This is a genomic window from Corynebacterium sp. H130, from assembly GCF_037572395.1.
GTDB lineage: Bacteria > Actinomycetota > Actinomycetes > Mycobacteriales > Mycobacteriaceae > Corynebacterium.
On record NZ_JBBHLA010000003.1, the window covers coordinates 113756 to 171426 of the forward strand.

General features: G+C 59.6%; 54 protein-coding genes, 2 tRNA genes and 1 pseudogene (2 of these 57 running past the window's edge). 39 read left to right on the top strand and 18 right to left on the bottom strand.

Features of this window, described 5'->3' with window-relative positions; all coding sequences use genetic code 11:
• The 9 genes from trpD to WG939_RS06800 all read left to right on the top strand — a co-directional run.
• Positions 1-847, top strand: the 3' portion of a protein-coding gene (trpD, locus tag WG939_RS06760) for an anthranilate phosphoribosyltransferase (RefSeq protein ID WP_445227884.1). It extends 167 nt beyond the left edge of the window; only the last 847 of its 1014 coding nucleotides appear in the window; its start codon lies beyond the left edge, outside the window; it ends in the stop codon at positions 845-847.
• On the top strand, positions 822-2144 hold the full coding sequence (gene trpCF, locus WG939_RS06765) for a bifunctional indole-3-glycerol-phosphate synthase TrpC/phosphoribosylanthranilate isomerase TrpF (protein WP_339983998.1): 1323 nt from the start codon (positions 822-824) through the stop codon (positions 2142-2144). The genes trpD and trpCF overlap by 26 nt, the downstream gene beginning before the upstream one ends.
• Positions 2141-3301: a tryptophan synthase subunit beta gene (trpB, locus tag WG939_RS06770; RefSeq protein WP_339984001.1), complete on the top strand. Its 1161-nt coding sequence runs from the start codon at positions 2141-2143 to the stop codon at positions 3299-3301. Before trpCF ends, trpB begins: the two co-directional genes overlap by 4 nt.
• Positions 3301-4044: a tryptophan synthase subunit alpha gene (gene trpA, locus WG939_RS06775; protein WP_339984003.1), complete on the top strand. Its 744-nt coding sequence runs from the start codon at positions 3301-3303 to the stop codon at positions 4042-4044. Before trpB ends, trpA begins: the two co-directional genes overlap by 1 nt.
• On the top strand, positions 4041-4547 hold the full coding sequence (locus tag WG939_RS06780) for a hypothetical protein (protein ID WP_339984005.1): 507 nt from the start codon (positions 4041-4043) through the stop codon (positions 4545-4547). The genes trpA and WG939_RS06780 overlap by 4 nt, the downstream gene beginning before the upstream one ends.
• 40 nt (positions 4548-4587) lie before the next feature.
• Positions 4588-5367, top strand: coding sequence for a helix-turn-helix domain-containing protein (locus WG939_RS06785; RefSeq protein ID WP_339984007.1), 780 nt, complete (start codon positions 4588-4590; stop codon positions 5365-5367).
• A complete protein-coding gene (locus WG939_RS06790) occupies positions 5348-6187 on the top strand; it encodes an ABC transporter ATP-binding protein (RefSeq protein WP_339984009.1) in 840 nt (279 codons plus the stop codon). Before WG939_RS06785 ends, WG939_RS06790 begins: the two co-directional genes overlap by 20 nt.
• An 86-nt stretch (positions 6188-6273) precedes the next feature.
• Positions 6274-7770 carry a hypothetical protein gene (locus WG939_RS06795; RefSeq protein WP_339984011.1) on the top strand — a complete coding sequence of 499 codons (1497 nt, stop codon included), beginning with the start codon at positions 6274-6276 and terminating at the stop codon, positions 7768-7770.
• A 37-nt stretch (positions 7771-7807) separates the two neighbouring features.
• Complete coding sequence (locus tag WG939_RS06800) at positions 7808-8158, top strand: Rieske (2Fe-2S) protein (protein ID WP_339984548.1); 351 nt, start codon at positions 7808-7810, stop codon at positions 8156-8158.
• Here WG939_RS06800 and WG939_RS06805 read toward each other — a convergent pair.
• Positions 8134-9177 (bottom strand): NADH:flavin oxidoreductase/NADH oxidase, encoded by a 1044-nt coding sequence (locus WG939_RS06805; protein ID WP_339984013.1) that lies wholly within the window; start codon positions 9175-9177, stop codon positions 8134-8136. The two genes, WG939_RS06800 and WG939_RS06805, sit on opposite strands and share 25 nt — an antisense overlap.
• Before the next feature lie 61 nt (positions 9178-9238).
• On the opposite strand from WG939_RS06805, the gene WG939_RS06810 reads away from it, so the two are divergent.
• Together WG939_RS06810 and WG939_RS06815 are read left to right on the top strand one after the other, a co-directional pair.
• A complete protein-coding gene (locus tag WG939_RS06810; protein WP_339984015.1) occupies positions 9239-10174 on the top strand; it encodes a bile acid:sodium symporter family protein in 936 nt (311 codons plus the stop codon).
• 10 nt (positions 10175-10184) lie between these two features.
• Entirely contained in the window at positions 10185-10517 is a 333-nt protein-coding gene (locus WG939_RS06815; RefSeq protein WP_339984017.1) for a hypothetical protein, read from the top strand.
• Between the two features lie 37 nt (positions 10518-10554).
• Here WG939_RS06815 and WG939_RS06820 read toward each other — a convergent pair whose 3' ends face one another.
• Positions 10555-11169, bottom strand: coding sequence for a YqgE/AlgH family protein (locus tag WG939_RS06820; protein ID WP_339984019.1), 615 nt, complete (start codon positions 11167-11169; stop codon positions 10555-10557).
• Positions 11170-12570, bottom strand: coding sequence for a CCA tRNA nucleotidyltransferase (locus tag WG939_RS06825; RefSeq protein WP_339984551.1), 1401 nt, complete (start codon positions 12568-12570; stop codon positions 11170-11172).
• Between the two features lie 353 nt (positions 12571-12923).
• Here WG939_RS06825 and WG939_RS06830 point away from each other — a divergent pair.
• The 7 genes and pseudogenes from WG939_RS06830 to WG939_RS06860 all read left to right on the top strand — a co-directional run.
• Positions 12924-13421: pseudogene (locus WG939_RS06830) on the top strand (NUDIX hydrolase); the annotation flags it as partial.
• A complete protein-coding gene (locus WG939_RS06835) occupies positions 13421-15628 on the top strand; it encodes a hypothetical protein (RefSeq protein ID WP_339984023.1) in 2208 nt (735 codons plus the stop codon). The pseudogene WG939_RS06830 and the gene WG939_RS06835, both read left to right, overlap by 1 nt.
• 41 nt (positions 15629-15669) lie before the next feature.
• Positions 15670-18387 (top strand): murein biosynthesis integral membrane protein MurJ, encoded by a 2718-nt coding sequence (locus tag WG939_RS06840; RefSeq protein WP_339984025.1) that lies wholly within the window; start codon positions 15670-15672, stop codon positions 18385-18387.
• 163 nt (positions 18388-18550) lie between these two features.
• On the top strand, positions 18551-19099 hold the full coding sequence (locus WG939_RS06845; protein ID WP_339984027.1) for a sigma-70 family RNA polymerase sigma factor: 549 nt from the start codon (positions 18551-18553) through the stop codon (positions 19097-19099).
• Between the two features lie 10 nt (positions 19100-19109).
• Positions 19110-20033 carry a thioredoxin-disulfide reductase gene (gene trxB, locus WG939_RS06850; RefSeq protein WP_339984029.1) on the top strand — a complete coding sequence of 308 codons (924 nt, stop codon included), beginning with the start codon at positions 19110-19112 and terminating at the stop codon, positions 20031-20033.
• 10 nt (positions 20034-20043) lie between these two features.
• Positions 20044-20361, top strand: coding sequence for a thioredoxin (gene trxA / locus WG939_RS06855; RefSeq protein ID WP_339984031.1), 318 nt, complete (start codon positions 20044-20046; stop codon positions 20359-20361).
• A 31-nt stretch (positions 20362-20392) separates the two neighbouring features.
• Positions 20393-21577 carry an N-acetylmuramoyl-L-alanine amidase gene (locus WG939_RS06860; protein ID WP_339984033.1) on the top strand — a complete coding sequence of 395 codons (1185 nt, stop codon included), beginning with the start codon at positions 20393-20395 and terminating at the stop codon, positions 21575-21577.
• 140 nt (positions 21578-21717) lie between these two features.
• On the opposite strand, the gene WG939_RS06865 is transcribed toward WG939_RS06860, so the two are convergent.
• The 8 genes from WG939_RS06865 to rpmH all read right to left on the bottom strand — a co-directional run bounded on the left by WG939_RS06865 (position 21718) and on the right by rpmH (position 26729).
• On the bottom strand, positions 21718-22254 hold the full coding sequence (locus tag WG939_RS06865) for a hypothetical protein (RefSeq protein WP_339984035.1): 537 nt from the start codon (positions 22252-22254) through the stop codon (positions 21718-21720).
• A complete protein-coding gene (locus tag WG939_RS06870; protein ID WP_339984037.1) occupies positions 22255-23226 on the bottom strand; it encodes a ParB/RepB/Spo0J family partition protein in 972 nt (323 codons plus the stop codon). It abuts the gene before it with no gap.
• Entirely contained in the window at positions 23226-24152 is a 927-nt protein-coding gene (locus WG939_RS06875) for a ParA family protein (RefSeq protein ID WP_339984039.1), read from the bottom strand. The genes WG939_RS06870 and WG939_RS06875 overlap by 1 nt, the downstream gene beginning before the upstream one ends.
• A gap of 35 nt (positions 24153-24187) precedes the next feature.
• Positions 24188-24805, bottom strand: coding sequence for a 16S rRNA (guanine(527)-N(7))-methyltransferase RsmG (rsmG, locus tag WG939_RS06880; protein ID WP_339984041.1), 618 nt, complete (start codon positions 24803-24805; stop codon positions 24188-24190).
• Positions 24806-25028: 223 nt separating this feature from the next.
• Positions 25029-25982: a membrane protein insertase YidC gene (gene yidC / locus WG939_RS06885; protein ID WP_339984043.1), complete on the bottom strand. Its 954-nt coding sequence runs from the start codon at positions 25980-25982 to the stop codon at positions 25029-25031.
• A gap of 8 nt (positions 25983-25990) precedes the next feature.
• Positions 25991-26215 (bottom strand): membrane protein insertion efficiency factor YidD, encoded by a 225-nt coding sequence (gene yidD / locus WG939_RS06890; RefSeq protein WP_339984553.1) that lies wholly within the window; start codon positions 26213-26215, stop codon positions 25991-25993.
• Between the two features lies 1 nt (position 26216).
• Entirely contained in the window at positions 26217-26567 is a 351-nt protein-coding gene (rnpA, locus tag WG939_RS06895) for a ribonuclease P protein component (protein ID WP_339984045.1), read from the bottom strand.
• Positions 26568-26585: 18 nt separating this feature from the next.
• On the bottom strand, positions 26586-26729 hold the full coding sequence (gene rpmH / locus WG939_RS06900; protein WP_156193598.1) for a 50S ribosomal protein L34: 144 nt from the start codon (positions 26727-26729) through the stop codon (positions 26586-26588).
• Between the two features lie 790 nt (positions 26730-27519).
• Here rpmH and dnaA point away from each other — a divergent pair.
• The 13 genes from dnaA to WG939_RS06965 all read left to right on the top strand — a co-directional run bounded on the left by dnaA (position 27520) and on the right by WG939_RS06965 (position 44616).
• Complete coding sequence (gene dnaA, locus WG939_RS06905; protein WP_339984050.1) at positions 27520-29007, top strand: chromosomal replication initiator protein DnaA; 1488 nt, start codon at positions 27520-27522, stop codon at positions 29005-29007.
• Between the two features lie 472 nt (positions 29008-29479).
• Positions 29480-30664: a DNA polymerase III subunit beta gene (dnaN, locus tag WG939_RS06910; RefSeq protein WP_339984052.1), complete on the top strand. Its 1185-nt coding sequence runs from the start codon at positions 29480-29482 to the stop codon at positions 30662-30664.
• On the top strand, positions 30665-31825 hold the full coding sequence (gene recF, locus WG939_RS06915) for a DNA replication/repair protein RecF (protein ID WP_339984054.1): 1161 nt from the start codon (positions 30665-30667) through the stop codon (positions 31823-31825).
• Complete coding sequence (locus tag WG939_RS06920) at positions 31818-32357, top strand: DciA family protein (RefSeq protein WP_339984056.1); 540 nt, start codon at positions 31818-31820, stop codon at positions 32355-32357. Before recF ends, WG939_RS06920 begins: the two co-directional genes overlap by 8 nt.
• A gap of 102 nt (positions 32358-32459) precedes the next feature.
• Entirely contained in the window at positions 32460-32954 is a 495-nt protein-coding gene (locus WG939_RS06925) for a hypothetical protein (RefSeq protein WP_339984058.1), read from the top strand.
• A 430-nt stretch (positions 32955-33384) separates the two neighbouring features.
• Positions 33385-35394 (top strand): DNA topoisomerase (ATP-hydrolyzing) subunit B, encoded by a 2010-nt coding sequence (gene gyrB, locus WG939_RS06930; protein WP_339984060.1) that lies wholly within the window; start codon positions 33385-33387, stop codon positions 35392-35394.
• Between the two features lie 86 nt (positions 35395-35480).
• The gene (locus tag WG939_RS06935) at positions 35481-36431 is read left to right on the top strand and encodes a pyridoxal-phosphate dependent enzyme (protein ID WP_339984062.1); all 951 of its coding nucleotides are present in this window, start codon (positions 35481-35483) and stop codon (positions 36429-36431) included.
• Positions 36428-39025, top strand: coding sequence for an FAD/NAD(P)-binding protein (locus tag WG939_RS06940; RefSeq protein ID WP_339984064.1), 2598 nt, complete (start codon positions 36428-36430; stop codon positions 39023-39025). Before WG939_RS06935 ends, WG939_RS06940 begins: the two co-directional genes overlap by 4 nt.
• An 85-nt stretch (positions 39026-39110) precedes the next feature.
• The gene (locus tag WG939_RS06945; RefSeq protein WP_339984066.1) at positions 39111-40649 is read left to right on the top strand and encodes a fibronectin type III domain-containing protein; all 1539 of its coding nucleotides are present in this window, start codon (positions 39111-39113) and stop codon (positions 40647-40649) included.
• Between the two features lie 165 nt (positions 40650-40814).
• Positions 40815-41513, top strand: coding sequence for an ABC transporter ATP-binding protein (locus tag WG939_RS06950; RefSeq protein ID WP_339984068.1), 699 nt, complete (start codon positions 40815-40817; stop codon positions 41511-41513).
• Positions 41510-42220 carry an ABC transporter permease gene (locus WG939_RS06955; protein ID WP_339984070.1) on the top strand — a complete coding sequence of 237 codons (711 nt, stop codon included), beginning with the start codon at positions 41510-41512 and terminating at the stop codon, positions 42218-42220. Before WG939_RS06950 ends, WG939_RS06955 begins: the two co-directional genes overlap by 4 nt.
• Positions 42221-42307: 87 nt before the next feature.
• Positions 42308-43672, top strand: a complete 1365-nt coding sequence (locus tag WG939_RS06960; protein ID WP_339984072.1) for an ATP-binding protein — start codon at positions 42308-42310, stop codon at positions 43670-43672.
• Between the two features lie 395 nt (positions 43673-44067).
• The gene (locus tag WG939_RS06965) at positions 44068-44616 is read left to right on the top strand and encodes a hypothetical protein (protein WP_339984074.1); all 549 of its coding nucleotides are present in this window, start codon (positions 44068-44070) and stop codon (positions 44614-44616) included.
• 107 nt (positions 44617-44723) lie between these two features.
• Here the strand turns inward: WG939_RS06965 and WG939_RS06970 are convergent, their stop codons facing one another.
• The 4 genes from WG939_RS06970 to WG939_RS06985 form a co-directional block, all read right to left on the bottom strand.
• On the bottom strand, positions 44724-45140 hold the full coding sequence (locus tag WG939_RS06970; protein WP_339984076.1) for a DUF6918 family protein: 417 nt from the start codon (positions 45138-45140) through the stop codon (positions 44724-44726).
• Positions 45141-45149: 9 nt separating this feature from the next.
• Positions 45150-46097, bottom strand: a complete 948-nt coding sequence (locus tag WG939_RS06975; RefSeq protein ID WP_339984078.1) for an L-lactate dehydrogenase — start codon at positions 46095-46097, stop codon at positions 45150-45152.
• A 372-nt stretch (positions 46098-46469) separates the two neighbouring features.
• Entirely contained in the window at positions 46470-46721 is a 252-nt protein-coding gene (locus tag WG939_RS06980) for a hypothetical protein (protein ID WP_339984080.1), read from the bottom strand.
• Entirely contained in the window at positions 46711-46920 is a 210-nt protein-coding gene (locus WG939_RS06985) for a CopG family transcriptional regulator (RefSeq protein ID WP_339984081.1), read from the bottom strand. Before WG939_RS06985 ends, WG939_RS06980 begins: the two co-directional genes overlap by 11 nt.
• A 137-nt stretch (positions 46921-47057) precedes the next feature.
• Between WG939_RS06985 and gyrA the strand changes: the two genes are divergently transcribed.
• The 5 genes from gyrA (at position 47058) to WG939_RS07010 (ending at position 52082) form a co-directional block, all read left to right on the top strand.
• A complete protein-coding gene (gyrA, locus tag WG939_RS06990) occupies positions 47058-49598 on the top strand; it encodes a DNA gyrase subunit A (protein ID WP_445227889.1) in 2541 nt (846 codons plus the stop codon).
• A 3-nt stretch (positions 49599-49601) separates the two neighbouring features.
• Positions 49602-49940: a DUF3566 domain-containing protein gene (locus WG939_RS06995; protein WP_339984085.1), complete on the top strand. Its 339-nt coding sequence runs from the start codon at positions 49602-49604 to the stop codon at positions 49938-49940.
• 66 nt (positions 49941-50006) lie between these two features.
• Positions 50007-50080, top strand: a tRNA-Ile gene (locus WG939_RS07000).
• Between the two features lie 11 nt (positions 50081-50091).
• A tRNA-Ala gene (locus tag WG939_RS07005) sits at positions 50092-50164 on the top strand.
• 133 nt (positions 50165-50297) lie between these two features.
• Complete coding sequence (locus tag WG939_RS07010; RefSeq protein ID WP_339984087.1) at positions 50298-52082, top strand: alpha-amylase family glycosyl hydrolase; 1785 nt, start codon at positions 50298-50300, stop codon at positions 52080-52082.
• On the opposite strand, the gene WG939_RS07015 is transcribed toward WG939_RS07010, so the two are convergent.
• Together WG939_RS07015 and WG939_RS07020 are read right to left on the bottom strand one after the other, a co-directional pair.
• Entirely contained in the window at positions 52079-52768 is a 690-nt protein-coding gene (locus WG939_RS07015) for a CPBP family intramembrane glutamic endopeptidase (RefSeq protein WP_339984089.1), read from the bottom strand. The genes WG939_RS07010 and WG939_RS07015 overlap by 4 nt on opposite strands.
• Positions 52769-52908: 140 nt before the next feature.
• Positions 52909-53817 (bottom strand): cation diffusion facilitator family transporter, encoded by a 909-nt coding sequence (locus WG939_RS07020; RefSeq protein ID WP_339984091.1) that lies wholly within the window; start codon positions 53815-53817, stop codon positions 52909-52911.
• Positions 53818-54322: 505 nt separating this feature from the next.
• Here WG939_RS07020 and WG939_RS07025 point away from each other — a divergent pair.
• Positions 54323-54769: a CAP domain-containing protein gene (locus WG939_RS07025; protein ID WP_339984093.1), complete on the top strand. Its 447-nt coding sequence runs from the start codon at positions 54323-54325 to the stop codon at positions 54767-54769.
• 94 nt (positions 54770-54863) lie between these two features.
• Here WG939_RS07025 and WG939_RS07030 read toward each other — a convergent pair whose 3' ends face one another.
• Positions 54864-55877 carry an ABC transporter substrate-binding protein gene (locus WG939_RS07030; protein WP_339984095.1) on the bottom strand — a complete coding sequence of 338 codons (1014 nt, stop codon included), beginning with the start codon at positions 55875-55877 and terminating at the stop codon, positions 54864-54866.
• A 47-nt stretch (positions 55878-55924) separates the two neighbouring features.
• Between WG939_RS07030 and WG939_RS07035 the strand changes: the two genes are divergently transcribed.
• Together WG939_RS07035 and WG939_RS07040 are read left to right on the top strand one after the other, a co-directional pair.
• Entirely contained in the window at positions 55925-56926 is a 1002-nt protein-coding gene (locus tag WG939_RS07035; protein ID WP_339984097.1) for a FecCD family ABC transporter permease, read from the top strand.
• A protein-coding gene (locus WG939_RS07040; RefSeq protein WP_339984099.1) for a FecCD family ABC transporter permease crosses the window boundary here: on the top strand, positions 56926-57671 show its 5' portion. It continues 235 nt past the right edge of the window; only the first 746 of its 981 coding nucleotides appear in the window; its start codon is at positions 56926-56928; the stop codon falls past the right edge of the window. The genes WG939_RS07035 and WG939_RS07040 overlap by 1 nt, the downstream gene beginning before the upstream one ends.

The window sequence follows — 57671 nt, forward strand, 5'->3', positions numbered from 1 at the left end:
CGCAGCACTTGCGTTCTTGCACGCAGGACGCCCTTTTCCCATCACGGGCGCCGGCATCCTAGACACCTGCGGCACCGGAGGAGACGGCGCCAACACCATCAACATCAGCACTGGAGCCTCGCTTGTTGCTGCAGCTGGCGGCTGCAAAATCATCAAGCACGGCAACCGTTCAGTGTCCTCCAAGTCCGGATCCGCTGACGTCCTCGAAGCCCTCAACATCCCCCTCGACCTCAATGTTGACCGAGCCGTCCGCCAATTCACCAATGCCGGGTTTACCTTCCTCTTCGCGCCGGCCTACAATCCGGCGGTGGCTCACGTGCAGCACGTGCGTCGCACCCTCAAGTTGCCCACGCTGTTCAACACCATGGGCCCACTGCTCAGCCCCGCGCACCCCGAATTTCAAGTCATGGGCGTCGCACGTCCTGAGCAAGGCGAACTCGTCATTCAGGCGATGCGGGAGCTCGGGCGCACTCGCGCGCTCGTCGTGCACGGCGCGGGCACCGACGAGGTTGCTGTGCACGGGCCGACCGACATATGGGAGCTTCGCGACGGCCACATCTCCCACTACCGCGTGACCCCAGCGGAGCTCGGGGTTGGCACCCATTCCCTCGAGGCGCTTCGCGGTGGCGACGGGGCCCACAACGCAGCGCTGTTGCGAGCGGTGTTTGAGAATCGGGCGCCCGAGGCACACACCGATGCTGTGATCGCGAATGCCGGTGCAATGTTCTACACCACGGGCATGACGGAGACCATGGCTGCCGGAACGCAGCGGGCCCTTGAGTCGATCCGCAGTGGGGAAGTGGCGGAATGGCTCGCTCGCCATGAGGAGGCTGATTACGGTGCTTGAGACAATCGTTGCCAATCGAAGAGGGCAGATTGACGATATTTTCTTCGCCGACGCACCCCCATCTACCCGCAGCCTAGAAACGTCACTGTTACGAAATGGTCCGCAGTTCATCATGGAGTGCAAATCGGCCTCCCCATCGCTCGGAACGATCCGAAGTGACTATCGTCCCGCCGACCTCGCCCATATCTACTCTCGTTACGCCGCCGGGATTTCCGTGCTCTGCGAACCCACGTGGTTCGGTGGCTCCTACGATCACCTGGCGACCGTCGCCGCCTCAACACACCTACCGGTGCTGTGCAAAGACTTCATCGTCGACGAGCGTCAGGTGCGCGCGGCCCGCTATTACGGGGCGGACGCGGTGTTGCTCATGCTCTCCGTGCTTAGCGACGACGAGTACCGCCACCTCAGTTCCGTTGCCTCGTCCCTCGGTCTTGATGTCCTCACTGAAGTTGTGAACGAGGCTGAGGCGAGCCGGGCGAATTCCTTGGGCGCCCGAATAGTGGGAATTAACCACCGTGATCTCTCCACACTGACTATCGACCTCGGTCGCTCAGCTCGGCTGAGGCCCTTGATTGAGGCGCCGGTTGTGATTGGGGAGTCGGGGATTACCTCACATGCCACAGTGAGGAGACTGAGTTTCCTCGATGGTTTTCTCGTAGGCTCCCATCTGTCGGGAGCGGCCGATGTCGACCGCGCGTGCCGGGAATTGGTCTACGGCGAGCACAAAGTCTGTGGCATCACCTCTCCCGCTACCGCAGAGTTGGCTAAGGCTGCCGGCGCAACGTACGGCGGACTAATCTTCGCGCCGGAATCACCACGCAATGTTTCACGTGAAACATCAGAAGCCATCATCGCGGCCGAGCCGGGCTTGACGTACGTGTACGTGACCAGAGAACACAACCATTGGGATCTCCCGGAGGGGGTTGGTGCCATTCAAATCCACGGAGACTCGGATGACGAGCCAGCGCTCTTGCAGCGCGCTCGCACCCTTGGGGTAGAGGTGTGGCGAGCCGTAGACATGTCGCAGGGTTACCGCTATGAGCATGCTGGGGACGTCGACAAGCTTGTCCTTGATGTCGGCGAGGGAGGCACCGGCCGATCCTTCGACTGGACGCTCATCCCTGCCGACCACAAGTACAAGTGCATGTTGGCTGGTGGGCTGAACCTAGACAACCTCCCTGCAGCGCTCGAGACAGGCTTGGCCCTCGACCTCAACTCTGGACTTGAAAGCAGGCCGGGACAGAAGGACCCTGCAGCGATCCGCGCAGCGTTCACAATGATCAAGGAGAACCGATGAAACTACCGGCATACTTTGGAGAATTCGGGGGCCAGTTCGTCCCCGAGGTGCTGATTCCTGCGCTCGACCAGCTGGAGGAAGCATTTGTCGACGCCCAGCAAGATCCCGCCTTTCAGGCAGAACTGAGCGATCTTCTCAAGAACTATCTGGGGCGGCCAACCCCACTTTACGAATGTCGCAACCTGGGCGGAAAGGCACGGATCTTCCTCAAGCGCGAAGATCTGGTGCACGGTGGCGCCCACAAAACCAACCAGGTGTTGGGGCAGGCACTGCTCGCAAAGCGGATGGGGAAGACCCGAATCATTGCCGAAACCGGAGCGGGACAGCACGGCACCGCGACCGCGCTTGCCTGCGCCCTCCTTGGCCTAGAGTGCACGGTCTACATGGGCGCCAAGGATGTCGCCCGACAGCAGCCCAACGTGTACCGCATGGAGCTGATGGGGGCGACTGTCGTACCCGTGGACACGGGCTCCGGGACACTGAAGGACGCAGTGAACGAAGCGCTGCGCGATTGGACCGCCACCTACGCCACATCCCACTACCTTTTAGGCACCGCCGCGGGCCCTCATCCGTTTCCCACCATCGTGCGCGAATTTCACCGGGTGATCTCCACGGAGACCAAGGCCCAAATGCTGGAACAAACGGGAGGGCTGCCGGACATGGTGGTCGCTGCCGTGGGCGGCGGATCCAATGCCATCGGCATCTTCGCGGACTTTATTCCAGACGAGACGGTTCAACTCGTAGGTGTGGAGCCGGCGGGAGAGGGGCTCGATTCCGGTAAGCACGGCGCCACCATCAACGCCGGCCAGATTGGCATTTTGCACGGTGCGCGTTCCTATCTGATGCGCACCTCAGATGGCCAGGTGGAAGAGTCCTATTCCATTTCTGCGGGACTCGACTACCCGGGTGTCGGCCCGCAACACGCGCATCTGCACGCCACCGGACGCGCAAGTTACGTCGGAATCACCGACACCGAGGCGCTGCAAGCCTTTCGATTGCTCTCGCAGCGGGAGGGAATCATTCCGGCCCTGGAGTCCAGCCACGCTCTGGCCTACGCGCTTAAGCGCAAGGACGAACCCCTGAACATCGTAGTGTCGCTGTCCGGCCGCGGCGACAAGGATATCGACCACGTGAAACGAACCCTGGAGGAGCAGTAATGGACCGCTACGCTGAACTATTCCAGCGCCACGACGGCGTCTTCGTACCCTTCTTCATGCTGGGCGACCCAAGCTACGAGGACTCCAAACGCATCATCACCCAGGCCATCGCTGCAGGGGCCGACGCCCTCGAACTTGGCATCTCCTTTTCGGATCCAGTAGCCGACGGCCCGACCATCCAACGCGCGCACCTGCGCGCAGCAAGCACGACACCAAGCAAGGCCCTCGCCCTCGTTGCCGAGATTCGCGCAGAGCATCCAGAGATTCCGATCGGGCTCCTGGTGTACGGCAATGTCGCTTTCTCCATGGGCTTTGAAACCTTCTACGCAGCGCTGGCCGAGGCCGGGGTGGACTCCGTGCTTATCCCGGATGTGCCCGTGCGGGAGTCAGCGCCATTTCGCGCATCCGCGCGCCAGCACGGCATTAAGCAGGTTTTCATCGCACCGCCCCACGCCTCCCAGGAGACCCTGGGCATGGTTGCGGCGCATTCGGAAGGCTACATCTATGCCGTTTCCCGAGATGGCGTGACGGGCACCGAACGCGAGGCCCAGTTTGAAGCGATCCACAAGGGCGATACCCCGGTACTACTCGGTTTCGGAGTCTCCACTCCCGCCCACGTTAAGGCAGCTCGGGCGGCCGGTGCCGATGGCGTCATCGTAGGTTCCGCGCTGGTGAAATTGATAGAGTCAGGGGAGCAGGACCTCATTCCTGACCGCATCAAAGCCCTGAAGGACGCACTGTGAAATTCCTTGAACCCACCGGCCGGACACTGGACGAATGGCTAGTGGAACTCGGCGATCCGAACGCCTTGACCCACAAGGAAATGGCAGCCTGGTTCGTCGATAAGGGCGTGAGCCCGTGGTGGGCGCAGAACCTGACAGTCGCGGTGGAGCAGCACATCGGTCGACGCGTGGTCGGCCAAACCTGCGCCGGCACCTTCTCCGCGAACGCCAGCAAAACCGTGAAGGGGGAGTGGGACCCCACATTCGAGGCGTTCACCCGCTTCATGACCCCCGATCGCCTCCCTATGGCTAGCAGCGAACCGAGCACCTCCGCGACGGAAAAGTGGCGTTACTGGCGGACGCAGCTTGTCGACGGCTCTAAAGTCGTCATCACCTGCCAGGAAAAACCCGGCGGCAAGGTAACCTTTGCGGTGAATCACGATGGGCTCGAAGACATTGTTTCACGTGAAACAATGAAAACTCATTGGCGCCAGGTGCTCAGTGACTTTGCGGACAGCATCTAACTCTTGACAGTGACGTAACGTCACTGGGTGTAATAAAAGTGTGCTTATCAAAGAACTAGCCGAGGCCGCGGACACCACAGTCCGCACGGTCCGGTACTACCACCAAGAGGGACTGTTGCCGGTGCCTCGTGGTCGGCCACGCAATTACACTTTTGAACACCTAGTGCGCCTGACGCGCATCCGCCACCTGGTTGATTCCGGCGTGCCCTTGAGCAAGGTTAAGACCCTCATCGGGTCCGAGCAGGTGGATGTCCAGGCCGAGCTGGAGGCCACCAAAGAGGCGATCGATGCGCAGATTGCAACGCTACTTAAGCAACGCGAGCGCATCACTCAGCTCCAGAAACGGCCCCGCAATCTGGCCCGGACGTCGATCCCGCTGCCGGAACGAGTCAACGAGATGTACGCACGGCTCCTCACGAGAACGGATGATCCCACGCTCAAGCGCTCGATTAAGCGGGAGCAGCAGCTCGTGGAGGTGCTCGCTCACCTTGGGATTCTCGATCAGTTTGAGGGGCTGTGGCCACAGGATCCAAGCGATGAATATCTAGATGTCGCGCTGCGTATGTTCCATTCCTTCGAGCACATTGCCGACCTGACCCCGGAAGAGGCAGAGGCACAAATGGATACCCTGATCGCGGAACACGTCGCTGCCTCTGGTTTCGATCCGGTCGAAATTCCGGCCCTCCTGGAGAAATTCCTTACCTGGCCCCATGCCCTCCAGCTGATCAGCTGGGCCTACCCACATCCGAACCAGAAGCTGTTCGTCCACAAATTCCTCACTCGCTATCTAGAAGGCACCCATGAACGTCATCACGATTAACGACCTCACCATCCAATTTGGCACTTTCAAAGCCCTCGACGGCTTCAGCATGTCAGTGCACGAAGGCAGCATCCACGGCTTCCTCGGCCCGAATGGCGCCGGTAAGTCAACCGCGATCCGCACGCTCCTCGGTCTGCTACACCCTCGCGAAGGCACGGTCCGCGTACTAGGGGAGGACCCCAAAACCAATCCAGAGGTTCTGCGTCGCGTCGCCTACGTGCCTGGCGATGTGACCCTCTGGCCGAACCTCACCGGCTTCGAAACTTTACGGGCCCTCGAAAGTCTCCGCGGCCGGCCGATCAACCGCACCAAGGAAAAGGAGCTTATCGACGCCTTCGAGCTCGACCCCACCAAGAAGGCAAAGAGCTACTCGACGGGCAACCGTCGCAAAGTACTTCTCGTCGCTGCCCTCAGCGCCGATGCCGAGCTACTGATCATGGACGAGCCGACCGCCGGCCTCGATCCGCTCATGGAGCGCGAGTTTCAAACGCAGCTTCGCAGCGCCAACAACAATGGGGCTTCAGTATTGCTATCTAGCCACATTCTCAGTGAGGTAGAAGCCCTCTGCGATTACGTCACTGTGATTAAAGAAGGAAGGGTTGCTCAGGAGGGCAAAATCGAGACTTTGCGCGAACTTGCCGGCCACCGAGTGAGCGCGATCGTCAACGGCGAACACTTCACCGAGACCGTTCCCGAGACTCGGGTGAACGAGATACTCGGCGGGCTCCTCGCCAGGAGAGCGACCAACATTTCCGTGACTACAGCCAGCCTGGAAGAGACCTTCCTCAAGGCATACGCCAATGATGGGAGTGACCAATGAAAGCGCTGACATACGCAAAGCATGAATTGCGAATCAATCGAACGTTTTTGATAGCTTGGCTCTTGCCACTATGGTCTATCCCCATTATGTTCATTCCCGCCTATGAACAGTATTACCCCAGCGTAGAGGACAGGCAGGGCCTCATTAACGGCATGCAGATCAACCTCGGCATGCGCGCGATGTACGGCAAACTCTATGACCCGGGCACCCTCGGCCAACTCATGGCTTGGGAGGGCGCGGGCTGGCTCATGATCCTCAGTTCCGTCATGGCGGTGCTCCTGACGTTCCGATCCTACCGAAAGGGCGAAGCAAGCAGCCTCGGGGAGCTCGCCCGGGCAACGGGACTCAGTCGCCTCGACATCGCAGTCGGCACCCTAATTCTTGTCACCAGCGTCTGCCTCCTCCTAGGACTCGGCGTCACCGGGGTCCTGCTCGGTCTAAACCAGGCCTACGGCGAAATCGCCACGGAGGGCGCCATAGCTTACGGCCTCGCCATCGCGGTAAGCACCCTGGGCTCTGCGATGCTGGCGGCGTCGATAAGTTTGCTTGCCCGTGACAACCACGTGCGCATCGGACTGCTCCTGGTTGGCGTGGGGTACATGTCGCGCGCGCTTGCCGACGTCCAGGGCCACGACTTCTTTAACTGGATCACTCCGCTGGGCTGGTTTGGTCTCGTGCGCCCCTTCACCGATGATCGCTTCTGGGTGCTCGGCATCGGACTCGCGGTAACAGCTATTCTGGCGGCCCTGTGGCTCGCGGGGGAGCGGGGCCGCGAATACGGGATGTCGATCCTGCCTCTGCGTCCGACGAAGGTGAAAAGGCCCCGCAGGATTGCGAGCGCCTGGCAACTACGCCGGCTCCTTGATCGTGGGTTCCACGTGACGTGGATGGTGACGGCGTTTGTGATTTCCATGTTCATGTCCTCGCTCAGCTCCTCGATGGATGATCTGCTGAAGGAAGACGAGGCGACGGGTCAGATCTTCAAGCAGATGTTTGGCGATCAGAACCTGGAGGAGGCGTTCCTTACCTACATGGCGGACTTCCTGGGCATCGTAGTGGCTGTCGCTGCCGTCACCGCCACGCTGAAGCTACGGGGTGAGGAGAAGGACCGCCACGTCGATTTGATGCGAGCACAGGGCATTTCTCGGCAATTGCCGATGCAGCTGCAGGCCGCGTCCTCGCTCACGTTCATTCTGGAGGTAGCGGTGGCCATGGCACTGGGTAGCGTCCTCGGGGTGTTCTCCCAGTCGGAGCACGCAGAAACGATGTGGAAGGTCGCCGCCACGGCCAATGCCTCCCAGGTGGCCCCTATGCTGGCGCTGGCTGGTCTCACGGCGCTGCTCATCGGCTTATTTCCTAAGCAGGCGTGGGTTGCCTGGCTACCGATCATCTACTCGGCTTTGGTCACGATCATCGCGCCACTATTCCAAGCTCCCGAATGGTTGCTCAAGACTTCGGCCTTCGGCCACACGATCTACTCGGAAGACACCTCGAATTGGGTGGCGTGGTGCGCGCTGGTCGCCGTTGGCGCGATTGGCCTCGTTATGGCGTGGGTTTTCGCAGGTAAGCGGGAAATTGCGTAGGGTTATTCCCATGACTGATTTCTCTTGCAACCGGCGCATGTTCCTCATCGGCACGGCCACGACCTTCGCGGGCGCTGTCCTCGCAGCGTGTGGCAGCGAGAAGGCAGGCGACATTGCGATCAAGGACGTTCCACTCGGCAGCGCTGTCCTGGTGGGCGAGTTCATCATCGCCCAACCAGAAGCAGGTGTGTACAAGGCCTACAGCAACGTCTGCCCACACCAGGGCGCCGCGATCAACAAGATTGAGGGCGACACCGCGATCTGCCCGAAGCACAACTCAGTGTTCAAGCTTTCCGACGGCTCCGTGACCTCCGGCCCGGCGCGAGGCGCGATGGCCCCGGCCAAGCTCACAAAAGAGGGAGATCAGCTCCACGTGGCGCGAGCATAGCTCGCCGTCACTTCTGGCTCGACGCCTAGTTCGTGCGCCGCGCGCCATGGCCAGTGCGGATCCCGCAAGGCCGCGCGGCCAATGAGGACGGCGTCGAGCTCTTCGCGTTCTAAGTATCCGGCGGCCTGCGTAGGCTCGGTGATGAGCCCGACGCCAGCGGTGAAAATGCCGGTCTCCTTGCGGATCTGCGCCGCCAGATCGGTCTGGTAGTTCGGTGCGACTGGGATGTCGGCCGGCACCAGTCCGCCACTGGAGACGGACAGCACGTCCACGCCACGCTCCTTGAGCAGCTGGGTGAGCTCAATGGTTTGGGCGAGATCCCAGGAGGCTTGGTCCTCAATCCAATCGGTTGCTGAGACGCGCACGATCAGTGGCATGCCGTCTGGGATGGTATCTCGCACCGCGTCGACAACGTCCAACGTGAGGCGGGTACGTCCGGCGAAGGTTCCGCCGTAGTCGTCGATACGCGTGTTGGTGATGGGGGAGAGGGACTGGTGCAGCAGGTAGCCGTGTGCAGCATGGATTTCCACCGCGTCGAAGCCGGCGGCGACCGCGCAGCGCGCTGCTTCCGCGAATTGCACTGGCACGTCCATGATTTCCGCATGGGTCATGCTGCTCGGCTCGACGGTGTCCCATCCGCCTTCAGTCACTGGCACGTGGCCCTGCGGAAAACCGGGCAGCCACGGGTACGTGGAGGCCTTGCGGCCCGCGTGCGCGAGCTGAACCGCCATCTTCGCGCCCTGGGAGTGCACGAATTCCACGATCGGGTTCCACGCCAAGATCTGATCTGGGGACCACAGGCCGGTGTCGCGCGGACTGATGCGTCCCTCTGGAACGACAGCGGTGGCCTCTGCGATGAGCAGGCCAAATCCACCCGCTGCACGGGCACCATAGTGCATCAAGTGCCATGGACCTGGCACGCCATCTTGGGACGTAACCTGGTACTGGCACATGGGTGGCAGCCAAATCCGGTTACGGATTTCCAGCTGACGGATCGTCACTGGCGCGAAAATATTCATAGGTACAAAGAATACTCATGTTTCACGTGAAACATTGGGTGAGTTTTTCTACAGTGGCCGTATGAAGCCGAAAGTCGACGTCCTCATCGTGCTCATCGTCCTAGCGGTGATCGTGGCCATCATCGCCCCGGTATCGGGCGCTGCTGCCCACGCGTTCTCCATCGCCACGTCGATTGCGATCGCGCTACTCTTCTTCCTCTACGGTGCCCGGCTTTCCCCGGCCGAAGCGTTCGCCGGCTTCAAGCACTGGCGCCTTCACCTCACCATCCTGGCTTTCACCTTCCTGGTGTATCCCCTCATCGGCCTAGCGCTGCGCCCGTTCTCGGGTGACATGGCGGACGGCATTCTCTATCTCACGCTCGTGCCATCCACGGTCCAATCATCTGTCGCATTCACCTCTATCGCCGGGGGCAATGTCGCAGGGTCGATCGTGAGCGCCAGCGCCTCCAACCTAGTCGGCGTGGTGCTGACGCCACTGCTGGTCATGTTCTTGATGGGCGCTGGGGGAGGAGCTGCAGTGGACACCCAGGTGTTCATCGACATCGCAGTCCAGCTGCTCCTGCCGTTCATCCTGGGGCAGCTTGCCCGCCCCTGGGTCGCCGGCGTGGCCGCCCACAAGGCAACGAAGATCGTCGACCGCGGTTCCATCACGATGGTCGTGTACTCGGCCTTTTCCGCAGGCATGGTCGCCGGGGTGTGGCAGTCCGTTCAGTGGACCCAAATCCTAGCGCTGTGCGCCTTCTCAATTGCCCTCGTAGTAGCCATGCTCGCCCTCACCAGGTGGTTGTCTGGATTGCTCGGCTTTAACCGTGGCGACCGCATCGCCATCGAATTCTGCGGTTCCAAGAAGTCCCTCGCCACGGGCCTGCCGATGGCCTCCGTCATTTTCGGCACCGCTAACCTTGGCCTGCTCATCCTGCCCCTGATGATCTACCATCAGATCCAGCTGATGATCTGCTCGCTCCTCGCCTCTCACTACGCCAAGCAGAACAACTAAGCTCTAAGCAATGAGCCTCATCTACGTCAAAACCGTCATGTCCGTCCCAGGCGTCGCCGAGATGATCCACCTCGCCGAACTGGAGCACGCCGAGGGATCCCCGCTGTGCACGCCGTCGCGCATGCTGGAAGCCAACGGCGAAGGACAAATCACCGGCGCTTTTCGACGCACCCCTGCCCTCAGTCACGGCATGTCGACCCCACCCCAGCAGATCATTCCTCACCCAGACACCTGGGGCGATCTCCCAGATATCACTAACGAACCATTAACCGCGGAGGAATTTGAGGCCCAGTGGCAGCGCGCCATGGAAATCTTTCCCGTGAAAAATCAGGATTCCAAGTAAAACCCCAGGACAGCGTGTCCAATTAGGGGAAAGATTTCTAGTTGTCCTCTAGGTCCACGGGGAACGTGGCAAACAGTGGCAGTGGCATCGGCTGGCGGCGAAGGACCTCGGCCCAGAGATCAACAGATCCCGGCGCGATGATGTCGGAGGCAAGCGCTGAGGTGGCGTACCAGTAACCTTGGCCAAGCTCGTCGGCAAGCTCGTCGCCCTGCCATTCGATGAAGCCAGCGAACAGGCGGATTGATTCGACTACCTCTTTGAGTTCTTCGACGCTCGCACGCAGGTCGAGGACGACGATGCGGTGGTTGAGATAGCGCACGAACGGCACGGTGGCCAGGGATTCTGGGGTGACTCCGGCTTTGAGAACGCCGAGGGCAACGATGGAGTCGCGGTTGTGTTCACCGCCGACATAGAACGCCTGTGGCTTGGCGACCAGTGGCACGAGGTGCTCCATGACGTTGGCGACGGCGATGTCGCCACGCATGTTGAGCGCAACGCCCAGAGTGCGCTCTGGGGTTTGTTCCACCACCATGACCACGCTGCGACTGCGGAAGGCCAGGTCCATGCCGGGTGCTGCGAGCAGCAGGGAGCCGGGCGCGACGTCCTCTAGTTCGAGGGCGCGAAAGAGCCGGTCGGCGAAAAAGTCTTCCATTTATTGTTCCTTCCACCAGGCGAGCAGCTCTGCTTCCGCCTCTTCCGGGGTCAGCGGTCCGCGCTCCAAGCGTAGCTCTTTCAGGAACGCCCAGGCGCGCCCCACCTCGGGGCCCGGCTTGAGGCCCAGCAGTTCCATGATGGCGTTGCCATCCAGGTCAGGACGTACTCGCGCCAAGTCTTCCTTTTCGGCAAGCTCGGCGATCCGTGCTTCCAGCCCGTCGTAGGCCCGTGCCAGACGCTCGGACTTGCGCTTGTTTCGGGTGGTGCAGTCGGCACGCACTAGCTTGTGGAGGCGGGGGAGCAGCTCCCCGGCGTCGGTGACATAGCGACGCACCGCGGAGTCGGTCCACGCGTCGTCGCCGTAGCCGTAGAACCGCATGTGCAGGAAGACCAGCTGGGAGACATCCGAGATCATCTGCTTGGAGTACTTCAGGGCGCGGAAGCGCTTGCGCACGAGTTTCGCGCCAACCACCTCGTGGTGGTGGAAGCTCACGCGGCCACCTTCGAACGAGCGGGTGGCTGGCTTGCCGACGTCGTGAAGCAGCGCAGCCCAGCGAAGAACCAGGTCTGGCTCCTCTTCCTGGGCGATCGCCTGGCGCAGCACCGTCATGGAGTGCGCGTAGACGTCCTTGTGCTGCATGTGCTCGTCGGATTCCATTTGGATTCCGGAGAGCTCCGGCAGCACATGATCGGCAATCCCGGTGGATACCAGCAGGTCAAAGCCGTCCCATGGGGCGGCGCCGAGGATGAGCTTGTCCAGTTCCACCTGGATGCGCTCGGCCGTGATGCGGTTAATTTCGCCCGCCATGTCGGTCATTGCTTCACGCACGCGCGGTGCGACGGCAAGGCCCAGCTGAGACACGAAGCGAGCGGCGCGCAGCATGCGCAGCGGGTCATCGTGGAAGCTTTGCGACGGCAACGCCGGGGTATCCAGCACCCCTTCGACCAGCGCGTCCAATCCTCCGAGTGGATCCTGGAACTGGGCGCTGCCATCCGGCCTGATCTCCACCGCCATGGCGTTGACCGTGAAATCGCGGCGCACCAGGTCGCCTTCCAGGGTGTCGCCGAATTGGACGTCCGGATTGCGGGAGGAGCCGTCGTAGGTGTCTGATCTAAAGGTAGTGATTTCGATCTGCTGGCCGTGCTTTTCGGCAGACAGGGTGCCGAAATCGATGCCGGTATCCCAGACAACCTCCGCGTACTCGTCGAGGATCTCGCGGGTGACTTCTGGGCGGGCGGAGGTGGTGAAATCGAGGTCGTGGCTCAGTTTTCCAAGCAGTGCGTCGCGTACCGAACCGCCTACCAAGTAGAGGGTGTGCCCTTTGGCGTCGAAGGCTGCGGCCAGGGGTGCCAGTGTCTCGGAGAGTGATTCGAGGGTGGCAGTGGCACGGGCAAGCATTCCCAGCCGGTCAAGGTGGGTAGTTTGTTCGGAATTCACCCCGCTTATTCTACCAATCCTCCTATCTGGCTCCCCAGCAGGATACGATGTTAAGGATGACTGAGCAGCAACGGCCGCGTGCCAACACTCCTGGCCCTCGGCGCCGCAGCGCCCAAGGGCCTGCCGCGCCACGTCCTGCTGCCGAATCCACCGAGGGCGCTCCGCAGAAGCGTCGCCGTCGCCGTTCCCGCAGGCGCAGCGGTAAGGCGCAGGCCACGCAACAGGACGTGAGCCGGGGCCGTCGCCCGCGGGGCGGGGAGAAGCGGCCCGCGTCGAAAAGCGCTGGGCGCGCCCCAGAGCGCTCCCACATGAAGACCAGCAACGAAACTTCTGCTGGTGGCCTCGTGGTGTCCGGTCTAGCGGAAGCCGTGACGAAGGATAACGAGGTGGATCTGAGCAAGGTCTACGTCGCCTTGATCGGGCGTCTGGATCGCCGTGGTCGCCTGCTGTGGTCCATGCCGAAGGGGCACGTGGAACCGGGCGAGGATCGCGCTGCGACGGCTGAGCGTGAGGTCTGGGAGGAGACCGGTATTCACGGCGAGGTGTTCGCTGAACTGGGCGTTATTGATTATTGGTTTGTTTCCGACGGCACGCGCATCCATAAGACGGTGCATCACCACCTGCTGCGCTACGTCGATGGCGACCTCAACGACGAAGACCCAGAGGTCACCGAGGTGGCATGGATTCCGGCGAGCGAACTGATCGAGCGACTGGCCTACGCCGATGAACGCAAGCTGGCCCGCATTGCGCACGATATGTTGCCTGACTTCGCGCGCGCCGCGCAGGCGGAGGGAAAGGCAACCCCGCGCTAATGGGTTTCAGGCATCGTCAGCTTGGTGCGGCCTTGGCAGCGGTCTCCCTTGTGGCAGCGCCGATTTCTGCCACAGCTGTCCCGCTCCCAACCTCCCCAACGGACGCTTCAATTTCTAACCAGTGGGTCAACCCCGCGATCCGCACCGCTGACGCCCGCAGCGAGGTCGACGCCAGCATCGACAGCATCTCCGACGCGGAAGTGCAGCTGACCATCCACAACAACTCCGGCGCCATGCTTTCCGACGTCTCCGTCCGCGTGCAGCGCGCCAACCCCGTCACCTCCGTCAGCGCTGGACGCAGCACCCTCGCAGCAGAGGAATCCGCCTTCGATATTGCGGCACCATTCCTCCCGGTCCCGGTGGATCTCGCGCCGGGGGAGACCCACAACATCACCATCCCGCTCGACCATGCCACGTTGCAGCTAACAAAAGAAGGCATTTACCCGCTGCTGGTGAACGTCAACGGCGAGCTTGGTGGCGGTGGCCAACAGTATTTGACCTCGGAGCGCACGCTGCTGCAGATCGGCCTTCCGAAGCCCGCCGAACGCCCAACCCCGATCACCATGCTGCTGCCGGTCACCGCACAGACTGACATTCTGCCTGGGGAAACGGGCGAAGCACCCGGTCAGCCGCCCCTGGTGCTGCAGTCTGAGCGCCTCGCCGGCGACATCGCCCCTGGCGGACGCCTCACCGCGCTTCTCGACGTCCAACGCAGCGAACCCCAGTCCACCTGCCTCGCCGTCGACCCCGAACTCGCGCTGACGGTCAGCAGGATGGCTTCCGGATACCAGGTAGCCAACGAGCGGCCCGATCCCGTAGCTCACAAGCCGCGCCTGCGTGATTCCTGGGGCAACAAAGACCAGCACATTAATTCGCAAGCGGGCACCGGCAGCGACGATGCTCGGGCCTGGATGAAACAACTGGCTGAGATCGCGGGCAGTGGTGGCTGTGTGGTCGCCATGCCATGGGCAAACGCCGAATTGGGCGCCGTTGCAGCCACCGGCAATGAGTCCTTACTGGAGCAAGCCACCCTCGCTGGGCCACGCCTGCTGACATCTCTACTCGGTGTGCCAGTGCGTGGCGATGTCATCGTCCCGGACTATGGCTACCTGGAACAGCGCACCGTCACGGGCCTAGATTCCATCCTGAGCTCGCCCACCGTGGCACTGGTGGCGGATGAGACGTTGCCGGGCCACGCAGTACCAGTGGGGGAGCACCTCACCGCCCTGGGCTTCAACAGCGATCTGGCCGCACAACTGGCGACGCTGGGCGACACCCCAGATACCGCCGGCTATGCGAACCAATGGCAGCGCTACGACTACCGACTCGATTCACCGGCAGCCCGGCGCGCTGCCGCCAGTGCGAGTCTGACCCTCGCGGCAACTGACGATGCGAAGCCATTGCTCGTCGTCCCGCCATCTGACCTGTCCGCTGAAGACGCGCACGCCCTACAGCACCAACTGCGGACGCTGCTCAATTCCGGCATCGCCACGCCTCAGGCGTTGGGCGCGTACCTTTCCGTCGGCCATGACGCGCCGGGCACGACGACCGGAACGGCGTTTGAGGATCCGACCGTGGTCACCGACACGGAGATCGTGCGCGCGGTCCAGCAGGCAAAGAGCATCGACGATCTCACCTCCCTCATGATCGAAGAGCCAACCATCGCGCTCACCCCGACCGGTTTTACGCAGCCGCTGCGCCGGGACCTTTTGCGCGGGCTCACGGCCTCCGGTCGTCGCAGCATCAGTAGCTACGACGCTCACGCCAAGGACACCGACACCCTCCTCAACGCCAACCGTGATGTGTTGCAGCGCCTGCGTTCCTCCGTCGTGCTGCTGCCACCGGGCAACGTCTACACCCGCACCTCGGAGTCCTCGCCGCTGCTCATCATCGCGGAGAATGGCCTCCCGCTGCCCGTCGACGCTCGCATTAGCTACACCGGCCCGGAGGATGCAATCATCAGCGTCGCCGACTCCCTCAAGATCCCGGCGCGCGGCTCCATCACCACCCAAATGATGGCAGACCTGCCTGACACCAAGGGGCGCACGGATCTCACTGTGTGGCTCGCCTCCCAGAACGGCGCGCCGATCAGCTACCCGGTGGACATCAGCGTCCAAACCCGCTCCGGCCTCCTCGGAGCTGGCGGACTCGTGGCCCTCGTACTCGCCGGGCTCGGCTTCGTCATGTTTCACGTGAAACGACGCTAAACTTTTGCATTTCCTGCCCGAACCTCCAAGAATGGCCTTTCGTGGACACACATAAGCAAACCCAGGGGCAGCGCGACCGCTTCAAGGCGCCGACACCACCGTCGCCGTCGACAAGCCCAGTTGTGCCGAAGCCTCGCCACGCGCCCCTGCCTGACGACGACCGCTCCCTGCTCACCCACAGCCCTAAGGGACCCGAGCAGCCACAGCAATCCGACTCGGACGTCGTGCGCTCCACCGGTTCCATGGCCGTAGCCACCCTGGTTTCGCGCATCACCGGATTCCTGCGCAACGCGATGATCGTGTGGACGCTCGGCGCTGCGATCTCCTCCGCGTTTAACACGGCGAACACCCTGCCGAACCTGATCACCGAGATCGTCCTCGGCGCCGTGCTCACTTCGCTGGTCGTGCCAGTGCTCGTGCGCGCGGAAAAGGAAGACCCGGACAGGGGAGAGGCGTTCATCAGGCGCCTGTTCACCCTGGCCGCGGCGCTGCTCGTGGTGGTCACCACCCTGTCCGTCCTGGGAGCCCCGCTCCTCACCGCGCTCCAGCTGCGTTCCGACGGCCAAGTGAACCTCAGCCAGGCCACGGCCTTCGCCGTCCTGCTGCTGCCACAGATCTTCTTCTACGGCATCTTCTCCCTGTTCATGGCGATCCTCAACACCAAGGGGATCTTCAAACCAGGGGCCTGGGCGCCGGTGGTTAACAACCTCATTGCGCTGGCCACCCTCGGCGCCTACTGGCTCATCCCCGGCAGCCTCACACCCGACAAACAAGTCACACTCGCCGACCCGCACATCCTGCTGCTTGGCATCGGCACCACCCTCGGCGTCGTGGTCCAAGCGCTCATTCTGCTGCCGTATCTAGCCAAGGCCGGGGTCAACCTCAAGCCACTGTGGGGCATCGACGATCGCCTCAAACAATTCGGCAACATGGGCCTGGCCATCATCGTCTACGTGGCGATCTCCCAAGCCGGATACATCGTCACCACACGCATCGCCTCCGGCGCCTCCGACGCCGCCCCGAACATCTACCAGCAATCCTGGCTGCTGCTCCAAATGCCATATGGCATCATCGGCGTCACCCTGCTCACCGCTATCATGCCGCGCCTGTCGCGCCGGGCTGCCGAGGGCGACGACGCTGGTGTGGTCGCCGATCTCACCCTGGGCACCAAGCTCACCTTCCTGGCTCTCATCCCAGTGGTGGTGTTCTTCACGGCCTTCGGTACCTACATTTCCATCGGCCTGTTCGCCTACCTGAACTTCGACTTCGAGGCCGCCAAGATCCTCGGCTGGACCCTGTCCTTCTCCGCCTTCACACTCATCCCATACGCCCTCGTGCTGCTGCACCTTCGCGTGTTCTATGCCCGTGAAGAAGCGTGGACTCCCACGTTTATCATCGCCGGCATCACCGCCACCAAGGTGATTCTTTCCTACCTGGCACCCATCATCGCGACCTCTCCGGAGCGCGTGGTCGTACTGCTTGGCGCCGCGAATGGCTTCGGCTTCGTGGCGGGCGCCGTCATCGGTGGTTTCCTGCTGCGACGCCACTTGGGATCCCTCAACGGCCACGAGATTCTGCGTTCCTCCCTGTGGGTCGGCGGCGCCTCGGTCGCTGGCGCTGCGGGTGCCTGGATCCTCGACATCGCCCTCAAGGCACTGTTCGCGCCGATCTGGGTCAGCATCGGATCCGCAGGCTTCCTGATCCGCACCGCACTACTCGGAATTCTCTTCCTCGCCATCACGATTGCCGTCCTGGCGAAGTCGCCACTGGACGAGGTGAAGGGTTTCACGGACGTCGTGAAGCGCAAGCTCGGGCGCGGCACCCCGTCGCAGGCCGCCGCGGTCAGCATGGCGGTCACCCCGACCGAAACCATGCCGATCCCAGCGCCAATGTCCGCGGGCCTCGTTCACCCACCACGGCTTCTGCCTGGCGCCCCTGTCCTCGACGGTCGCTTCCGACTGCTGAAGTCCTACGGCGAATCCGGTGGCGAGCATGTCACCGCCAAGTTCTGGCAGGCCAAGGACCTCAGCACCGGCCGGGACGTCGCCCTCACCTTCGTCGACACCACCGGCACATCCACCGCAGCCGCCGCCGGCGCCGCCTCCGAGGTCACGCGACGCACCTGTAAGCTCGCCGACCTCGGCTTGGACGCACTGCCGAAGGGCATCAAGGTAGTGGCCTACCGCTCCGGCTGCCTCGTCATCTCCGAGTGGGTGCCTGGTTCCGCACTGCGCGCCGTTGCCGACGCCGGGGTCGCCCAGCGCGACGCCGCCGCCCAGGCCTTTGCCGGGCTTGCCGACGCCACAGCCGCCGCTCACGCGGCCAACCTCCCACTGGGTATCGACAGCATCGACCGCATCCGCATTTCCCGCACCGGCGAAGCAGTGCTGGCCTTCCCAGTCATCCTGGCCTGCAACAGCGCTGCCGAGGACCGGGAAACCCTGGTGTCCGCTTTCCACCTGCTCACCAATGAAACCTTGGAAGGCTCTGCCTCCGAGATGGCATCGACGCTGCGCGGTGTGGAACACGTTGCACCTCTACAGACCGTGGCGGAAGAGCAGCCACATCCGTCGGCACGCGCGGGCTTTGGCGCAAAGCGCTACTCCCGCATCACCACCGGCGCGCTGTTCGGCATTTCCATCACCCTCGTGGCAATCATCGCCGTTCTCACCGCGTACCTGATGGGCGTCCTCGGTGGCGAGCGTGATGACTCGCCGGTGCGCGTCGACACGCATGTGGTGAACAAGCCCGTACAGTAACAATCCGCTTGTGGATAACCCTCTGACCTGTAGCTTAACTTGCTTTCGGGGCCTGGTTGGAGGCGTTATCCACAAGCGTTTTTTATTTGGCGAGCGAATTTCTGTGAAGCCGGGCACAATATGAATCGCAAGGGGGAATGCACGACACTCGGGGGAGTATCACATGCAGCTATGCAGCGATTACGCATTGGTAAATAAGTTCATTCGTGGCGATGAAAAAGCATTCGCGGAGATCATCTCCCGCTACCACCACTCACTGTGGTGGACCGCCCGCAAGACCGTCTTCACAGACTTCGACGCGCAGGACATCCTGCAGGAGGCCTACCTCAGCGCGGCCCTGAACATCCACCATTTCAGGGCCGACGCCAGCCTCAAAACCTGGTTGCACCGGCTCGTTCTCAACGCCAGCCATGACTTTAGGCGCTCGCGCTACCGCATCGACGAAACGGTCATTTTCGACGACGAGGACGCCGATATCCCACACCTGACCTACGACCCACTGTCCGCTATGGATCTGACGTTGACCCTCGTCAGCGTCCTAGGGAAGCTGAATGAGCGGCAGCGACTGATCCTCATCATGGTCGATGTACTCGGCTACACGATCTACCACACGGCAGCGGATCTGGGCATTTCAGCGGGCACGGTGAAGTCGCGTCGATCCCGCGCCAAGCACATCATTCGCTCCCGTCATCCTGAATTGGTGGGAATGTAGACTAGTCGTCATGACGAAGATCCATGACGTAGCAATTATCGGCTCCGGCCCTGCCGGATACACCGCGGCCATCTACGCCGCCCGCGCGGAACTGAAGCCCATCATGTTTGAGGGCATCGAGTTCGGTGGTTCCCTCATGACCACCACCGAAGTAGAAAACTTCCCGGGCTTTGCCGAAGGCATCATGGGTCCTGAGCTCATGGACCAGATGCGTAACCAGGCCGAGCGCTTCGGCACTGAAATGCTCATGGAGATCGTCGACCGCGTCGAGCTGGAAGGCGACATCAAGAAGATTTACGTGGGCGACGACGAATACCAGGCACGTGCCGTCATCCTGGCCATGGGTGCCGCCCCTCGATACCTTGGCGTACCGGGCGAGCAGGAACTGCTGGGCCGTGGCGTATCTTCGTGCGCTACCTGCGATGGTTTCTTCTTCAAGGATCACGACATCGCCGTCATCGGTGGTGGCGACTCCGCAATGGAGGAGGCTACCTTCCTCACCAAGTTCGCCAAGTCCGTCACCATCGTGCACCGTCGCGAGGAGTTCCGTGCTTCCGCGATCATGCTGGAGCGCGCGAAGAATAACGAGAAGATCAAGTTTGCGACGAACAAGGTCGTGTCGCGCGTCCTCGGCGAAAACAGCGTGGAAGGCTTGGAACTTAACGACACCGTCACCGGCGAAACCTCGGTCCTGCCAGTGACAGCGATGTTCGTGGCCATTGGACACGACCCACGCTCCGCCATGGTGCAAGCAGCCGTCAACACCGACGACTCCGGCTACATCCTGGTGGAGGAGCCGTCCACCCGCACCAACATCCCTGGTGTGTTTGCTGCCGGTGACATTGTGGACAGCCACTACCAGCAGGCCATCACCGCCGCTGGTGCAGGCTGCCGCGCTGGCATCGACGCCGAGCACTACCTCGCAAGCCTGTAAGGAATTCAACATGATCGTTAACGTCACTGCGGACACGTTCCGTTCTGTGGTCATCGACTCTGACAAGCCAGTCCTCGTCGACTTCTGGGCAGAGTGGTGTGGCCCTTGTAAGAAGCTCGGTCCTGTCCTCGAACAGGTCGCTGAGGAGATGGGCGAGTCGGTCACCATCGCCAAGGTGAACGTCGATGAAGAGCGCACTCTCGGCGCCCTGTACCAGATCATGTCCATCCCAGCGGTCATGATTTTCAAGGGTGGCAAGAAGGTCGATGAGTTCGTCGGCGTGCGCTCCAAGCAAGACATTATTTCCCGTTTGCAGCTGGTAACATAAGTGGCCGATATTCTTGATCGAAGGGAGTGGCGTGTCCGAGCTGTTGCGGGTCGGTGACCGCAGTCCACGGGTGGCGGAAGTCCGCACCATCCTCACGGGACTTGGCTTGTTGCAGGGCAACGACGCCACTCTGGAACAACCCGACCAGTCCAATAAGTTCTCGGGCAACGACGCATACTTCGACGAAGAACTGGCCGGTGCCCTCCGCGCATTCCAGCAGAGCCGTGGCATCCTTGCCGACGGCGTCATCGGCGACAAAGTGCTGCGCATTCTCCGCGAGGCCTCCTACAAACTCGGCAACCGCGTCCTGATCTTCCAGCCGGGCAACGTGATGGTGGGCGACGACGTCGTCCAGCTCCAAACCCAGCTGCAGGAGCTCGGCTTCTACGCGCACCGTGTCGACGGCCAATACGGCGAAGCCACCTACAGCGCGGTGAAGAACTATCAGCTCAACTACGGCCTGAACGAGGACGGCATTACTGGTCCCAACACGGTTCGGGCACTGGGACTTCTCGGACGTCGCATTAAGGGCGGATCTCGACAGGCCATCAGCGAGCGCGAACAGGTGCGCAAGGCTGGGCCAAAGCTGGCCGGCAAGCGCGTCGTCATCGACCCTCACCTGGGCGGCAGCAACAAGGGCATGATCGTCCAGGGCAAGTTCGGCCCGATTTCCGAGGAGGAAATCCTCTGGGATTTGGCCACCCGCATCGAAGGTCGCATGATCGCGGCAGGCATGGAGGCAATCCTGTCTCGCCCACGCCTGTCCGACCCGTCGATCAAACAGCGCGCCGACATCGCTAATGCCTTCGGCGCTGACCTGCTGATCGCCCTGCAGTGCGACTCCTACCCGAATGAAAAGGCCGGCGGAGCAGCAACGTTCTACTTCGGCTCGGACATCGGAGCAACCTCACTGACCGGTGAGATGCTGTCCGGCTACATTCAGCGCGAAGTTGTCGCCCGCACCGGATTGGTCAACTGTGGCAACCACGCCCGTACCTGGGAAATCCTGCGCATGACCAAGATGCCAACCGTCGAGCTTGTGTGTGGCTACCTCACCAACCCGGTCGACGTGTCCATCCTGACGGATCCAAACAAGCGCGATGCTATCGCTGAGGCCGTCGTGGTCGCAGTCAAGCGTCTCTACCTGCTGGAAAACGACGACAACCCAACCGGCACATTCAAGTTCGCCGAACTCCTCGAAGCCGAGGGGCAGTAGGGGTTTTCTCGTCGCTGTTCTAGCAGCATTTTCGCCCGAAGCCTGAGTTTAGGAACCCGAGTTTCGGGCCCAGCACATCTGCTACTGGGCTAAATCGCCTCGAAACTCGGGTTCCTAAACTCGGGTTTCAACGGCGCAGCCTACGCCAGTGCCCCAACCTCGATGCGCTCGAAAGCGTCGGCAAGCAACCCACTTTCAGGAGGCAGCTCTAACCGGTACAGTGGCACCTCGTCATCCTCACGTATTACGGAAAAACCCGCGCTGAGCAGGTATTTTTCCGGGATGAGCCCGATGGGACCAAAGGTGCCGGAGCGCCAGCCGAAAGCCTCAACCGCCGTAACATCGGTGGCCAAAAGATGCGCCAGAACGGCGTCGATAAGCACGGCGCTGACGCCCTCCGAAATGCGGCTGGTAAACAGCGACGTGATGAGGGTGGCGTCGGGGGAGACGGGGCCGGCGCTCATTAAACTAGCGCCTGGCACAAGCGATGGGGGAGCGAAGAGGATAGTGGCGACGTCCTGGATGGAAAAGCCACAGGTGCCGTACTCGAGGAGGGTGGAGGTCAGCCACATTTCCTTGGCCAAGCGGATGTCAGTGGCGGACGGGCCGGCCTCCCAGAAGGCCGTGCGCAGGCACGCCGGATGCACGTTTTCTAACGTGACCGGCTCAATGTGCACTTAGCCCTCCAACAGGCCCATGATCCGCTCGAAGTCCTCAGGACCTGCGAATTCGAGGACGATCTTGCCCTTCTTCTTACCGACCTGGACCTGCACGCGGGTGTCGAAGCGGTCGCCGAGGCGGCTGGCGGCCTCGGTGGCGAACGCTGGCTGAACGGCCTTCTGGCGCGGTGCGGGCGCCGGTGCATCACCGCGGTTCAACAGGGTGACGGCTTCTTCGGTGGCGCGGACAGACAGGCCCTCAGCGACGATGCGGGTCGCGAGTTCTTCCTGCGCCTGTGCGCCCGCCTTCAGGCCGAGCAGGGCGCGGGCGTGGCCTGCGGAAAGGACTCCGGCTGCCACCTTGCGCTGGACTGGAACAGGGAGTGCGAGGAGGCGGATCATGTTGGTGATCACTGGGCGGGAGCGGCCAATTTTGTCGGCCAGTTCTGCCTGGGTGACACCGAATTCGTCGAGGAGCTGCTGGTAGGCGGCTGCCTCTTCGAGCGGGTTCAGCTGGGCGCGGTGGATGTTTTCCAGCAGGGCGTCGCGAAGCATGTCGCCGTCGTCAGTTTCGCGGACGATGGCAGGGATGGTTTTGAGGCCTGCTTTGCCGGAGGCGCGCCAACGACGCTCACCCATGATCAGTTCGTAGCCGCCGTCCTTCTCGCGGACGACGATCGGCTGCATGAGGCCGAATTCCTTGATCGAGTGCACGAGCTCTGCGAGGGCCTCAGGGTCGAAGACCTGGCGAGGCTGGCGAGGGTTCGGGCGGATCGCGTTGATCGGGATCTCGCGGTAGGTCGCGCCGAATTCGTTGTGCGCAGCCTTCTCCGCCTTCTGCAGCACGGTCGGCTTCGGGGTGGCCTTTTCGCCGCCACCGAGGATGATGTCGGCTGCGCCGTTGGTCAGGCGTGGCTTCTGCTCAGGGGCGCTCGGGATGAGTGCGGACAGGCCGCGACCGAGTCCACCTCGACGAGTTTCGTTAGCCACTACTTATCCTTTCCTTCCGGTGCCTGCCCGATCGGGCCACTTTCTGCTGTTGGTAGATAATCGCCGCGCTCAGCGAGCTCCTTCGCTGCGTCAAGGTAGGCGAGTGCGCCGCGGGAACCCGGGTCGTATTGGAGCACGGTCTGGCCGAAACCAGGGGCCTCGGACACCTTCACGGAACGAGGAATCATGTTGCGCAGGACCACGTCGCCAAAGTGCCCGCGGACCTCGGAGGCGACCTGCTCTGCGAGCTTGGTACGGCCGTCGTACATGGTCAGCAAGATGGCGCTGATGTGCAGCTCGGGGTTGAGGTGCTCACGGATCATGGAAATGTTCTTCAGTAGCTGACCCACGCCCTCCAGCGCGTAGTACTCTGCCTGGATAGGGATGATCACCTCGGTCACCGCGGTCATGGCGTTGATGGTGAGCAGGCCTAACGACGGCGGGCAGTCGATGATGATGTAGTCGAAACCCTCGTCTGAAAGCTGGTCCAACGAATCCGCCAGGCGGTACTCGCGACGCACCATGGAGACCAGCTCGATTTCCGCGCCGGCAAGGTCAATGGTGGCCGGGATGCAGAAAAGATTGTCGTTGAACGTCGACGTCTGAATAGCTTCACGGGCGCTGCACTCACCGATGAGCATCTCGTAGGAAGACAGGACGCCGGAGTGGTGTTCTGCACCCAGGGCAGTGGAGGCGTTGCCCTGCGGATCGAGGTCCACGACCAGGACTTTCAGGCCGTGAAGCGCGAGGCCAGCGGCGAGATTCACCGAGGACGTCGTCTTGCCAACGCCACCTTTTTGGTTAGCGATCGTGATCTTGCGTGGCGTCTCCGGACGGGGGAGCGAGAGCGCGTTTGGCGTCATCACCTTCGCAGCTCGCCGAGCTGCAGCCGCAATGGGAGTGTCATCCCACATCTGCTCGTCCATGCACCTATCCCTTCCAAAAGTTAAGCTATCTCATCCTACTTGATCCGCGGAATAATGATCAGCGTTGTAGGTTCCTCCGCCACACCTTCGCCCACCAAGCGAATCTCGGCGAGGCCGCCACCGGCCTTTTTGATCTCCTTCTGATCCCGCTCCAGCTCTTCCGCCACGGAAGAACCCTTGAGCGCGATCATCTTGCCACCCTTTCTCACCAGTGGCAGAGACCAGCCGGACAGTCTTCCCAGTGGCGCCACGGCGCGGGAGGTCACGACGTCGACAAGCCCTACTTCGGCCCGCACCGTCTTCTCTTCAGCGCGGCCGCGGATAACGGTGACGTTGCTGAGGCCGAGCTTGTCGACGACTTCTTGCAGGAATACCGAACGCTTCAGCAGCGGTTCAATCAGTGTGATGTTGAGGTCAGGACGCTTGATTGCAAGAGGGATGCCTGGGAGACCAGCGCCAGACCCGATGTCCGCAACTTTGGCGCCCGCCGGGATCGCTTCTTCTGCCACTGCGCAGTTGAGGATGTGGCGCTCCCACAACCGTGGCACCTCGCGGGGTCCGATGAATCCGCGGGTGGAACCATCCGTTGCAAGAAGCTCGTGGTATTGCTGCGCGAGCTCGAAGCGGTCGCCGAAATAATCCTCTGGTTTCACGTGAAACTCACCTTTCTGTTGCCTCTCACTCTAGTCGGAGGCGGTGAGTGCCGGTGTTTGGGTGCCGATGGGTACTCAGGATGTAGTACTACTACGTTCCCAGCCGAGAAATTGATCCTTTTGGACCCAAGTTCGTAGTAGTACTACGTCCTCAGTACGCACACACGCGCCTACCCAACAAAAAACCGCCCTTCCAAAAAGGAGGGCGGTGTGAACAAGAAACTTACTTACGCTTCTTCTTCGGGTTATCCGGGCGAACACCCGGCTTCGGAGCGGAAGCGCGCTTAGCGGCCTTCTTGGCCTCAATCTCGGCTTCTTCTTCCTTGTCCATCTTGTCAAAGATGTACTTCATCTGGAAGAAGGTCCAGATGTTGTTGGCGCCCATGTAGCACAGGAGACCGATGTGCCAGAGCACACCGGTAAACAGAATGGTGGCTGGCATGAACCAGAGCATCATCTTGTTCATCATGTCCATCTGGGAGGCCATCATCTCGTTCTGTGGGGCCTTCTGCTTGCCGGAGGCGATGCGCGCCTTCTGGCGATCCAGGGACATGCGGGCGTTGAAGTGCGTGGCCAGCACGGTCAACACGATCAGTGGAGCTGCGACGAAGATGATGTTCATCTTGGTGAAGTCCACTGGCTGGAACGCCTGGTACATCTCAGTAGGCATGGAGATGTAAGAGGACAGTGGAACGCCGAAGAGGCGGGCACCCAGGAAGGACTGCACGTCTTCCGGCTTGAAGAAGTAGTTCGCGGTGTTCGCGTTCTCTTCAATCGAAAGGCCCAGCTGGCCGGTGCCGGTACCCGTACGGTTGAAGGAGCGCAGCACGTGGAACAGGCCGATGAACACAGGCATCTGGATGAGGATCGGCAGGCAGCCTGCGAGAGGGTTCACGCCCATCTCCTTTTGGAGCTTGCGCGATTCCTCCATCATCTTTTGCTGATCGTTCTTGTACTTCTCACGGATTTCCTGCATCAGGGGCTGCATTTCCTGCATCTTGCGGCCCGAGCGCATCTGATCCATGGTCGGCTTGACCAGGAGGATACGGATGGTGAAGGTGAGGAAGATAATGGCAAGAACCCAGGTGATTCCCGAATCTGGGCTGAGCACGAGGGAGAACACCTTGTGCCAGAACCAGAGGACGACCGAGATCGGCCAGTAGACAAAATTGAGCACTGTGAGTCTTAACTCCTTTTGTTTTTGCGTGGGCGGACGGGATCAAATCCGCCCGGATGCCAGGGCCCACATTTGGCAAGCCGCACTAAAGTAAGCACGACCCCTGTGATGGCGCCATGCTCCCGCAGCGCGTCCAGCGCGTAGGCGCTGCACGTTGGCTCGAAACGACAGGTCGAACCCATCTTAAGCGGTGAGAGGTAATTTTGGTAAAGCAACACGAGCCGCAGCAGCAGCCTAGTTGCCGGTGAGTTTCCCGAGCGCGTAGCGCACATCGTCCATGAGCTCCTTGCTGGTTGCCTCGCCGGCGCGCGGAAGCGCCCTAATGACAACGTCGCAGCCCGTCGGGATAGTTCCCGCTAACTCGCTGCAGACATGCCGAAGCCGCCGGTAGGTTCGGTGTCTAACGACCGAATTACCGACGGCTTTGGAAACGATGAGACCGAAGTGAGGTCCGCCGAAACGGACTAGCTCACTGCTGTCCGCGTGTGCGAGGTGCACGACAACCGTTTTGGTTCCCGTGCGGCGTCCTTTGCGTGTGACGCGCCGAAACTCCGCAGAGTTCAGCTTGTACTGAGCAGGAAGCACGCCTGACCTTCGCGAAAATTACGCGGTCAGCTTTGCACGGCCCTTGCTACGACGAGCCGACACGATTGCGCGACCAGCACGGGTGCGCATACGAGTACGGAAGCCGTGAACACGTGCACGACGACGGTTGTTCGGCTGGAACGTCCGCTTGCCCTTTGCCACGGTTACACTCCTAAAGTTTTCATATGGGTGATATGAAGCTGCGACATCAACCCCAGGAAAACCATGGGGTTGTAGGTTGCGGCCTCGCGTCACCCACTTAATGGATGATTGTTAAAACTCGGATGCAATTAAGTCAGGCCGACGAGCCTCCGAGCCGCCAGGTCTACGTCGAAGCAGACCGGGCGAAAAGCACACCAAAACGAACGTGATGTGACAGACAGGAGCCAGCCTACGCCAACTTAGGTGCGCAAACCAAATCGACACGCCGGGGTGATCGGGTACCCCTTGAATGACATTTTTGTAATTTACGCCCTGCTTAGCGACGTTTTCGCACGGTTATCCACATGCGGCGGTCGCCCCGGCCGAGAACCTGGAATTCCCCTGTGGACAGGGCACTGTCAATCCGAGTAAAGATTGATGTAGCTGATTTACCCACAGCCTGTGGGCAAGTCAAAATGTGTATAACTCTCAACTGAAACTTCAAACTTTGAAGTTTGTTTAAAGAAAGTCCAGGTCAGAGCATTACATAACCCAAAGAAATTTATCCACAGGCTGTCCCGTATCCTGTGTATAACTTCGGTGGAAAAAGTTATCCACAGGTGTGGATACATCTGTGGAAGTACAGGCCATTGCCCTTTTTAGAGCTGTGGAAAGTTCATCCACCGGCACAAAAAATGACAAATTACTGAAAGACGTAAAAAGGGACTCACCACTTGAGTCTCTGGTGGCCAACCCGAGTGCACTTACCCCCGCACCCGGGACGGCCATTATGTAGCTAAAAGGACACTTCGTGACTCAAATTTCTGATGACCTCCAGTCGACCTGGCAAGTGATCGTCTCAGAACTTTCCCGGCTGGCGGAAGATCCCGCCTCCAGTGTCGCCCCGCTGACCCCCAAGCAGCGCGGCTTCCTCAAACTGGTCAAGCCAATCACCTTTGTCCCTGGTTACGCCGTCATTTCGACCCCACACAACATGGCTCGCGACGTCATTGAAAACGATCTCGGCGACGCCATCCGCCTGGTACTCCAGCAGCAAATGGGTCAACCTTTTTCCCTCGCCGTCTCCGTCGAACCGGAAAACCCTGACCAGCGGGAACTTCCGCTGACCACGACGACTTCGATGCCGTCGCGGGAAGAATTGGACCAGCTGCAGGCTGCGGAATCGGAATGGCAGGAAGTGGTCGTCGAGACGCCACCTGCTCCGGAACCACAACGCTTCCGCCGGGACATGCCTTCGGCGGACAAGCGCGAACTGTCACTGAACCCGAAGTACACGTTTGAAAATTTTGTGATCGGTAGCTCCAATCGCTTCCCTGTGGCGGCGGCGGTCGCGGTGTCCGAGTCGCTGGCGCAGGCCTACAACCCACTGTTCATTTGGGGTGGCTCGGGCCTGGGCAAGACGCACTTGCTGCACGCGATTGGTAATTACGCGAAGGTGCTGCAACCGGGGCTGCGCGTGAAGTACGTGTCCTCTGAGGAGTTCACCAACGACTACATCAACTCGGTCCGCGATGACCGTCAGGAAAAGTTCAAGCGTAATTACCGCAACCTGGATGTGCTGATGGTCGATGACATCCAGTTCCTCGAGGGCAAGGAAGGCACTCAGGAGGAGTTCTTCCACACCTTCAACGCACTGCACCAGGCAGATAAGCAGATTGTGCTTAGCTCCGACCGGCCACCGAAGGAGCTGACCACGCTGACCGATCGCCTGCGCACGCGATTCAAGGCTGGTCTGATCACGGATATTCAGCCGCCTGACCTGGAAACTCGCATGGCGATTTTGTCGAAGAAGGCGCAGTCCGAAGGCACCGTTGTGGATCACGATGTGCTCGAGCTGATCGCGTCACGCTTCGAAACCTCGATCCGTGAACTCGAGGGCGCGCTCATCCGCGTCACCGCGTATTCTTCGCTGATCAAGGAACCAATCGACCTAAAGATGGCGGAGATCGCGCTGCGTGACATCATGCCGGATCCGGACGATATCGACATCAGCGCCGATCACATCATCGAGCAGGCAGCAGCATATTTTGATATTTCTGTTGACGCGCTCACTGGCGTCGGCAAGACGCGTGCGGTCGCGCATGCTCGCCAGATTGCGATGTACCTGTGCCGTGAACTCACCGAGCTTTCGCTGCCGCGCATCGGTGAGCATTTCGGCGGCAAAGACCACACGACGGTGATGTACGCGGTGAAGAAGATCAACAAGGAAATCACAGAAAAACGCGATACTTACGATCAGATTCAGGCGCTTACGCAGGCGATTAAGAAACCGAAATAGCGCTGGCACGGCCCCGATTTTTATCGGGGCTTTTTTGCTATCCAAGTTGTCCACAGAAGTTATCCACACCTGTGTAATTACATGTGTGTAACTTGGTGAATCCAATCACAAAACCCCATGTGGACAACTACTTTGAAAGTTGTGCACAGATCAGTGGATAGATTGTGGATAACTCGGCACCCCGATTTTCATCCCCACCCGGCCCGAGTTGTACACACAGTTTCCACACACGCTCCACACGTTAGAATGAGCCCCTGGAGCTGTGGAAATGACAACTTATCCACAGTGTGCACAGGACTTACTGTAGTTACCACTCTTTTACTTGGAACTAAAACAAAAGAAAGAGGGCGTGGGGATAGTTCAAGGTTCATTGGCTTCGAAGAAGACAATGACAACCCTTTAACTACCGTGCGAGCACGCACCCAGGTACGTTTATGTGTAATTAGAAAAATTCGAAGGAGTGTAGCGAGCTATGGATTCGACGTCGGTTTCCTTCCGCGTTGCCAAGGACGATTTGGCCAATGCGGTGGCATGGGTAGCACGTAGTTTGCCGGCGAAGCCAACGCAGCCGGTGCTTCGCGGCATGCTGATCACTGCCGACGACGAAGGCCTTGAACTCGCTGGCTTTGACTACGAAGTGTCCACTAAGCAGCGCATTTCCGCTGAGGTTTCCCAGCCAGGTTTGATCGCCGTCGCTGGCAAGCTCATTGCAGAGATCGTCGCAACGCTGCCAAACAAGCCGGTTGACGTCACCGTCGACGGCTCCAAAGTCCTGCTTTCTTGTGGTGCGTCTCGCTTCGAACTTCCAAGCATTCCGCTCGATGACTACCCGCAGCTTCCAGCATTGCCCGAGGTCACCGGCGCGATCGATCCTAAGCTCTTCACCGAAGCTGTCACCCAGGTAGCAACCGCCGCTGGTCGCGATGAGACCCTGCCTATGCTCACCGGCGTGCATCTTGAGATTCACGGCGAAGAGGTTCTGCTGGCCGCCACCGACCGCTTCCGCCTCGCTGTCCGCAGCTTCAATTGGATTCCACGCAATCCGCAGGTCGAAGCCAAGCTGCTGATCCCAGCAAAGACCCTCCTGGAAAACGCCCGCAGCCTGGACACTTCGCTCAATGATCCAGTCGAAATCGCGGTCGGCAACGACGAGCAGATCGGCTCCGACGGCCTCTTCGGCGTCCACGCCGACACCCGCCAAACCACCACCCGCATGCTCGACGCGGACTTCCCGAATTTCCGCCCGCTGCTGCCAAAGTCCCACACCTCCATCGCGAGCGTGGAGATCGCCCCGCTTCTCGACGCCATCCGCCGCGTCTCCCTGGTCGCCGACCGTAACGCGCAGATCCGCATGAACTTCAGCGAAGGCCAGGTCGTTCTCGATGCAGGCGGCACCGATTCCGGCCACGCTGAGGAGGTTCTTCCTTGTGCTTTCGCAGGCGAGCCACTGCATATCGCATTCAACCCTGGCTACTTGAAGGACGGCCTTGGTGTAATTCGCACGAATCGTGTGGTGTTCGGCTTCACCCAGCCTTCGCGCCCAGCGATCATGATTCCGGAGCCAGAGGAGCTGCCGGAGGCAAACGCGAATGGTGAGTTCCCAACCCCGGAGACGGACTTCACCTACCTGCTGATGCCAGTTCGCCTACCAGGCTAAATGTATCTTCGCTCCCTGAAATTACGCGATTTTCGTTCCTGGCCGTCGCTCGAGCTTGAGCTCGAGCCCGGGGTTACGGTGTTTGTCGGCCGAAATGGCCATGGCAAGACAAACATCGTGGAGGCCATCGGCTACGTCGCGCACCTGTCCTCCCACCGGGTGGCTCAAGATGCGCCGTTGGTTCGATCCGGCCAGGACAATGCGCTGATTTCAGCGACGGCGGTCAACGACGGTCGGGAACTGACAGCTCATGTCCTGATTAATTCCCACCGGGCGAATCAGGCCCAGATCAACCGCACGAAGCTGAAGAGCCCCCGCGAAGTTCTCGGTGTGGTGAAAACCGTGTTGTTTGCGCCGGAAGATTTGGCGCTCATTAAGGGTGAGCCAGCGGAGCGTCGCAAGTACCTCGATACGATCCTGGCTACTCGCCAGCCACGTCTCGCCGGACTCAAGGCGGATTACGATCGCGTGCTCAAACAGCGCGCAGCACTGCTAAAAACTGCTGGTGGGGCGCTGCGCAAAGGCTACGATGACGCCGATGGTGCAGCCGCACTGTCCACACTCGATGTGTGGGATTCCCAGCTGTCCTCGTTGGGAGCTCAGCTGATTTATCACCGCCTGCAGCTCGTCGCCGAATTGCAAGAAGCGGTGCCGGAGGCCTACTCAACCATCGCACCAGAATCGCGTCCGGCGCACGTTGAATACCGCTCGACTGTTCCTGCTGTTGGGGAGCCCGAGGTTATCGAGGCTGCCATGCTGGCCGAGCTCGGGGCGAAACGACAACGAGAAATCGATCGTGGCATGTGTTTGGTGGGGCCGCATCGCGATGATCTCGAGCTCATCTTGGGCACCGACCCTGCCAAGGGTTTTGCCAGCCATGGTGAGACTTGGTCGTACGCGCTGTCATTGCGTATCGCGGAGTTTCACCTGGTCAAGGGCACAGGATCTGATCCGATCCTCATTCTTGACGATGTTTTTGCCGAACTTGATGCCAAGCGTCGCACTCGCCTCGTGGAAGTTGCTGCAAACGTGGAGCAGGTGCTGATCACCGCCGCCGTCGATGGCGACCTGCCGCATAACCTCGAAGAAACCCACACCCACTACGTCACTGCGGTTGATGACGCGGAACTGGGCCGAATCTCAAGGATGGATCATGAGTGAGTCTGATGACCTCATCCAGGAGATGTTTGCCAACGTCCGTAAGCAGGCAAAACTCAAGACTGGCAAGGTGCCGGACCTCAGTAGGCAAGGGGAGAGGCGTCGCCAGGAGCCGGGACCCAAGCTGCCTAAACAGCGTGGTATTCCGACTGGCCTTGATGGACGCAGATTGCCAAGGCCTAACAATGTCAGCGCCCTCGGAGATGTGTTGAAGCGGGAAATTGGCCGCCGGGGATGGCAAAAGGACATCGCTGGTGGTTGGGTGTTTTCCCACTGGCATCTGCTGGTCGGAGACAAAATCGCTCAGCACACTCGCCCGCAAATGCTCAAAGACAAAGCGCTATTCATTCAGTGTGATTCCACCGCCTGGGCAACGAATCTACGACTCATGCAGCGACAAATTCTGCAGGAGATTGCGAAGCAGGTCGGCCCAAATGTGGTAGCTGAGCTGAAGATCTTCGGGCCAAACGTACCGAGCTGGCGCAAGGGGCCACTACATGTGAAAGGTCGAGGACCAAGGGATACCTACGGATAGCTTTCATTAAGAATTGGTAACTATTTGCATTTCCTAATGAAAATTGTTGTCTTTTGACCGATGATGAGGGTGTCCGACCCCCACATTTTCATAGAGGAAGACATGTTCGGAAAAAAAGCGGCCCTAGTCATTGCCTGCATGACAGCGCTTTCAGGAATCGCCGCGCCTAACGCATTGGCGGAGTCGCAACCCGTCGCCGAGGTGCAAGTCCAGTCGAATGAAGCTGCTGTTCGCGAGGCTCAAGAACAGTATCGGCAGACTGCTACTCCAGAAGAATATGCTGCAGCAATGAGGGCCTATGAGGAGCTTCGTACCACTGGGGCCATCACGACCAATCAGATGCCGGGGGGCACGGATGTGACCGCGCAGGGATTTGGTTGCGCCTCGATTCCCAAGTGGGCTGTGGTTGCTTATGCTTGGCATTTGAAGGCTGGTGGTGTGGTGGGAGCGCTCACCGGAGCAGTAGTTAATGGCTCTATCTTGGGATTACCGGCCGGAGTTGTCATAGAAGCTATCGGAGCGGCCGGGGTTCTAGGCGGTGATGGTTTATTGTACTGGGCAGATCATACTGATTGGCCAAAGAACATCTGTATCTAGAAAGCGGGTAAGAGCCTTGTCAGGTTTCTTTATCGGGATGTTGATCACTGATGTTATTTTCATTATCGGTTGTTTTTGGTTGGGAAGAGAGAATCGGAAGCTCCGGGACGAAATACGCACCTTGAGACACCAGGAGTAACGCTATGTTCTCAGGATGGCAGTTAGCGGTGGTCATTCTGATTGGCTCGCAGATTGTCTATGGGATTGGAACCTACCTGCGTCGTCCGAAAAACTAGAACAAGTCCCACTAAGTTTTGATCAGCGCCTTGTCACAAACGGCAGGGCGTCTTTTCTTATTTTCCAGCGACACCTTTGTGAGAAACCGCTCTAATTTCCCTTCTCCCAGCTTGCTGCCTAAGCCACGTAGGGGAGCCCACAGTGTAATATGGAGGGGTCTATCGGCAATTAGAGCAAGGAGTGCTAGCGACCCGTGGCTGCGCAACATGAATACGACGCTTCATCGATCACCATCCTGGAGGGTCTTGAGGCTGTCCGCAAGCGCCCTGGCATGTACATCGGCTCCACCGGCGAACGCGGCCTGCACCACCTGGTGTGGGAGGTCGTTGACAACTCCGTGGACGAGGCGATGGCAGGCTTCGCGTCTGCGGTAACCGTTACTTTGCTCGAGGATGGCGGCGTCGAGGTCATCGACGATGGTCGTGGCATCCCGGTGGACATGCACCCATCCGGTGCTCCTACCGTCCAGGTTGTTATGACCCAGCTGCACGCCGGCGGCAAGTTCGACTCCGAGTCCTACGCGGTCTCCGGTGGTCTGCACGGCGTCGGTATTTCCGTGGTGAATGCCTTGTCGACGCGCGTTGAAGCCGACATCAAGCGCGACGGGAAGCACTGGTACCAGCGCTTCACCAATGCTGTTCCAGAACCTCTGGAGGAGGGTGGCAACTGCCGTGGCACCGGTACCACCATCCGTTTCTGGCCAGATGCCGAAATCTTTGAAACCACCACTTTCAAGTGGGACATCATCGCTAAGCGTCTGCAGGAGATGGCCTTCCTGAACAAGGGCCTGACCATCACCCTCATTGACAAGCGCGTCACCGAGGAAGAGCTCGAGCTGGAAGCTCTCGCAGAATCCGGCGACGAGGCTGTCTCGCTCGATGCCGTCGATAATGCGCCTGCTAAGAAGAAGGAAAAGAAGCAGGTCTTCCACTACCCGGATGGTCTGAAGGACTACGTCACGTCCATCAACAAGACGAAGACGGCCGTTCACCCAACGATCATCACTTACGAAGGTAAGGGCGAGGGCCACGAGGTTGAGGTGGCTATGCAGTGGAACTCCGGCTACTCGGAGTCCGTACACACCTTCGCCAACACGATTAACACCCACGAGGGTGGCACGCACGAGGAAGGTTTCCGCGCGGCGCTGACCTCCCTGATGAACAAGTACGCCCGCGAGCACAAGCTGCTCAAGGACAAGGAACCAAACCTCACCGGTGAGGACTGCCGCGAAGGCCTCGCCGCAGTGGTGTCCGTCCGCGTTGCCGACCCACAGTTCGAAGGCCAGACCAAGACCAAGCTGGGCAACACTGAGGTTCGTTCCTTCGTGCAGAAGTCCACGAACGAGCACCTCGCTGACTGGTTCGATGCCAACCCTGCCGAGGCCAAGGTCATTATCTCCAAGGCTGTGTCCTCGTCCCAGGCACGTCAGGCTGCCCGCAAGGCCCGCGACCTGATCCGTCGCAAGTCCGCCACCGACCTCGGTGGCCTCCCAGGCAAGCTCGCTGACTGCCGTTCCAAGGACCCAGAGAAGTCCGAACTTTACATCGTGGAGGGCGACTCCGCAGGTGGCTCCGCAAAGTCCGGCCGTGACTCCATGTACCAGGCCATCCTGCCGCTGCGTGGCAAGATCCTGAACGTCGAAAAGGCGCGTCTGGACAAGGTGCTGAAGAACAACGAAGTTCAGGCCATCATCACGGCGCTGGGCACCGGCATCAACGACGAGTTCGATATCGCCAAGCTGCGCTACCACAAGATCGTGCTCATGGCCGACGCCGACGTCGACGGCCAGCACATCGCAACGCTGCTGCTCACCCTGCTGTTCCGCTTCATGCCAGAGCTGATCAACCAGGGCCACGTGTACCTGGCGCAGCCACCGCTGTACAAGCTCAAGTGGGCCAAGGGCGAGCCGGGCTTCGCGTACTCCGACGCCGAGCGCGATGAGCTGCTGGCTGAGGGGTTGGAAAAGGGCCGCAAGATCAACACCGACGACGGCATCCAGCGCTACAAGGGTCTGGGCGAGATGAACGCCAACGAGCTGTGGGAAACCACCATGGACCCAACCGTCCGCATTCTGCGCCGCGTCGACCTCGAGGACGCGCAGCGTGCCGACGAACTGTTCTCCATTCTCATGGGTGACGACGTCGCAGCTCGTCGTTCCTTCATCACCCGAAACGCGAAGGACGTTCGCTTCCTCGACGTGTAAAACGACGAGGATTTCTGGCTCGCTTTGACCACTTAGCGGTTAGAGTAAGCCAGAAATCAGGCAGAAATCGGCCTATAATCGGGACAATGAATCATGCACCTCGTCCCTGTGCAAGTGTTTCTGATGCCCTCGGCAACACTCCACTCGTTAATCTCAAGAAGCTTGGATTGAGTAATCTCACCGCCTGGGCCAAATTAGAGCAGTTCAACCCAGGCGGCAGTGCCAAAGATCGAACGGCGCGGGCACTTGTGGAAGCAGCGGATATCGCACCCGGAACAATGGTTATTGAATCCAGCTCGGGAAATCTGGGGCTCGCACTATCCCGCGAAGCTGCGTTGGGCGGCTGGAATTTTCACTGCGTGGTCGACCCTCGCGCGAACACGGCCACCATTAATTACATAAAGGCCATGGGCGCCACCGTGCACGCTCTCACCGAGCCAGATCCGGAGACGGGGGATTGGCTCGTGGCCCGTCGCAAAAAGGTCGCCGAGCTGCTCAAAGACAACCCGGATGCTCTCAATTTGGATCAGTATTCGAACACGGCGGCTTTCGGTGCGCATGCGCAAGGAACCATGCGTGAAATCCATGAACAACTTGGACATGCACCGGATTTCTTGCTGGTAGCTGTTTCAACCACGGGCACGATCGGTGGCTGCCAGCAGTACGTGCAAGAACACGGGCTGGGTACCAAACTTATTGCGGTCGATGCCAAAGGTTCAGTACTTTTTGGCGGGCAACGCGACACGCGCCATCTTCCCGGCTTCGGCGCAGGCGTTATTCCGGAGTTGTCAAAGCAGGTGAGCCCGGATCGGGTGATGCGAATCGCGGATCGGGCGTCGATAAGCGCAGCGCGAGAATTGGCGCGCACCACGGCGATTGTGCCCGGCGCCTCTGGTGGTGCGGTGATTGCGGCGCTGCAGCAACTTGATTGTGAGTTGACGGAGCCAGCCGAGGCGGTGGTGGTTATTCACGATAGCGGCAATTTTTACCTGGATACTATTTACAATGATCAGTGGGTGGAGGCGACGTTGCGATGAAGATCGCGATTGTAGGCGGTGGACCACGTGGGTTGTGGGCTGCTGAAGAGCTCATGAATATGGCGTGGCAGCGAGATCTCACGCTTCACGTCACGGTGTTCGATGGTGGGGGAGTGCGGGCCTACGATCCAAGCCAGCCAGACTATTGGCTGCTCAACGTCACCGCTGAGATTGTGCAATCCACGACACTTGGATCATTTAACGAATACACCGGGAACACCGATACTTATCCGCCACGAGCCCGCGTGGGTGAGTTCTTCGCCGAATCCTGGGCCCAATTGCCCATCCCACCACGCTGTACCCTGACACACGTTGCTCAAGAAATCACTGACCCGCAAGTTCTCACATCAGAGTATGACCAGGTGCTCGATGTCACTGGTCATGATGCAACCTGGCCAGGCCAGCTTGACGACGCACTAAAGGTCTACCCACATGGGTCCTTGGATAATGTGTCCCCAGGTAGCACTGTCGCGATCCGGGGCACCGCCCTGACCTTCATAGATGCAGTTCTGGATCTGACGATTGGTCGCGGAGGCCGTTTCGATGATGGGAAATACCATCGCTCTGGATCGGAGCCGGAGCGAATCATCCCGGTGAATCGCACAGGTAGGTTCATGAACGTTAAGCCGGACCGTGGACCGCGAACCGATCAGCTGGAAGATCAATTTGGACCCGCTATATTGGCTGCCAGGTCGACCGAGGAAATCGTGACCGCCCTGCACAGCGCTGCAGCCCTATTGACCGAGGACAGCGCTGATCACATCGCGGCGGTGCTTGCAGGAACTGACATGCCGGACGATGGCGTCGCTGAGCTGCGCACGAGCCTTGCTATCGCCGTTGGAGAGCAACCATTAGATGCGCGCGGTGCAGTGGGAGTCGCGTTTCGAGCGTTGTATCCCCAACTAGTTCAGCGCGTTTCTTTTCAGGAACCATTGCCGGGTTTTAGGGAACTGACCCGCATTCTTGAGCCGGTTGCATTCGGCCCACCATCTTGTAATGCTCAAAAGGTACTTGCGCTCATAGACGCCGGATTAATCACTGCTCCTCACACCGGGGACATTCCCGCTGCAGACTTTGTGATCGATGCGGTGCAAGCACCGCCGCCTCACCCGCCAGTACGCACTGATAGGGCTGGATTCTTGCCTGGTTCTGACAATCTAGCGGTGATCGGACGGGCAACCGAACTGTGGGTATTGGGGAATGACACTCTTTCGCGTGACTATCACGACGTCATCCCTCGCTGGGCGCGCCGGGTTGTGGCTGCACACTCACCACAAGTTGTTCACGGCTTGCCACCAATGCGTGCTCGGCTGGAGCCGTGGGCGAAGCAGCTTACTGGTTCCTATTCTGATGCCCGCCACCTCATTGACACCTACGGCAGCCCGGTCAATATCCTGAACTCTGAGCCGATGCTGCGAAACGCGCAGGAATTGGTGGATGCTGGTCAAGATCACGACGTAGATGTCCGCGTGTTCTTTGCTCGCAAAGCAAACAAGGGTCTTACATTTGTCGATGCTATCCACGAGGCCGGGCACGGAGTAGACGTAGCGAGCTTCCGCGAGCTGCAGCAAGTGTTGGGGCGCGGGATCGCAGGAGAGAACATCATCTTGAGCGCCGCGATCAAGTCCGATGAGTTGCTGCGCTTAGCGGTCGAAAACAACGTCACGATCAGCGTAGACAATGTGACCGAGCTGCAGCGCATCATTGCACTGGCGGATCGACCGGTCCGCGTCGCACCACGGCTGGCCCCGAATCCGAAACGCCTGCCGCCGACCCGCTTTGGTGAGCGCAGCACCACCTGGATCCAGGCGCTGACCAGCATCGATCTCCACGAGGTGTCGGTAGTTGGCGTCCATGTCCACTTGCACGGCTACAGCGCCTCCGACAGGGTCACCGCCCTAAATGAGGTCTTCCAATTGATCGATGCGCTGCCACACCCCACCGAATTCATTGACCTCGGCGGTGGTGTGCCCATGAGCTACCTCGCCGATCCCGCGCAGTGGCAGCGCTTTCAGGCCATGCGTGCGCACCCACACCTAGCGCCGTTTACCTGGAAAAACGACCCGCTGAACACGATCTACCCGTATTGGCAAACCCCGACGCGCGGGACGTGGCTTGGTGAGATCCTCTCCGCCGACGGCATCGCAGAGGGCCTGCGCAGCCGGGGCCTGCGGCTGCACTTGGAGCCGGGTCGATCGCTTCTCGACGGCTGTGGCCTCATTCTGGCCCAAGTGGAATTCGTCAAGACCCGCAGTGACGGACTGCCCCTTGTTGGCCTGGCGATAAATCGCACGCAATGTCGTACTACCTCTGACGACTACACCGTGGATCCGCTTCTCATCCGTGCGCCCGGTAATGAACCTGGGCCTGAAGTGGAAGCGTTCCTCGTCGGTGCCTACTGCATTGAAGATGAAATCATCCTGCGCCGTCGTATCCGATTCCCGCATGGAGTGAAACCGGGCGATATTATCGCGATTCCGAACACTGCTGGGTATTTCATGCACATCCTAGAGAGCGCCTCGCACCAGATTCCCTTGGCGAACAATGTGGACTGGCCAAGCGGCCAATTAGATGGACTTGATCAGGGCGTTTAGCCTTGCCCTGCGGAAGTTGCAATCGAGTCTTAACCTATTTGTGATCTCTCGTTGATTTGCTAACTTTCCAGGAGTTTTGATGTCAATGCGTGCCTCACAAAAGCATCTTGCAGCGCTGGTCGCCGCACTGTCTACCTTGTCCCCACTCACCCCAGCTCTCGCCCAGGATATCGCCCCAGCTCAGAACATCGTTTTGGGCGTGGGCTCCGATGAAACCCAGGCCAATGTCGTTTGGCTGACCGATACCCAATCGACCGGCCAGAAGGTGCAATTTGCCAAGGCTTCTGAAGTTACGGCCGATACTCTCACCACCCACGGCATCACTGTGGATGCCACCTCCACCGTCGCCAACATTGCTACTGGCATGACACGTCAGGAAGTTCGGGAGAAGAACGCTGCGACTTCCAAGGATATGGGGCGTCACGCAGCAACGATGACTGGTTTGGAAGCAAACACCGAGTACATTTACCGCGTCGGATCCGAGGAGACCGGCTGGTCCGAGGTCAAGACTTTCACCACTGAAGACTTCGATCGCGATTGGAACTTCCTCTTCCTGGGCGACCCACAGCTGGGCACCGGTTTCAGCACCGCAGAAAGCGAAGCAATGTGGAAGGACGCGCTGGCAAAGATCACTACTGATTCCCCGAACGCATCCTTCATCCAGTCCGCTGGCGACCAGACCAACCTGGGCAACCTGGACGAGCACACCGGACTTACCGCTGCTGGCGAAATGCAGTCCATCCCATTCGCGCCACTGAACGGCAATCACGACAACTACGACTTCGAGTCCTACCAGGCCTTCTACAACCGTCCGAACGTCACCCAGGACGGCCGCAACTACTTCTACGAGTACAACAACGTCCTCGTGGTTTCCCTGGACTCTAACCACGTCTTCGACGACCTCGATGCGGACGCACAGTTCGTCCAGGACACCATCGCCGCGCACGGTGGTGACAAGGACTGGACCATCGTCACCTTCCACCACCCGCCATACTCCCAGGCATGGCACCAGATCGACGACAACATCAAGTACATGCGCGCACACCTCGTTCCAAAGCTCAACGAGATGGGTGTTGACCTGGTCCTTTCCGGGCACGATCACATCTACACCCGCTCCCACATGATCAAGGACGGCCAGCCTGTTATTCCTGAGAAGAAGGCCGCTCCTGGCGACGTCTACGTTCAGGGCGACAAGGAGACCATGTTCATCACGGCCAATTCCGCCACGGGCACCAAGTTCTACGACTTCTACTCCCCAGAAGGCGACTACCCAGGCATCACCCGCGAAGACGCAGACAAGTGGGGCCTGACCCAGCCATACACCGCCTACTGGGATCAGCAGTACAGCCCTAACTACACCGACATCCAGGTCTCCGCGAACGAGCTGAAGGTTGTAGTCAAGGACGTCGCCACCATGGGTGAAGTTGACTCCTTCACCCTGGTCAAGAACCAGCCAAGCGTCGTTGAGCCACCTGCCGACGGTTCCTCTTCCTCCTTCGGTGCACTGGCCGGCCTGCTCGCTTTGATCGCAGGTATTGGCGGCACCGTGTGGGCAGCGCTGAACAGCCTCCTGCACATCCCGGGCATCGATATTCGCGCAGAGCTGAAGAAGTTCGGCCTGTAAGTAGCAGCGGGCTCGCTTGTTGCTTCGCAAAAGCCGAGTTTAGGAACCCGAGTTTAGGGTAGATTTTCGGGGATTTGGTGGCAAAAGTAGCCCCGCGCCCCCGAAACTCGGGTTCCTAAACTCACCGCTCCCGGAAAGCGACCCGGCGAAACTACAATTAAAGGTGTGAACACACTCCTTCGCGCGGAGAACCTCAACATCACGCGCAACAAAAATCACATTCTTCACGACCTCACCTTCACCTTGCGCGAAGGCTCGATCACGGGCATCATCGGCCCCTCAGGATCGGGCAAAACGACCCTCCTGAGGGCGATCGTTGGCGTCCAGGAGTACAGCGGCGTCCTGGAAGTTCTTGGTCATCCCGCCGGCGCGAAGGAGAATCGCGGGCGTATCGGTTACATGACCCAAAGCGCCAGCGTCTACGAGGGCCTCACCGTTCGCCAAAACCTCAGCTACTTTTCCCAGCTCACCGGGGCAAAAGATACAACGGACACCATTATCGAATTCCTGGGGCTCACCCAGCAACGCGACCAAAAAGTAAGCACACTCTCCGGCGGACAACGCAACCGAGTGAGTTTGGGAGCTGCGCTCGTCGGCAAGCCTGCGTTGTTGGTGCTGGACGAACCCACCGTCGGCCTCGACCCTCTGACCCGCGAAAACATCTGGTCTCACCTGCGCTCCCTCGGAACCAGCATTTTGGTGTCCAGCCATGTCATGGATGAGGCGGCGCGGTGCGACAGTATTTTGCTGCTTCGCGACGGCGCAGTGCTCGCTCACTCTTCGCCGAGCGACCTGCTCAAGACGGCGGGGGCTAAGAATTTGGATGAGGCGTTTTTGAACTTGATCCGAAAGGCGCAGCAATGATCCAAGCAACAGTCCAACGCATTCTGCGCGAAATAACTGGTGACAAGCGCACGGTTGCCCTCATCATGGCGGTGCCGTCGCTGCTGCTCACGCTGCTGTACTTCGTTTATGACGGGTCGAAGTTGTTCAATTCCGTGGCCGTGATGATGCTCGGGGTATTCCCGATGCTGCTGATGTTTATCGTGGCGTCCGTGACGATGCAGCGCGAGCGTAAGTCCGGCACCCTGGAGCGCCTCATGACAACGCGCCTGACCACTGTGCAGCTGCTGCTGTCCTACGGCATCGCGTTCAGCCTGTTTGCGCTGGTCCAGGCGTTGGTGCTGGTCGCGATGGCGTATTTCTTCCTCGGGGTGACCACAAGTGTGTCGATTGGCTGGATTTTCCTGGTAGCGCCACTGGCGGGCATTGTCGGCGGATCATTTGGCCTGCTGGCCAGTGCCTTTGCCGAGAACGAGTTCCAAGCCGTGCAATTCATGCCCGTGTTCTTTGGCCCGCAATTCTTCCTGGGTGGCGTGCTCGTGCCACGCGACCAGATGAATTCAGTGCTGCACGTCATCTCGAATTTCTTGCCACTGTCCTACGTCATTGACACGCTGCGTGACCTGCTCGTTTCTGCCGAGCTCTCCGGTGACTTTTGGCGCGACATGGGGATAGTGGTTCTCTTTGCTCTGGGAGCCCTGATTCTTGCCGCGAGGGCCTTGCGCTAGCTACTGGAAACTACTTGTTTCCAGTAGATTTCTAGTCTGACCTGCGGATTCTAGTCTACTTGAAATATTTCAAGTAGACTTTTTTCTATGACTAGCTTCCAGTTTGCAGATCTTGCCACCCGTCCTGAGGACCAGTGGTTTGACCGGAAGTCCTCGCGCATTGCTGGCAAGGATTTGGCCAAGACCCTCGTTGCCTTTGCGAACGCCGAGGGCGGCGTTGTGGCTGTTGGCATCAGCGATGACGGAGTCATTGAACACGAGTTGACCCCGGAGCGGGAAAACATGCTGCGCGTTGCGGCGCACGAGCACACTGATCCTGCAGTCCGACTTCGCATCACCAAGCTTGATGACGTGCTCGTCTTCGAAGTCGAGCCCGGCGAGCGCGTTCACTACACCCGCGATGCCAACTGCTACCTCAGGCTGGGTGATAAGTCCGTGAAACTGGACGCGCAACAACAACAAGAACTCCGCTATTCAAAGGGAGAACAGCTTTTCGACGCCACCGGCCTTCGCGGCGCCGACCTGGCAGATCTAGATATGGAAAAAGTGGCTGCGTACGCCGAAGGAATCGGTTCCAGCACTGCTGAGGATGCACTACGTGCGCGAAGGCTTGTCACCCGAGACGGCCAGCCGACCGTGGCGGCGATTCTGCTCTTCGGTAAAAGTCCGCAGGACCTTCTGCCCAACGCGGAGGTTCGCGTGCTGAAGTACCTTGATGATCAACGCGGAGCCGGCGCGCAGCAGCAACTCGAAGTTGATCGCCGATTCACCGGCCCTCTCCCGGATCAAATCAAAGGTGCCGCCGAACTGATTCGTGAAATTCTTCCACGGGTCTCCCGCCTGGGAACCGATGGCCTGTTCGCCTCCGACACGAGAATCCCGGATGATGCTTGGCTGGAGGGACTGGTCAACGCCGTGATTCACCGCTCCTACAGCATGATGGGCGACAACATTCGGGTGGAGATTTTCCCAAGCCGTATTGAAATCAGTTCACCTGGCCGGTTCCCTGGACTCGCCGACCCGCGGGAACCAGAGAGCATTTCCCGGTTCGCTCGCAACCCGCACATCGCCAGGGTTATGACAGACCTCGGAATCGGACAGGAACTTGGGGAAGGAATCCGCCGCATCTTCGCAGAAATCCGCAGGGTAGGCTTCCTGGATCCGGAATATGTGCAGACCAACGGTTCCGTCATCCTCCTTTTGAGGGCGGTGCAGCGCATCAGCAACAGCGTCCTTGTTGGGCTACCGAAGCAGACTGAGCAAATTCTTGCCCTGTTGCAGGTGGAACCGGCTGGCCTTGGAACCGGGGAAATTGCCACGCGATTGGGGGTCTCCCGCCCCGTCGCACGCGGCATTCTCAACGAACTAAAGGGCGCTGACCTCGTCCTGTGGGAAGGTAAATCACCCCGAGACCCCCGCGCCCGGTGGTTGGCAAAACCACCGCTGCGCTAGCTACTGGAAACTACGTGTTTCCAGTAGATTTCTAGTCTGACCTGCGGATTCTAGTCTACTTGAAATATTTCAAGTAGGGTTAGGCGAGTCGTCCAGCCAAAGCCGCTGAAACAACCGAGGTGTGTAACGACGCCAGTCGCCCCAAATTGGCGAGCGACGGAAACGCTTCATCGAGAAACGAAAAATTGTCCGCCACGTGAAGTCCCCTCTCAATTGCGAGATTCTGATTGCAAGTCTGGATGGAAAATTGTCTTAAATTCTACTATCGCGTTTGAGGCAAAAGCGCAGGAAAATAGCTGGAATTCGAACGTATGATCTTCTTGCTAGCAGTTGTGTCCACGGCCATTGTTACCGTTGAATTGTCTTTCTTGCCCACAACACGATAGGACCTTGACATGATCTTCAAGACCGACCTGGAGCAAGCAATGCGAGCAGCCGGGGAGAATCCAACACCCGAGGAACTGGACAACCAGTACGACCAACTCCAAGCCGCGTGGGAGAACTTACGCAACCAGTACTCGGAACGAGCCAAGCAGGGTTACAAGAACAAGTACGGGATGTGGCCGGACGGAATGACCTTCGGCCAGATTCTCAACCAAGCCGACCAACTGGCGTGGGATCAGATCCAACAGGACTGGATACAGCCCTACACCGAACGGGCAGCGGAGCTAGCGGCGGAGCTGGAGGACGACCGTCCACCACACCAGAAAGTCGTGGACAATCCCGAGACATGGCCAACCGAATGGCCGGAAATCAACGCATCGAACGAAGCGATGGAAGCGAGCATCAACGTCTGGGGAATGGAAGCACCGAAGCGGAGAGCGGTAGCCGCATCGTTGATCCAGCTCAAGATGGAACTCGGCCAGCCCTACCCGATCAGCCCGGAGGATACGGCACTGATCCAGGAGTTCGAGAAACAGATGGATCAAGCAGTAATCCACTAGAGACGCAACCACTAAGCCGCGCACAGCAGCGTCGCCGTGGCTATCGCCGTGCGCAGGAGAGGGTCGATCTGCCACCAAGATTCACGTCGAGTCCCCGAGTAGAAGGGTTAGCTAGCGTGCTTTTCGACGATCTCGCCAAGGCCGCCCACGTTCTCTGCGACGACCTTCACGGCTTTTCCGCGCAGGGAGTTGTACACCTTGACCAGGGACTGGTTGCTGACAGAATTTGACTTGCTGTCGGCAACCTGGAGAAGCTCGTCGGCGACGCGATCCTTGTTTGCCTCAAGCTGCGCACCGAAAGCGGTGCCTTCTGGCTTGGAATTCCAGTACGGGGTGAGGACGCTGATGACGTCGTCAAGCGCGTGCTCGAGGACAACTTCCATGATGTTCGGCTTCGCCTTCGTGGCCGCGACGAGTCCGCCTTTGAGGGCCATGCCGGTGATGCCGGTCTGGCTGGAGATGGTGGTGCGGGCGAACTCGGCGAGGTCGGCGATGAGGGCTGGGCGATTGGAAATTGTGATCATGCAGCCATTTTAGCTAAAGAACTCGCGCTGGATGGCGCGAAGGGTGTCGGCGGAGTGCGTGAAACGCTCCATCTCGTGCTCGGAAATTTCCAGCTCAACCACGCGACGGATGCCACCACGATTCACGATGGCTGGGGTGCCAATGTAAATGTCTTCCTGGCCGTACTCGCCACGCAGTAGGGCGGATACCGGGAGCGCGACGTCCTGGTTTTGCAGGATCGCGCGGGTGATGCGGGCCAGGCCCATGCCAATGCCATAAGAGGTAGAGCCCTTGGCGTCGATGATGTGGTACGCGGCGTCGCGGGTGTCCTGGAAGATCTTCTCCAGCTTTGGCTCCAACGTAGAGTCCTTCTCCAGCTGCTTGCGCATGGAGACGCCGGCGATCGTGGCAGAGGAAAGCACTGGAAGTTCGGTGTCGCCGTGCTCGCCGATGATGTAGGCGTGGACGGAGGTAGGGGAGACCTCGTAGAGTTCGCCCAGCATGTAGCGGAAACGAGCCGAATCCAGGATCGTTCCGGAGCCGATGACGCGCTCCGCTGGCAGGCCGGAGAACTTCCAAGCAGCGTAGGAGAGGATATCGACCGGGTTGGATGCGACCACAATGATGCCATCGAAGCCATTAGCCATCACCTGATCGACGATGGACTTCATGATCTTCATGTTCTTGTCCACCAGCTGCAGGCGAGTTTCACCAGGCTTCTGAGCAGCGCCCGCGCAGATCACCACAATAGCGGCATCTTCGCAGTCCGCGTAGGTGCCCTTGGTTACCTGCGTGCGCGAATGCGCCCACACGACGCCATGGTTCAGGTCCATGACGTTGCCTTCGAGCTTCTTCTCATCGATGTCAATGATGGCGAGATGATCGCAGGTACCTTGATTGACCAGCGCGTACGCGTATGCGACTCCGACGTCACCGGCGCCGATAAGAACGACCTTGTTTCCAACAGTTTGCTTCATATCGTTTGCCTTCCCGGTTGCTTCCCGTTCAACCTCATTATGCGTCCGAAACTGGATCGATGCAGTATGAAAAGCGGGTGAAATCGGGCACAACCGGGCAATCTATGCGTTTGTTCTTCTGTGAATGTGTGGGTTTGTTGTCGTGTGCTCAGATGGGTTGCGGGTTGCCCGGGTATCCCAGTTGTCAGTTATTGAAAACGACCGACATCCAGGAATCCCCGGACACGTAATCCCGCAGTTCTCGGAGAAACACCCCAAAAAGAATCCCCCTCAGGCTCCCTGAGGGGGATCGTACGTAGCGTCGCAACTCTTCCGCCACAGCGGTCTCGCTAAGCCACTGCAGTCACAACAGTTAACAACTGTAACACAGGTTCACGAATTGTCGACAATATATGAGCACATTGCTTGGGCAAGAATCTCATTGCCGGCCGAAAGAGGCTCCAAAGACAGGCAGGCGGACGTTATATATGAGCAGTGATCCGCCACTGATGAGAACACAGCAATTCCGGCGATATGTGGCTTCACCAGCGCCGATAGGGCAACGATTGCTCCCAGTGATCGCACGGTCGCCCCGATTTCGGAGGCTATGGCGTCGGCAAGCGCGAGGAGGTCCTCAGCGTCCACGTCGCACCCTTCCGCGCAGCGCGTTGTAGGAAGCCACGGAGCGGCGGGCGAGATCCTGCAGCTCAGCCGTGCGTACCCGCCGGGCAGCGGATTCGACGATCGCCTGGCGAGCAGCCTCCTGCTTGGATACGCCCAGGGATGAGGCAAGGAGCGAGAGGGCTGCGTCCTCGGCGGGAGAGAGTCTTAAAGTGAATGCCATGGTATCGCCACGATACCACTTCCGACGCGATTGGCCCGGAAAACGTAGGATATAGGGGATCCCAACGAAGAAAAGGTTAAAAAGTGAGCGACGAGAATCTCTTTGATCGCGTGCGACCGATTGACATCAATGAGGAGATGCAGTCGAGCTACATCGACTACGCCATGTCCGTCATTGTCGGCCGCGCGCTGCCCGAGGTCCGCGATGGCCTCAAGCCGGTCCACCGCCGCATCCTCTACGCGATGTTCGACAACGGCTTCCGCCCGGACCGCTCCTATGTGAAGTCCGCAAAGCCTGTCGCTGAGACCATGGGTAACTACCACCCACACGGCGACGTCGCCATCTACGACACCCTCGTTCGCATGGCCCAGCCATGGAACATGCGCTACCCGCTTGTCGACGGCCAAGGCAACTTCGGCTCCCGAGGCAACGACGGCCCGGCAGCAATGCGTTACACCGAGTCCCGCATGACGCCGCTGGCCATGGAAATGGTCCGCGACATCCGCGAAAACACCGTCGACTTCATCCCTAACTACGACGGCAAGACCCAGGAACCAACCATCCTGCCGTCCCGCGTGCCAAACCTGCTGATGAACGGCTCCGGCGGTATCGCCGTTGGTATGGCCACCAACATCCCGCCACACAACCTGAACGAGGTTGCCGAGGCCATCTACTGGATGCTGGACAACCACGAGGCCACCGAAGCCGAGCAGCTCGAAGCCTGCATGGAGCGCATCAAGGGCCCTGACTTCCCAACCGCAGGCCTGATCGTCGGCACCGACGGCATCAAGGATGCCTACACCACCGGTCGCGGTTCCATCCGCATGCGTGGCGTGACCTCCATCGAAGAGGAAGGCAACCGCCAGACCATCGTCATCACGGAGCTTCCGTACCAGGTCAACCCGGATAACCTGATCTCCAACATCGCGGAGCAGGTCACCTCCGGCAAGCTCGCTGGCATCTCCCGCATCGAGGACGAATCCTCCGACCGCGTGGGCATGCGCATCGTGGTCACCTTGAAGCGCGACGCTGTGCCTCGCGTGGTGCTGAACAACCTGTACAAGCACTCTCAGCTGCAGACCAACTTCGGCGCCAACATGCTGTCCATCGTCGACGGCGTGCCACGCACCCTGCGCATTGACCAGATGGTGCGCCTGTACACCGATCACCAGATCGAAGTCATCATCCGACGCACCCAGTACCGCCTGGACGAAGCTGAAAAGCGCGCCCACATCCTCCGCGGCCTGGTCAAGGCCCTGGACATGCTCGACGAGGTCATCGCCCTCATCCGCCGTTCCCCAACGGTGGACGAGGCCCGCACCGGTCTCATGCAGCTTCTCGACGTCGACGAGATCCAGGCCAACGCCATCCTCGAAATGCAGCTGCGTCGCCTGGCAGCTCTGGAGCGCCAGAAGATTGTCGATCAGCTCGCTGAAATCGAACTCGAGATTGCTGATCTGAAGGACATCCTGGCCCGCCCAGAGCGTCAGCGTGCCATCGTGAAGGATGAGCTGAAGGAAATCGTCGACAAGCATGGCGACGAGCGTCGCACTCAGATCGTGGCCGCTACCGGCGACGTCACCGAAGAGGACCTGATCGCGCGCGAGAACGTCGTGGTCACCATCACCTCCACCGGTTACGCCAAGCGCACCAAGGTCGACGCCTACAAGTCCCAGCGACGCGGCGGCAAGGGCGTACGCGGTGCCGAGCTGAAGCAGGACGACGTCGTTCGCCACTTCTTCGTCTGCTCCACGCACGACTGGATCCTGTTCTTCACCAACTACGGCCGCGTCTACCGCCTCAAGGCCTACGAGCTGCCGGAAGCATCCCGCACCGCGCGCGGCCAGCACGTGGCAAACCTCATGGAGTTCCAGCCAGGTGAGAAGATCGCCCAGGTCATCCAGCTCCAGACCTACGAGGACGCACCATACCTGGTCCTGGCAACCCAGCAGGGCCGCGTGAAGAAGTCCCGCCTCCTGGACTACGAAACCGCACGTTCCGGTGGCCTCATCGCCATCAACCTGAACGAAGGCGACACCCTCATCGGCGCAGCCCTGTGCTCCTCCGAGGACGAGCTGCTGCTGGTTTCCGAAGAAGGCCAGTCCATCCGCTTCAAGTCCGACGATGAAACGCTGCGCCCAATGGGCCGCGCCACCGCCGGCGTGAAGGGCATGCGCTTCCGTGGCGACGACCAGTTGCTGGCCATGTGCGTCGTCCGCGACGGCGAATTCCTCATGGTCGCCACCTCCGGCGGCTACGGTAAGCGCACCCACATGGAGGAATACTCCGTCCAGGGCCGTGGCGGCCTTGGCGTGGTGACCTTCAAGTACAACGCCAAGCGCGGCAAGCTGATCAGCGCCATCGCCGTGGATGAGGACGATGAGATCTTCGCAATCACCTCCGGTGGCGGCGTCATCCGCACCGAGGTGGCACAGATCCGCCCAACCTCCCGCGCGACGATGGGCGTCCGCCTCGTCGACCTGCCATCCGGTGTTGACCTGCTGGCGATCGACAAGAATGTTGAAGCTGAAGGCGAAGAAGAAGCCGAAGCAGTGGCAACCGGCAAGGCACCAGCGCCAACTGACACCGCTCCAGCTGCAACCGAGACCCTCGAAACCGTAGTAGAGTCCAGCGACAAGCCACTCGACGCCTCAGGCGTCCCACAGGAAGAGGACTAACGCATGGCAGAACGACAAGTGACAGTACGTAACATCTCCCCACTGTCCGCTTTCAAGACGGCACTCGTCTTGGCGCTCGCGGGCCTAGTGGCGTGGATGATCTGCGTGGCCCTGCTCTACGCCGGCATGGCAGCCGCCGGAGTCTGGGACAACCTCAACTCCGTCATCGGTGGTGCCGGTGGAGAAGGAACTGTCACCTTTGGCGTCGTCATGTCCCTCGCGGGCCTCATGGGCGCGATCACCGCGATCCTCGTCGCAGTGCTCGCCCCACTGGTCGCCCTGGTCTACAACGCAACGGTTGACCTGTTTGGTGGTGTGGAAATCACGCTGAACGAGGGTTAAAAATAGGGCTTTACCTGCCGATTTGGTTTCCAGTTAAACGGTGGGTAAAGTTCTATTTCGTTCCCAGGGCCTATAGCTCAGTCGGTTAGAGCGCATCGCTGATAACGATGAGGTCGCAAGTTCGATTCTTGCTAGGCCCACAAGGAACAATGGGGCATTAGCTCAATTGGTAGAGCATCTGCTTTGCAAGCAGAAGGTCAGGAGTTCGATTCTCCTATGCTCCACAGTTAGACTCCCGGTCGTAAGGCCGGGAGTCTTTTTGTTTGCTTCACTCATGCGCACCCTCAAACCTTTGTCTAAGGTTGCCTGTATGGTGGCCGGAACCCCGAGCCCCTTATACAGATTGCAGAGGAACCGATGACAAGTACTACTGAGCGCTGGAATGGAATGGGTGCGATCGTCGGTGACGGTGGCGTCGCATTTCGAGTGTGGGCCCCAAACGCTGACACCGTGGCCGTGACGGGCGACTTCAACAAGTGGAATGATTCCGCTAATCCGCTCGAGTCTGAGGGCAACGGTTACTGGTACGCCCTCGTTCCAGAAGCGAAGGTTGGCGACGAGTACAAGTACGTCATCACCAATGGCGAGCAGGTGCTCTCCAAGCGCGATCCGTACAGCTACTTGGTCACCAACTCTGTGGGCAACTCGGTGATCTACGACCACGGCGCTTTTGATTGGGAAGGCGTGCAGGCCCACTGCCCACCTTTCAATGAAATGGTCATCTACGAAATGCACGTGGGCACCTTCAACTCTCAAGACGGCGGGGTGGCCGACCTGACCGATGCGATGGCACGTCTGGACCATGTTGTTGAACTTGGCGCCAACACTGTGCAACTGATGCCGGTCGCAGAGTTTGCTGGTGACATGAGCTGGGGCTACAACCCGGCTGATCCGTTCGCTGTGGAGTCTGCCTACGGCGGCCCGGACGCCCTGAAGCAGTTTGTGAAGAAGGCCCACCAGATGGGCCTGGCTGTTATTCAAGACGTGGTTTACAACCACTTCGGCCCATCCGACCTCGACCTGTGGCAATTCGACGGTTGGAGCGAAAACGGCAAGGGCGGCATTTACTTCTATCAGGACTGGAAGTCGGAGACCCCATGGGGAGATACCCGCCCAGATTATGGCCGCGAAGAAGTGCGCCGCTTCATCCACGACAACGCCATGATGTGGCTGCGGGACTACCGCATGGACGGCCTGCGCTTGGACATGACGCCATACATGCGTTCCAAGGACGGATCCGGAATGGACATCCCTGAGGGTTGGTCCATGATGCGCTGGATCGCAGATACTGTTCGCGCCGAGTACCCGGGCCGGATTCTTATCGCCGAGGATCTGCACGGCAACGCGCTGGTGACCTCCACGGACCCTGATGGCGCCGGCTTCCACTCTCAGTGGGACAGCCACTTCGTCCACCCAGTTCGTGACGTGATCACCGAAATCGACGACGCTTGGCGTTCGATCCCAGCAGTTGTAGAAGCAGTCACCACCGACTACGGTGACGCTTTTGCCCGCGTCATCTACACCGAGAGCCACGACGAAGTGGCCAACGGCAAGGCACGCGTCCCACAAGAGGTCAACCCAAACGATCCATCCGGATGGGTTGCTCAGAAGCTGTCCACCCTGGGTGCCGCACTCGCCCTCACCTCACCGGGCATCCCAATGCTGTTCCAGGGCCAGGAATTCCTTGAGGGTGCCTGGTTCCGAGACAACGTGCCACTGGACTGGTCGCGCGATGAGAACTACGCGGGCATCGCCAAGCTCTACCGCGACCTGATCAACCTGCGACTCAACCGCAGCCAAACGGCTCGCGGATTGACGGGACAAAACACCGCCATCCTCAAGGCTGACGACGAGGCCAACTTCCTGGTCTTCCACCGTTGGGAAAATGGCGGTGTGGGCGACGACGTCATCGTCGTGGTCAACCTGGACAGCGAGGAACGCCACAAGGTCGACATCGGATTGCCAGCTGGCACGGAGAAGTGGACCCTGCGTTTCAACAGCGATTCCAGGGCTTACAGCTCCCTGTTTGGTGATTTCACGTCCTACGACATGGAATCCTACGAAGGCAGCGTCGACGGCCAGCCGCGTCACGGCAACCTGTCGATCGCGCCATACACGGTCCTCATTTACACGCGAGGCTAAGGGGCGTCGACAAGCTTGCGCGGAGCCGTCACCAGCAACAGCGCGGTGACGGCTGCGAACATGAGAATCTTGGCGATGAGAAGCACGTCGCCGTGGTGGGTGCCCATCATGATGATGTAGATCGTGTAGTTGGACACGGCGTGGAAAACCGTGGACATGCCGATGCCACGGGTTCGCCACGCAACGAGCGCGAAGCAGGTGCCGGAGACCAGATAAGCGATCCAACCAAGCGAGCTGCTCGGGGCATGGATGGCCGCGAAGATGGGGATGGGGAGGAGATAGGAGTAAAGCTTCCCGCCGAGGAACTGCGGAAACCAGCCGCGGAAGAGCAGTTCCTCCACCCAGGCCATGATCGGGATCATTGCCAAATGGAATATTGAGGCGCCCTGCCAGTGCCAGTCACGAAAGTACATGGCAGCCGCGACGGAGAGAGCACCCACGGGGACCGTCACCGCGAGGGCACGCCAAATACCGTAGGGCGGATGGCCGACAAGGTCTCGGAATGTCCGGCGTCCCACGAGGCAGGCCAACCAGATCGCTGGCAGCGCGGCAATCATCGCGACGGTGCCGCCGATCTCATCGGACATGCCACCGCCGAAGATATCAATGGCGCCTAACAGCAGCATGGCGCTGACAAAGAAGGTGGCAAGAAGCACCACAAACTCGGCAATAGCGCGGCGCAGCAAAAAGGTCTCCTTTCCAAGGAACTGTTGAACTTCTTCCACGGTAGCGAACGAGCTAAACGGCCCTTTTGGGAATAAGTCCAGGTCAGAGCGTGAAAATGCTTGGAAGAGGAGACCGGAGCGTTATGAAATTGTCGATACCTCTATATACAGCTGCAGTGGTCTTCGAAGCCGGCCGGTTCGAATTGGAACGTGCTGTGCTCAACTGAAATTTCAAAATGCTCGGCGACGCAGCTTTGCAACTGGGACAGGATGGCGGGCATCTCACCGTTGCGGAAACACTCGTCGCTTAAGATGACGTGGGCAGTGAGCACTGGCAAGCCGCTGGAAATGCGGGAGGCGTGCAGATCATGAACGCCTTTGATGCCAGGCACGTCCAGAATGTGGGTGCGCACCTGATCCAAATCCAGCCCGGGCGGGGTGGATTCCAGCAAGATTGTTCCAGCTTCGCGGAGAATATGCAGCGCGCGAGGAAGGATCAATACGGCGATGAGCAGCGAGGCGATAGCGTCGGCACGCGCGAATCCGGTGAACATGACCACGACGGCGCTGACGATGACAGCTACCGAACCCAGGGCGTCGTTTAGGACCTCCAGGGTTGCGGCCTTCATATTGAGGTTTTCGTGTTCGCCTCCGCTTAAACCCAGGAAGGAGGCCACGTTTCCGAGCAAACCGATGATCCCGATGAGGAGGAGTCCGGGGGAGTGGACGTCGATGGGCGAAATCAGGCGGCGCACGCCTTCGACCACGGTGTACAGCCCCACGCCACCGAGTAGGAGTGCTTGCAGGGCGGAGGAAATGACTTCAGCGCGCCGCAGCCCCCAGGTGTAGGTGTTGCTTGCTGGGCGGAGGACCAGGTTGGCAGCGGTGAATGCCATGATGAGGCCCGCCGTATCGACGGCCATGTGCCCGGCGTCCGCGATGAGGGCCAGGCTGTTTGTCCACCATGCTCCAATGATTTCAGCGATGAGGATGGTGGCGGTGATGACCAGCGCAATTCCTAGGCGGGTGCGGTTGGAACTGGTGTGGTGATGGTGGTGATGCTCGGACATGCCCCTCCTTTATTTTCAATAAAGCATACCCTATTGAAAATGGCAGGTTGCAGTTCTGTTGCCTGTTGTATTCAATGCCGATGCTTTCACCTGCAAAAACGAATCGGAAGCTAAAAGGAAGGCTCAGAAATTTAAGAATCTGTGTTGAACAATTGCTTAATTAAGCATCCCTCAGAATGGGGACGCGTCAACCGTCTCAGGTAAAGATGATTAATCAACAATAAGAGAAGCGTAAAAATGGCAGGCGAGGGGCGTGCAAAACCTAAATCCTCACAATTCCCCTGAGTGCGGCTGCCTAGAACCTGTCAATAATCTGAGATGGGGGGTAGTGCTCGCACAGTTAAATGCCACATCAGGCTTGGATTGGCGCTCAGAAACCCCATGAAACTGGGGGTAAAAGTTTTGGGTTACCTTGTCAATATTCTGGCTGAAACCTTCGCTACCTGGGCTTTTGTTGATGTTGTCGGGAACGACACCACACCAGAAAAAGAAAAGGCCCACCATCATGAAGAAGTTCATCGCCACAGCAACCGCCGCAATCGCAGTTACCCTCGGAGCTCCAGCCGCACAGGCACTCCCACTGCCATTCGTTGCACAGGAGAACCTGACCTCCGCTGAAGGCGCCATCGCCGACCAGATCAACCAGATCCGCGTGCAGCACGGCCTTGCACCACTGGCTTGGAGCCAGTACATGGCTGATATCTCCCGCTCCTGGTCCGCAACCTGCGCAAGCCGCGCCACCCTGTCTCACGACCCAATGGCGCTGCAGCTTGCTGACATGGAAAACGTCGCTGTTATGCACAACAGCCCTTACGACGCAGTTCCTGGCTGGATGAACTCTCCTGCACACCGCGACAACATCCTGAACCCATACGCTAAGACCATCGGCGTTGGCATCGTAAAGAACCACGCAACTGGTGGTTACTACGTCACGATGCGCGGTACCTACTAAGGAAAATAGACTTGCCCTGCCTATCTGGTGGGGTGGGGCAAAGAAAGAAGGCTCCTGGATGAAAATCCAGGAGCCTTTCTTTATGGGGTCGCTATCATGCCTTTTTCGGAAGCTGCTGCTCCAGATCCTTCACAATCTGCATCGCACCAGTTGGCCCGAGGCCCAGGAACCAAACATCGTCGTTGACTCGCTTTGCGTTGCCACCGGAAACCGCTGGCAGTGCTTTCCATGAAGCACTGTTAACCACGGCTGTCTCTCCAGTAGCATCCGGCGACCCGTAGGAAGAGTAGAAGATGACGGAGCCGGCAGCCTTGTCGATGGTCTCCGGAGAGATTTCCACGGCTAGATCGTCGACATCTTGTTCAGCTGGACGAGCCAGGCCGGCGTCTTGCAAAATCACACCGATCAAGGACTTGCGACCATAAAGGCGTAGTTTGCCTGGCATGAAACGCACAGTGGAAACTGTGGTCCCTTCCGGAACAGACTTGCCGAGTTCAGATACAGATTCAGAGTATTCGTTGAGTTTGGCCTCAGCTTCCTTCTCCATGCCGAGTGCCTCTCCCACCAGCAGGAAGTTTTCCTTCCATGGGAAGCCGGGTCGGATGGAAAACACAGTTGGTGCGATTTCTGAAAGTTGCGGGTAGAGCTTGTCTGCCCGCAATTGGTTGCCGAGGATGAGATCTGGTTGCAATGCGGCGATTGCTTCCACATTGACTTCGTTGATGGTGCCAACAGTCTTCACGTCCTTCACCTTGTCAGCCAAGTAGGACGGGATCGGATTCTCACCCTTGGTGGTGGTCATTCCCACTGGGGTCAGTCCCAGTGACACGACCGCGTCGAGTTCGCCGCTTTCGAGCACGACAATTCGCTGTGGCTTTTGCTTGATTTCTGTAGTTCCAGCCGCGTGGGTAATCGTGCGTGGGAATTGGCCAGGTTGTGCATCGCTGCCAAGCTTCGCGGTTTCTGCGTCGGCGGTTTTGAACTTTGCGCCACCTACGGCGACCTCTTGGTTGCCAGTTCCTGAGCTGTTGTTTTCAGGTGCATTGCAGCCAGTGATTGTAAGCGCGGCGGTCACTAGTAACGCCGTGAGTTTCATAACGTTAGTCATGAAAAGATAGGTTAGCCTAACCTTCTTGTCTCGGGTAGTCTAGACCGGTGTTTTCTTCACCTCGCCTGCCACTAACCGGGGCCATCCTGCTCGCAACCTGCGCCCTGTGCTTTGCGACGCTCCTTTCCCTCACCACAGGAGCCCGTGCGATTCCCGCGAGCGAAGTCTGGCATGCGCTCATGGAGCCATCATCGAATCCTGTGTCCACCATCGTCTGGGATCGAAGGATACCGCGCACGCTTGTGGCGCTCATTGCGGGAATTTGTCTCGGAATCGCTGGTGCCTTGGTACAGGCGTTGACGAGGAACCCACTGGCAGACACTGGTGTGTTGGGAATCAATTCCGGCGCTGCGTTCGCCATCGTCGCAGGTTTGGCCCTGGGGCTCCCCGACACTTCCTTGATGCTGTTTGGCCTCGCCCTCCTCGGTGCGGGGGTGACTGGACTTGGCGTGTACCTGCTAAGTCGCGGTAAAGGATCTGGGGCCGACCCGGTGCGCCTTGTACTGGTCGGCGTCGCCATCAGTGCGATTTTGGGAGGCATTGGCGACGGACTTGCGCTCGTCAATCCCCAAGCTTTTGATCGCCTTCACGCCTGGATGGTTGGTCACGTCGATGTGGGCTCCTACCAGCCGGTATACCTAGGTGTCATCGGGCTTGTTATTGGTCTGATCCCAGCAGCGGCCTCGATCCGAGGATTGGGCGCATTGCAGCTCGGACAGGAAATGGCGACTGCACTCGGAGCGCAATTGGCACGGACCAGAATGATGGCATTTGCCGCGATTTTGGTTTTGGCGGCAGTGGCCACAGCCACGGCAGGCGTGATTGTGTTCCTCGGATTGCTGGTGCCACACATTGCCAGATGGCTGGTGGGACCGTCATTCGGGCGAATTCTCGCACTATCCTCCCTGCTGGGTCCGCTTGTCTTGGTCACTGCCGATGTGTGCGGCAGATTGCTGTTGCCAGGGGAATTCCCTGCTGGCGTAGTGGTGTCTTTTGTCGGTGCGCCGTTCCTCATCGCTTATGCCCAGCAACGACAGAAGGGAATTTGATGCGAGCTCGAATGGTTCCGCTAACGTTGTGCGTCGCGATCTTCGCCATCGCCATCATCGCCCTGGTGCTTCCTGGCGCGGGAATGACCATGGGGAAGGCGTGGGGTGCACTGTCAGGCACCGAGGTTGGCCTGGCCCGTACCGTCGTCTTTCAGTGGCGAGCCCCTCGCGTGCTCACCGCAGTAGCTGTGGGCGCCGGACTCGCCTTAAGCGGTGCATTGTTCCAGGCCCTGACCCGCAACCCCCTGGGATCTCCGGACATCATCGGATTCTCCTCCGGCGCCTACACCGGTGTGATTGCCACATTGTTGCTTGGGATGAGCGGCTTCGCCCAACAGGTTGTTGGGGCGCTCGCTGGCGGGGTTGTGACCGCGCTGATCGTACTGGCGCTGTCGGTGCGGGCGCGTATCGACGGCCTCCGCATCATTCTCGTGGGACTTGGCATTTCCGCCATGCTGTCCGCTCTCAACCGGTGGCTGATCTCTCGCGGCGACCTGGAGACGATGATGTCAGCGGCGAGCTGGGGAGCGGGTTCTCTCAATGGCATCAGATGGACGGTCGCGCTACCAAGCTGTGTGGTACTCACTGGGGTCGTTGCCGCCTCGTTGTTGCTGCGCAGGCATTTAGACATTCTCAGCTTGGGTGATGACACAGCAATTGGGCTTGGCCTCAGGGTGAATCAGCTCAAGTTTATCCTGCTCATGGTGGGAATCATCTTGGTAGCTGCAGCGACAGCGGTAGCAGG

Bases quoted from the DNA above. Each gene is read 5' to 3' on its own strand.
- WG939_RS06845 (WP_339984027.1), top strand. From the start codon at position 18,551: ATGCAGCTATGCAGCGATTACGCATTGGTAAATAAGTTCATTCGTGGC.
- WG939_RS06825 (WP_339984551.1), bottom strand. From the start codon at position 12,570: ATGCTTGCCCGTGCCACTGCCACCCTCGAATCACTCTCCGAGACACTG.
- trxB (WP_339984029.1), top strand. From the start codon at position 19,110: ATGACGAAGATCCATGACGTAGCAATTATCGGCTCCGGCCCTGCCGGA.
- trpB (WP_339984001.1), top strand. From the start codon at position 2,141: ATGAAACTACCGGCATACTTTGGAGAATTCGGGGGCCAGTTCGTCCCC.
- WG939_RS07030 (WP_339984095.1), bottom strand. From the start codon at position 55,877: ATGACTAACGTTATGAAACTCACGGCGTTACTAGTGACCGCCGCGCTT.
- WG939_RS06925 (WP_339984058.1), top strand. From the start codon at position 32,460: ATGTTCGGAAAAAAAGCGGCCCTAGTCATTGCCTGCATGACAGCGCTT.
- WG939_RS06970 (WP_339984076.1), bottom strand. From the start codon at position 45,140: ATGATCACAATTTCCAATCGCCCAGCCCTCATCGCCGACCTCGCCGAG.
- WG939_RS07010 (WP_339984087.1), top strand. From the start codon at position 50,298: ATGACAAGTACTACTGAGCGCTGGAATGGAATGGGTGCGATCGTCGGT.
- WG939_RS07025 (WP_339984093.1), top strand. From the start codon at position 54,323: ATGAAGAAGTTCATCGCCACAGCAACCGCCGCAATCGCAGTTACCCTC.
- trxA (WP_339984031.1), top strand. From the start codon at position 20,044: ATGATCGTTAACGTCACTGCGGACACGTTCCGTTCTGTGGTCATCGAC.
- WG939_RS06795 (WP_339984011.1), top strand. From the start codon at position 6,274: ATGTTCATTCCCGCCTATGAACAGTATTACCCCAGCGTAGAGGACAGG.
- gyrA (WP_445227889.1), top strand. From the start codon at position 47,058: ATGCAGTCGAGCTACATCGACTACGCCATGTCCGTCATTGTCGGCCGC.
- WG939_RS06810 (WP_339984015.1), top strand. From the start codon at position 9,239: ATGAAGCCGAAAGTCGACGTCCTCATCGTGCTCATCGTCCTAGCGGTG.
- WG939_RS06875 (WP_339984039.1), bottom strand. From the start codon at position 24,152: ATGGACGAGCAGATGTGGGATGACACTCCCATTGCGGCTGCAGCTCGG.
- dnaN (WP_339984052.1), top strand. From the start codon at position 29,480: ATGGATTCGACGTCGGTTTCCTTCCGCGTTGCCAAGGACGATTTGGCC.
- WG939_RS06805 (WP_339984013.1), bottom strand. From the start codon at position 9,177: ATGAATATTTTCGCGCCAGTGACGATCCGTCAGCTGGAAATCCGTAAC.
- WG939_RS06985 (WP_339984081.1), bottom strand. From the start codon at position 46,920: ATGGCATTCACTTTAAGACTCTCTCCCGCCGAGGACGCAGCCCTCTCG.
- WG939_RS06935 (WP_339984062.1), top strand. From the start codon at position 35,481: ATGAATCATGCACCTCGTCCCTGTGCAAGTGTTTCTGATGCCCTCGGC.
- WG939_RS06820 (WP_339984019.1), bottom strand. From the start codon at position 11,169: ATGGAAGACTTTTTCGCCGACCGGCTCTTTCGCGCCCTCGAACTAGAG.
- WG939_RS07020 (WP_339984091.1), bottom strand. From the start codon at position 53,817: ATGTCCGAGCATCACCACCATCACCACACCAGTTCCAACCGCACCCGC.
- WG939_RS06940 (WP_339984064.1), top strand. From the start codon at position 36,428: ATGAAGATCGCGATTGTAGGCGGTGGACCACGTGGGTTGTGGGCTGCT.
- WG939_RS06835 (WP_339984023.1), top strand. From the start codon at position 13,421: ATGGGTTTCAGGCATCGTCAGCTTGGTGCGGCCTTGGCAGCGGTCTCC.
- WG939_RS06995 (WP_339984085.1), top strand. From the start codon at position 49,602: ATGGCAGAACGACAAGTGACAGTACGTAACATCTCCCCACTGTCCGCT.
- WG939_RS06960 (WP_339984072.1), top strand. From the start codon at position 42,308: ATGACTAGCTTCCAGTTTGCAGATCTTGCCACCCGTCCTGAGGACCAG.
- WG939_RS06920 (WP_339984056.1), top strand. From the start codon at position 31,818: ATGAGTGAGTCTGATGACCTCATCCAGGAGATGTTTGCCAACGTCCGT.
- WG939_RS06965 (WP_339984074.1), top strand. From the start codon at position 44,068: ATGATCTTCAAGACCGACCTGGAGCAAGCAATGCGAGCAGCCGGGGAG.
- WG939_RS06815 (WP_339984017.1), top strand. From the start codon at position 10,185: ATGAGCCTCATCTACGTCAAAACCGTCATGTCCGTCCCAGGCGTCGCC.
- WG939_RS06790 (WP_339984009.1), top strand. From the start codon at position 5,348: ATGAACGTCATCACGATTAACGACCTCACCATCCAATTTGGCACTTTC.
- WG939_RS06975 (WP_339984078.1), bottom strand. From the start codon at position 46,097: ATGAAGCAAACTGTTGGAAACAAGGTCGTTCTTATCGGCGCCGGTGAC.
- trpA (WP_339984003.1), top strand. From the start codon at position 3,301: ATGGACCGCTACGCTGAACTATTCCAGCGCCACGACGGCGTCTTCGTA.
- recF (WP_339984054.1), top strand. From the start codon at position 30,665: ATGTATCTTCGCTCCCTGAAATTACGCGATTTTCGTTCCTGGCCGTCG.
- WG939_RS06945 (WP_339984066.1), top strand. From the start codon at position 39,111: ATGCGTGCCTCACAAAAGCATCTTGCAGCGCTGGTCGCCGCACTGTCT.
- trpCF (WP_339983998.1), top strand. From the start codon at position 822: ATGAGGAGGCTGATTACGGTGCTTGAGACAATCGTTGCCAATCGAAGA.
- WG939_RS06955 (WP_339984070.1), top strand. From the start codon at position 41,510: ATGATCCAAGCAACAGTCCAACGCATTCTGCGCGAAATAACTGGTGAC.
- WG939_RS06800 (WP_339984548.1), top strand. From the start codon at position 7,808: ATGTTCCTCATCGGCACGGCCACGACCTTCGCGGGCGCTGTCCTCGCA.